Origin of the sequence: Streptomyces sp. NPDC019224, from assembly GCF_040632605.1 — a bacterium.
Lineage (GTDB): Bacteria > Actinomycetota > Actinomycetes > Streptomycetales > Streptomycetaceae > Streptomyces.
In genome coordinates this window covers 1-56,395 of sequence record NZ_JBEYCF010000017.1, presented here as the reverse complement: position 1 = coordinate 56,395, position 56,395 = coordinate 1, and the positions used below count along the sequence as shown (strand labels likewise).

Genomic DNA, 56,395 nt, shown 5'->3' with positions numbered 1-56,395 from the left:
CTCCTCCTCGTCGTCGCTGGCGTCCGCGAGGTCGAGCTGCGCGATCACGTGATCGCGTACGTAGGCGGCCTCGGCCAGCGTCTTCATGCCGCGGGCGTGGTCGAGGAGGCCGGGGATGTCGAAGGTCCGGGTGACGCTGCCGGGGCTGAGGACGAGGTGGTCGTACGGTTCGTCCACGATCTCGTCGGTGATCTTGCGGATCACGCAGACCTTCGCCTTGGGGTCCACACCGATGGCGCCGCCGGGGATGATGCGGGTGCGGTGGCGGCTGCTCCGGCGCAGTGACACGGCGACGGACTGCGGGGTCAGCATCCCGGAGGCCACTTGGGGCAGCAGGGGCAGGTAGAGCTGGTACGAGAACGGGGCGACGAGCGCGACGTCCGCTTCGCCCGGTCGCAGCCCCCGCTCCAGACGGCGTACGCACTCGACCCCGGCGAAACCGGCTCCGACTACGAGAATCCTGGGTCGTGCCACAGTGATCGTCCCTTCTGCGGGTCTGCACGGTCGTCCGTTCGCCTGCCCCGTCACATGCACCCGTCACCTCTCATCTTCACGACCGGAAGGCGAGTGCGCCTGCTGGGAAGGCAGAACGGACGACCGCACCGGGTCATCGGGCCAGGTAGGCGACCACGCCGCAGGCGCCGCCCGCCGCGCCCGCGCAGAGCAGGGCGGCGGCGACGCAGCGGGCGCGGAGCCTGCGGTAGCGCTCGGTGTACTCACCGCGCAGCTGCAGGGCGCGGGCGGAGATCCGCGCCAGCACCACCCGCGATTCGGCGGTCCGCTCCGCGGTGTAGACGCGTTCCACGTCCTCGCGCTGGGCCGTCGTGAGCCAGGGCAGCTGATCGGTGAAGCGGCGGGCGAGCCTGCGCGCCTGCTCGACCTCGGCGTTCCACAGCAGGTAGCCCTCCATCCGGGCCAGCCCCCGGGCGCTCTCGGCGCCCGGGTCGGCCGGCGCCCGCCTCTCCTCGCCGCTCACGCCTGCTTGTCCCCAGGTGCCACCGTTACGGAGGTGTGCGGCCGGGTGGCGGCCTCCTCCAGCTCCCGCACCGCGGGGTGGTGCAGGTCGAACGCCGGTGATTCGGAGCGGATACGGGGCAGCGTGACGAAGTTGTGCCGCGGCGGCGGGCAGGAGGTCGCCCATTCCAGCGAACGGCCGTAGCCCCACGGGTCGTCGACCGCGATCTGCTTGCCGTACTTGCCGGTCTTCCACACGTTGTACACGAAGGGCAGCATCGACAGGCCCAGCAGGAACGAGGAGATCGTCGAGATCGTGTTCAGCGCGGTGAAGCCGTCCGACGCGAGGTAGTCCGGGTAACGCCGCGGCATGCCCTCCGCACCCAGCCAGTGCTGCACCAGGAACGTGCCGTGGAAGCCCGTGAACAGCGTCCAGAAGGTCATCTTGCCGAGCCGCTCGTCCAGCATCTTCCCGGTGAACTTCGGCCACCAGAAGTGGAACCCGGCGAACATCGCGAACACCACGGTGCCGAAGACGACGTAGTGGAAGTGCGCGACCACGAAATACGAGTCCGAGACGTGGAAGTCCATCGGCGGCGAGGCCAGGATGACGCCGGTCAGCCCGCCGAAGAGGAACGTGATGAGGAAGCCCACCGCCCAGAGCATCGGGGTCTCGAAGGACAGCGAGCCCTTCCACATCGTGCCGATCCAGTTGAAGAACTTCACCCCGGTGGGCACCGCGATGAGGAACGTCATGAACGAGAAGAACGGCAGCAGCACCCCGCCGGTGACGTACATGTGGTGCGCCCACACCGTGATCGAGAGGCCCGCGATGGCGATGGTGGCACCGATCAGTCCGATGTAGCCGAAGATCGGCTTGCGGCTGAAGACCGGGATGATCTCGGAGACGATGCCGAAGAACGGCAGGGCGATGATGTACACCTCCGGATGGCCGAAGAACCAGAAGAGGTGCTGCCACAGCAGCGCCCCGCCGTTGGCCGCGTCGAAGATGTGCGCCCCGAACTTGCGGTCCGCCTCCAGCGCCAGGAGCGCGGCGGCGAGCGGCGGGAAGGCGAGCAGGACCAGCACACCGGTCAGCAGGACGTTCCAGGTGAAGATCGGCATGCGGAACATCGTCATGCCGGGGGCGCGCATGCAGATGATCGTGGTGATGAAGTTGACCGAACCGAGGATCGTGCCGAAGCCGGAGAATGCCAGGCCCATGATCCACAGGTCCCCGCCGATGCCGGGCGAGTGGACCACGTCGGTGAGCGGCGAGTAGGCGAACCAGCCGAAGTCGGCGGCGCCGTTCGGGGTGAGGAAGCCGGCCACCGCGATGAGCGAGCCGAACAGGTACAGCCAGTAGGCCAGCATGTTCAGCCGCGGGAAGGCCACGTCGGGCGCGCCGATCTGCAGCGGCATGATCCAGTTCGCGAATCCGGCGAACAGCGGGGTCGCGAACATCAGCAGCATGATCGTGCCGTGCATCGTGAACGCCTGGTTGAACTGCTCGTTCGACATGATCTGCGTGCCCGGCCGGGCCAGCTCGGCGCGCATGAAGAGCGCGAGGAGCCCGCCGCCGATGAAGAACGCGAACGAGGTGACCAGGTAGAGCGTGCCGATCGTCTTGTGGTCGGTGGTGGTCGCCCACTTGATGACGACGTTGCCGGGCTCCCTGCTGCGCACCGGCAGCTCGTTGGAGTACGACTCCTCGTCCTCGGCCGTACCTGGTGTGCCCGTCGTCGTCACGGGGCCGCTCCTTCGCTTGTGCATCCGTGTTACCGGATGCAGCAAACCAGCGAAGCGGTCCCGTCGCGCGGCCCGGCACCCGCCGGGGCGCGACATTCACCCGTCAGGGGGTGACGGACACGCCGACGCCCCGGCGCGGCGGCCGGGGCGTCGGGCGCACGGGCGGCGGGGCGGGGCCGCGGCCCCGCCCCCACCGTCCGCGTCAGGTCAGGCGAGGCTCGCGATCGCCTGGTTGAACGTCGCGGAGGGACGCATGACGGCCGCGGCCTTGGCCGGGTCGGGCTGGTAGTAGCCGCCGATGTCGACCGGCTTGCCCTGGACCGCGATCAGCTCGTCGACGATGGTCTGCTCCTGCTCTGACAGCGTCTTGGCGAGCGGGGTGAACGCGGCGGCCAGCTCGGCGTCGACGGTCTGCTGCGCCAGCTCCTGGGCCCAGTACAGGGACAGGTAGAAGTGGCTGCCGCGGTTGTCGATGCCACCGAGGCGGCGGCTGGGCGACTTGTCCTCGTTGAGGAACGTGGCCGTGGCGCGGTCCAGCGTGTCGGCGAGGACCTGGGCGCGGGCGTTGCCCGTGGTCTGCGCGAGGTGCTCGAAGCTGACGGCGAGGGCGAGGAACTCGCCCAGGCTGTCCCAGCGCAGGTAGTCCTCCTTGACCAGCTGCTGCACGTGCTTGGGCGCGGAGCCGCCGGCGCCCGTCTCGAAGAGGCCGCCGCCGTTCATCAGCGGGACGACGGAGAGCATCTTCGCGCTGGTGCCGAGCTCCAGGATCGGGAAGAGGTCGGTGAGGTAGTCGCGCAGCACGTTGCCGGTGACGGAGATGGTGTCCTCGCCGCGGCGGATGCGCTCCAGGGAGAAGGCGGTGGCCTTCTGCGGGTTCATGATCTCGATCTGGAGGCCCTCGGTGTCGTGCTCGGCGAGGTAGGTCTTCACCTTCTCGATGAGCTTCGCGTCGTGGGCGCGGTCCTCGTCGAGCCAGAAGACGGCCGGGCTGCCGGTCGCGCGGGCGCGGGTGACGGCCAGCTTGACCCAGTCCTGGATCGGCAGGTCCTTGGTCTGGCACATCCGGAAGATGTCACCGGCGCCGACGGCCTGCTCCAGCACGGCGTTGCCGGCGGCGTCGACGACGCGGACGGTGCCGGTGGCGGGGATCTCGAAGGTCTTGTCGTGGCTGCCGTACTCCTCGGCCTTCTGCGCCATGAGGCCGACGTTGGGCACCGAGCCCATCGTGGCCGGGTCGAAGGCGCCGTTGGCGCGGCAGTCGTCGATGACGACCTGGTACACACCGGCGTAGCTGCTGTCCGGCAGGACGGCGATGGTGTCGGCCTCGTTGCCGTCCGGGCCCCACATGTGGCCGGAGGTGCGGATCATGGCCGGCATGGAGGCGTCGACGATGACGTCGCTCGGGACGTGCAGGTTGGTGATGCCCTTGTCGGAGTCGACCATGGCGAGGGCGGGGCCCTCGGCGAGCTCGGCCTCGAAGGACTCCTTGATCTTCGCGCCCTCGGGCAGGGCCTCCAGGCCCTTGAGGATGCCGCCGAGACCGTCGTTCGGGGTCAGGCCGGCCGCGGCGAGCACGTCACCGTACTCGGCGAAGGTCTTCGGGAAGAACGCGCGCACGACGTGGCCGAAGATGATCGGGTCGGAGACCTTCATCATCGTGGCCTTGAGGTGCACGGAGAAGAGCACGCCCTCGGCCTTGGCGCGGGCGATCTGGGCGGTGATGAACTCGCGCAGGGCGGCGACGCGCATGACGGAGGCGTCGACGACCTCACCCGCGAGGACGGGCACGGACTCGCGCAGGACGGTGGTGGTGCCGTCGTCACCGGCGAGCTCGATGCGCAGGCTGCCCGGCTCGGCGATGACCGCGGACTTCTCGGTGGACCGGAAGTCGTCGACACCCATGGTGGCGACGTTGGTCTTGGAGTCGGCGGTCCAGGCGCCCATGCGGTGCGGGTGCGTCTTGGCGTAGTTCTTGACCGACGCGGGGGCGCGGCGGTCGGAGTTGCCCTCGCGCAGGACCGGGTTGACGGCGCTGCCCTTGACCTTGTCGTAGCGGGCGCGGACGTCCTTGTCCTCGTCGGTCTTCGGGTCGTCCGGGTAGTCCGGGAGGGCGTAGCCCTGGGCCTGGAGCTCGGCGATCGCGGCCTTCAGCTGCGGGATCGAGGCCGAGATGTTCGGCAGCTTGATGATGTTGGCGCCCGGGGTGGTGGCCAGCTCGCCGAGCTCGGCGAGAGCGTCGTCGATGCGCTGGTCCTCCCGGAGGCGCTCGGGGAAGCCGGCGATGATCCGGCCCGCCAGGGAGATGTCCCGGCTCTCGACGGTGACCCCGGCCTTGGAGGCGTACGCCTCGATCACGGGCAGGAACGAATACGTCGCCAGGGCCGGGGCCTCGTCGGTGTGTGTATAGATGATGGTCGAGTCAGTCACCCTGTGCTCCGCTCCACGTCTGCAACATTGCTTGACATCAAGATATCTCGTGAGTGGCGCCGACTCGACAGGGCCCTGCCCACACCGGCCGGAACCTGTCCTACGGGTGGCCTTCCGGCGGGATCTCCTCACCGGCCGGCACCGGTCCGGGCGGGGTGCCGTCGCCGAAGGGGCGGCCGCCGAGCTGTTCGCGGTGGTGCGGGGTCAGCCAGCCGGAGAGGTCGGGGCCCGCGGGCACGATGCCGGTGGGGTTGATGCCGGTGTGCACCCGGTAGTAGTGCTGCTTGATGTGGTGGAAGTCGACCGTGTCCCCGAACCCGGGGGTCTGGTAGAGGTCCCTGGCGTACGCCCACAGCACCGGGTCCTCGGACAGTTTCCGGTGGTTGCACTTGAAGTGGCCGTGGTAGACGGCGTCGAAGCGGACCAGGGTGGTGAAGAACCGGATGTCGGCCTCGGTGATCGTGTCGCCGACGAGGTAGCGCCGGACCGCGAGCCGCCCGGACGTCTCCTCGAGGCGGCGGAACAACGCCTCGTACGCCTCCTCGTACGTGTCCTGGCCGTCCGCGAATCCGGCCCGGTAGACGCCGTTGTTGACGTCCCGGTAGATCCCCTCCATGACCTCGTCGATCTCCTCGCGCAGCGGCTCGGGGTAGAGGTCGGGCGCGCCGGGGCGGTGCAGGGCGGTCCACTCGGTGGCGAGGTCCAGGGTGATCCGCTGGTAGTCGTTGGTGACGAGCTCGCCGCTGGGCACGTCGACGATCGCGGGGACGCTGACGCCGCCCGGGTAGCCGCGCTCGCGGGCGTCGTACGCCTCGCTGAGGTAGCGGATCCCGAGCACCGGGTCGCGGCCGTCGGGGTAGAGCGTGAAGCGCCAGCCGCGGTCGTCCTGCAGCGGGTCGGCGACGGCGAGCGAGAGCGCGCCCTCCAGGCCCAGCAGCCTGCGGGAGACCAGCGCCCGACCGGCCCAGGGGCAGGCTCGGCTGACGACGAGCCGGTAGCGGCCCGCCTCCACGGGCCAGCCGTCGCGGCCGTCGGCGGTGACACGGTCCGCGAAATGGCTGCGGGAGCGCTTGAAGGGCTTGTGCCCGTACGAGCTGTTGCCGTCGGTGCCGGCGGAGTCGTTCATCGCGTTCTCCTTACGAGGCGGCCGCGGAAGGTACGGAGTCCTGTGCACGGCGTCCGCCCCGGCGGCCGCCGCCCACGTCGGCGAGTGCGACGAGCAGCGCGGCGACGACGAAGGCGACGGAGACGACGAGTCCGTGGTCGTACGCGTCGGGCCAGCCGTCGCCGCCGACCTGGGCGAAGAACACCGCGCCGACGGCGGCGATCCCGATGGCGGAGCCGACGCGCTGCCCGGTCTGCAGGGTGCCCCCGGCGCTGCCCGCGGTGGCCACCGGCACCTCGGAGAGGGTCAGGGTCTGGTTGGGTGCGATGACCAGGCCGCTGCCGAGCCCCGCGAACAGCAGCGGGACAGCCATCGCCCAGCCGGCGCCCCGGCCCGGCACCAGGTGGACGGCGAGCGCGGTGGCCCCGAGGCCCACGGCCACGGTGGCCAGTCCGACGACGACGAGGGGGCGGCCGAAGCGGCCGACGAGCCTGCCGCCGGGACTCGCCGCGACGGCGGAGCCCAGGGCGAAGGGGGTGATCGCAAGGCCGGCCTGGAGGGCGGTGTAGTGCAGGCCGCTCTGGAGGTAGAGCGTGGTGATGAAGAAGATCGAGGTGAATCCCGCGAAGTACAGCAGGATCAGCAGGCAGCCCAGCCAGTAGGAGCGCACCTTGAAGAGCCGGAGGTCGACGACCGGCTGGGTGCCGCGGCGGCCGCACCGGGACTCCCAGCCGGCGAAGGCGGCGAGCAGCGCCACGGCCACGATCAGCAGCAGCCACTTCTCGTTGCCGGGCCACTGGCGGGACTGGACGAAGGGCAGCAGGAGGGCCAGGACTCCGGTGCCCAGCAGCAGCACGCCCAGCGGGTCGAGGTCCCGCAGCCGTACCGCGCCGGCCGAGGGGGTGTCGGGCAGCAGGCGGCGGGCCAGCAGGAGGCAGACGAGGCCGAGCGGCAGGTTGACGTAGAAGACCCACCGCCAGCCCTCCTCCGGTCCGGCCGCCTGGATCAGCAGGCCGCCGAGCAGCGGGCCGACGGCGGTGGAGATGCCGACCACCGTGCCGAACATGCCGAAGGCGCGGCCGCGTTCCCGGCCCTGGAACATCTGCTGGATGAGGGCGGAGATCTGCGGCGAGACCATGCCACCGGCCAGCCCCTGGACCAGTCGGGCGATCACCAGCCAGAGGCTGGACTGCGCGGCGCCGCAGGCCGCGGACGCCAGGGTGAAGAGCGCGAGCCCCGCCATGAACACGGCGCGCCTGCCGCGCGCGTCGCCGAGCCGTCCCGCGGGGATCAGGAACAGGCCGAAGGCCAGGGCGTAACCGGACAGGACCCATTGCAGGTCGGACTCCGGGGTGTGCAGCCCTTCCTTGATGGAGGGCAGCGCGACGTTGACGATCGAGACGTCGAGGAGGGTCATGAAGCCCGCGACCAGGCAGACGGCGAGCGCCCGCCACCGTCGCGGGTCGGGCGTGTGGTGCCCGGACCCCGGGTCCGCGTCCCGCCCCGCAGAGCCCCGGTCCGCCGCGCTGTCTGCCATGGTTGGCACCCTAGGGCCCGCCCCGTGATTCCTCATCCCGGCTGGTCCACCCGGCCGTGCCGGATGACAGGGGCGCGGGCCGGTTAGGGTACGGCGCATGCAGTCCTACACGATCGGGCAGGCGGCCCGTCTCCTGGGCGTCAGCCCCGACACCGCCCGGCGCTGGGCCGACGCCGGCCGTGTCGCGACCCACCGCGACGAGGGCGGCCGCCGCCTCATCGACGGCCGCGATCTGGCGGCGTTCTCCGTCGAGGTCGCGCAGAACGGCGCGGGTGAGGAAGAGGTGCCGTACACCTCCGCGCGCAACGCGTTCGCGGGCATCGTGACCGCCGTGAAGCTCGGCGATGTGGCCGCGCAGGTCGAGATCCAGGCCGGCCCGCACCGGCTGGTGTCCCTGCTGACCCGGGAGGCCGTCGAGGAACTGGGCCTTGAGGTCGGGGTGCAGGCCACCGCCCGGGTGAAGTCGACCAGCGTGCACATCGACCGGGCCTGACCGGCGGGACGGCTCGGGCCCCGCCCTTCTTCGCGGCCGCGAGGATCTTCGCCACGGTACGGAAGAAGCGGGCCGTCGCGTCCCGGCCCAGGACACCTTCCTGCAAGCCCTTCGCGGTCGGCGCCTGCCGTGGATCAGGTACCGGACGACGAACGCGTCGCCGTCGATGGCGCCGATGATCTCCATGTCCTTCTTCGGGGAGAGCAGCAGAAGCGCCAGGTCCGGATCGATCCGCCCGGTCGTGAACACCACGCGGCAGCGGATGTCGTCGGTGACCGTGACGTCCTTGAACGGGTCGAGCGCGATCAGCGCCTCCAGCGCCGGGACCGTACGCAGGCCCACCGCGATGTCGTGGCCGGGCGCCTGCGCGGGATGGTCACCGATACGGGCGGCGAAGGCGGACCGGTCGGTCTCGTCGGACTCGAAGAAGACGTTGCCGCTCCGGATGCAGCTGCGCGCGGAGGCGAGACCCAGCTCCGTGAAGAGTTCGCGCGGGCGCTCCGTCTTCACGGACCGGCCCGGCACCTTCAGCCCTCGGACGGGCGCGATGTACAGCACATCCGATCGCCTGTTCATGCGGGAGGGAGCGCGGGGAGCGGCGGACGGCGACGGCGTGGTCCGGCCGTCTTCGCAGCGGGCCGGTCACGCCCTACGGTGGAGGTGGTTCACCCCGTCCGGGTCCGACAGCTCTCCTGGGAGATTCCGTTCCGCATGCTGATCAACGTCCCCGAAACCGTGGTGGCCGACGCGTGGCGCGGGATGGCCGCCTCCCCTCCCGAGCTGACCATGGACGTGGAGAACCGGGTCCTCGTCCGCCGGGACGCGCCCGTGGCCGGGAAGACGGCCCTGACGAAGGAGCCTCCTCAGGCCCCGGGGGCCGTGCTGACGCCGGCCGGACGGCAGCTGATCCCGACGGTCGGCGGTGCGTCGGGCCCGCTGCACGGGACGCTGCCGCGGCGTACGGGCAAGGCGCTGGGCGACGCCCCGGCCGTGTCCCCCGCCGACCTGGCGCGGGCGCTCGGGGAGGGGGTCTCGGCGGTGGCCCGGATGGGCGGGGCGCGGGCCGGTGACAAGACGATGCCCGACGCGCCGCTGCCCGCCGTCGGCGCCCTGGGGATCTCCTTCGCGGTGGGCCGGGAGGCGGCGCGTGCGGCGGCCGGGGCGACGGTGCCGCTCCTGGAGCGCAAGGGCCGGGCGAGTCATCCGGACGGGCGGAGCATCGGGCACCAGGATCCGGGGGCCACGTCGGCCGCGCTTCCGATCGCCGCGCCGGCGGAGACCGCGGAGACGGCCGGGGGCGGGGCGGGGGCGTGAACACGGACGCGCAGGTGGGCATCGTGCTGGTCTCGCACAGCGGGCCGGTGGCCGAGTCCGTGGCGGAGCTGGCCCGGGGGCTGGCGGCGGGCGGTGCGACGGCGCCGGTGGCCGCGGCGGGCGGCACCCGGGCGGGCGGACTCGGGACGAGCACGGAGCTGATCGCCGAGGCTGCCAGGGCGGTGGACGCCGGGGCGGGGGTCGCCGTGCTCGTCGACCTCGGGTCGGCGGTGCTCACGGTCAAGGCGATGCTCGCCGAGGGCGACGAGCTTCCCGCCGGGGCGCGGCTGGTGGACGCCCCGTTCGTCGAGGGCGCGGTGGCCGCCGTGGTCACGGCGTCGGCGGGCGGGGACATCGACGCGGTGGCGGCGGCGGCCTCGGAGGCGTACGACTACCGCAAGGCGTAGGGACCGGGTGCCCCGCACACTTGACGGCATGACGGCCAGGAAGAACACCCGCCGCAGCGCCGGCCTCCTGCTGTTCCGCACCGGTGCCGGGCGCGGCCTCGAAGTGCTCATCGGCCACATGGGCGGCCCGTTCTGGACGGGGCGCGAGGAGGCGGCGTGGTCCGTGCCCAAGGGTGAGTACGAGCCGGAGGAGGAGCCGAGGGCGGCGGCGCGGCGGGAGTTCGAGGAGGAGTTCGGGCATCCGGCGCCGGACGGTGCGTGGGTGGCGCTGGGCGAGGCCCGTCAGCCCAGCGGGAAGACGGTGACCGTGTGGGCGCTGGAGGGCGACATCGACCCGGCGAGCGCGGTGCCCGGCACGTTCACGATGGAGTGGCCCCGACGGTCGGGGACACTGCGGGAGTTCCCGGAGATGGACCGGTTCGCGTGGTGCACGCCCGGGGAGGCGGCCGAGCTGCTGGTCAAGGGGCAGCGGGTCTTCGTGGAGCGGCTGCGCGAACGTCTGGCGGGCGACGGGCCGCTCAGTGCGGGCTGAGGCGGATGACGGCGAGGCCGCCGTCGAGGTCGACGGTGGAGCGGTGCGGCAAAGCGCCGTCCTCCTCGTCGTCACGCAGCAGCAGGGCGCTCTGCCGCTCCTTGAGCTCGCTCTGCTTGCCGGGCGAGAACGTGGCGTGCAGCTGCTCGAAGCCCGTCGCCGAGATCTGGCCCTGACGGGCGCTGTTGCGCCACGGCAGCAGCCCCGCACGCCCGGCGCGCAGCAGCAACTGGTCGAGGAAGGCCGCGAGCGTCAGACCGATGACCAGGCCGGGGAGCGTCATGAGCACGAGGAATCCCATGCGGCCAGTCTCGCCGTTCGTACGCGACCGGCGCAACGGCCGCCCGCGTACGACGCGGGCCCGCCCGGTGTACCGGACGGGCCCTTGCCTCGTCAGCCCTGCGGGAGGATGACCGCCCGGCCGTTGACCTTGCCGGCGTGCAGGCGCTCGTAGGCGAGCGGTGCCTCGTCCAGCGTGTACGTCTCGACGTGGACGTCCACCGCGCCGGCGTGGGCCAGGTCGAGCACCTCGGCCAGTTCGGAGCGGGATCCCCAGTACGGGGCGGTGACGGTCGTGCTGAACGGCAGGACGCCGAAGCCCACCGGCAGCACTCCGCCGCCGATGCCGACTATGGTGACGTCCGATTCGACGGCGGCCGCGGCGCCCGCCGTGGCGACGGTCGCCGGTGCCCCGACGAAGTCCAGGACGACCTGGGCGCCGAGGCCGCCCGTCAGTTCCCGGATGCGGGCCGCCGCGTGCTCGTCCGACAGGACGGCCGCGTGGGCCCCGACCGTGCGCGCGAGGGCGAGCTTGTCCTCGGTGACGTCGAGGGCGATGACGCGGACGGCCGTCAGGGCGCGCAGCAGCTGGATGGCCACGTGACCGAGTCCGCCGGTGCCTATGACGACGGCGGTGGCCCCGGGCACCAGCTTCGGCAGGGAGCGCTTGATGGCGTGGTACGGGGTGAGGCCGGCGTCGGTGAGCGGCACGGTCCGCACCGGGTCGAGGTCGCCGATGGGCACCAGGTGGCGCGGGTCGTCGACGATCATGTACTCGGCCATGGCGCCGGGCGAGCCCAGGCCGGGCGGGTTGATGCCCAGCTCCGCGGCGCGCAGGCAGTAGTTCTCCTTGCCCTCGGCGCACTTGACGCAGGTGCCGCAGCCCCAGGGGCCGTAGACGGCGACGGACTGGCCGGTCTCCAGGCCGCTGACGCCGTCACCGAGCGCGGCGACGGTCCCCACGCCCTCGTGGCCGAGGGTGAGCGGCAGCGGGTACGGGAACTGGTCGGCGGGCCAGCTCATCACGGCGATGTCGGAGTGGCAGACGCCCGCTGCCGTGACCTTCAGCAGCACCTGGCCGGGGCCCGGCTCCGGGTCGGGGACCGTGACGACCTCGGGTGCGGCGCCTATCTCTCGGTACTGAACTGCTTTCATGGGGTCCTCCTCGACCTCTGTGACTCATGTGCTGCCCCCCGGACCCCCGTGGTCCCCCCTGCTCCTCTTCTCCTTGCCGGCGGCTCAGGAGGCGGAGTAACCGCCGTCCACCAGGTGGTAGCTGCCGTGGATGAACGAGGCGCGGTCGGAGAGCAGGAACGCGGCGAGCTCCGCCACCTCCTCCGACGTGCCGAGGCGGCCCGCCGGGTGCAGCGAGATCAGGTGGTCGCGGGCCGGGGCCTCCGTGTCGCGCAGCAGCGGGGTGTCGATGAAGCCGGGGCCCACCGCGTTGATCCGGACGTTCTGGGCGGCGTACTCCAGGGCGGCGGACTTGGTGAGGCCGACGACGCCGTGCTTGGCGGCGACGTAGGCCGGTGAACCGGCGAAGCCGTTGGTGCCCAGGATCGAGGACATGTTGACGATCGCGCCGCCGCCCGCGGCGACGATGGCGGGCAGTTCGTAGCGCATCGAGTAGAAGACGCCGCTGAGGTTGGTGGCGACGACCCGGTCCCAGCTCTCGAGGGGGTATTCGCCGGTCGGGTGGCTGGGGCCGCCGATGCCGGCGTTGTTCACCGCGAGGTGCAGCGCGCCGAAGGTGTCGACGGCGAACCTTACGCCCGCTTCGACGGACGCGGGGTCGGTGACGTCCAGGGCCACGGCGGCGGCCCGGCCGCCGGCGCTCTCCAGTGCGGCGACCGCCTTGCGGGCGCTGTCCTCGTTGTAGTCGGCGACGACGACCGAGGCACCCGCACCGGCGAGGCGGTGGGCGAGGGCCAGGCCGATGCCGGAGGCCCCTCCGGTGACGAGGGCGGTGCGGCCGGCGAACTCCTGGTCGGCGGGGGTGGTGGTGCTCATGGTGTGCCGTTTCCTTCCGTGGGGCTGGTGGTGCTGGTGGTGCTGTGCGGGGCCGGGGTGAACAGCTCTCCGGCCAGGGCGTCGAAGGCCCGCTCGACGAGCCGGGGCAGCTCGTCGGGGCGGCTACCCCGGACCCAGGCGGCCTGGGCGGCGAGGAGGGCGCCGGCTCCGGCGGCGACGGCGACGGCGGGCCGCAGGTCGCTGAGGGGGTCGGTGTCGAGCCGGTCCGCGACGATGGCGACCGATTCCTCCTGGGCGTCCACCCGGATGTGGTGGAACGCGGCGTAGAGGGTCGGCTCGCGCTCGGCGAGGACCAGCAGCTCGTAGATCCGCGGGCGGCGGTGCCAGGCCGGTACCGCGGGGTCGGCGAGCCAGTCCAGAACGGCCCGGCGGTAGGCGGTGAGCGGGGGCTCGCCGGCCGGCCGGGCCCGCAGGGCCTCGTTGATCCGGTCGCCGTCGCCCCGGACCGATTCCAGGACGGCGGCCTCCTTGCTCGCGAAGTACCGGCTGAAGGTGCGGCGGTCGACGTCCGCGCGTTCCGCGATCTCCTCGACCGTGACCTCCCTGAGCCCCCGGTCGAGCACGAGCTCGAACGCGGCCCGGGCCAGTGCCTCCCGGGTCCGGCGGGCCTTGCGGCCACGCCTTTCCGGAATCTCTTGTTCCGCTTGCATGGTTTCACCGTACACCTGAAAATGTCCCGACGAGACAGAAGTCTCGCCGGGACATGGAGTGCCTGGTATGTACCTGTTACCGCCCGCTGCCCACCTCGGCGGGCCGCCGCATCGCCTCGGGCCCCGTCGGCTCGGACGGGGCGGGGGCGGCGGTGACCCGGCGCAGGGCCAGTACGGCGATGTCATCGCGCCGCACTCCGCCGGAGAACTCCTCCAGGTCGCATTCGAGCGCGTCGAGCAGTTCCCGGGGAGGCCGGCGCGCCCAGCGGCTCAGCCGGCTGTCGAGCGGGTAGAAGTGCCCCTCGGCGTCGCGCGCCTCGGTCACGCCGTCGGTGAACATCAGGAGCGTCGCGCCGGGCGGGAAGTCGAGCCGTTCCGCGGTACGGCCCTCGCTGCTGAGTTCGGCCATGCCCAGCGGTACCGAGGTACGGCGCAGCGGGACCGGGACGGCCACCCCGCCGTGCACCAGGCGGGGCGGCAGATGGCCGCAGTTCACGGCCCGGACCCGGCCGTCGCCGTCGAATCCGAGCACGAGCGCGGTGACGAAGCGTTCCGTCTCGCCGGTCTGGGCAGAGAAGGCGTTCTGCCGGGCGACGGCGTCCTCCAGGCAGTCGACGAGGCCGACGAGGGACGGCTCGCGGATGGCCGCCTCGCGGAACGCGCCGAGGACGGCGAAGCCCGCCCCGATGGCGGGGAGCCCCTTGCCCTGCACGTCGCCGATGATCACACGGGTGCCGTGGGGCGACTGCACGACCTCGTAGATGTCCCCGCCGACCAGGCGGTCCTCCTCGATCGGCGTATAGGTGCCGTGGGCGGTGATCTGGTCGGTCGGGATCGGCAGGGGACGCAGGATCTGGCGCTGGAGCGCCACGGCGGCGGAGCGGAGCCTGGCGATCTCGGTCGCGTGCCCGACCCGCAGAGCGCAGGCGCCGACGCTGAGCAGGCCCGCGAACACGGTGAAGACGAGGCTGCTGATCACGTCCCAGGGGATGCCGCCGATCGCCAGCCGCGTCACGACGGCCACTCCGGTGACCCAGGAGGCCACGAGCACGGTCTGGGCGACGGTGCCGAAGGCCGCGACCAGGGCCGGCGCGACCACCAGCAGCGGTGTGAGCTGCAGATCGGCGCCGGAGAGGACGTCGAGTGCGACGATCACGGCGGTGAGCAGAGCCAGTCCGCCGGACAGCGCCCCGTTCCCGAGGCGTGGGGCACGTGCGGCAGCCTCCCCCGCCTCGGCGCCGGGAAGTGCCACGCGGGGCGCCGGCCGGCTCAGGGGTCCGAAGGTCACGGCTCTCTCCTTCCGGGATCTGCCGGCCGGGTGCCGGCGCTCCCTTCCATTCGACCCGGAAGTGAGACAGAACACATGAGTCCTACGTCCCCGGCGCACCTGCCGAAGGTCCCGGAACGCGGAGCGGAGTGGCTGGGCGCGGGGAAACCGACCTGCTCAGCGCACGGCCGTCGCTGTGCCGACGGGTTGACCGGACGTGGGCCCGGCCGCCCGGGCGGGTACGAGGGCGGAGAGGAAGGCGGTCCGGCGGCGGAGCACGAAGCCCAGCGATTCATAGAGCCGCACGGCCCCGGTGTTGGCGGCCGCGGCGTGCAGGAACGGTGTCTCGCCCCGCTGCCTGATCTCGTGGGCGACGGCGCGCACGAGTCCGCCGCCGAGGCCCTGACCGCGTACCGACTCATCGGTGCAGACCGCGCTGATCTCGCTCCAGCCCGGCGGGCGCATGCGTTCGCCGGCCATGGCGACGAGCACCCCGTTCCGGCGCACCCCCAGGTAGGTGCCCAGTTCGACGGTCCGGGGCTCGAAGGGACCCGGCCGGGTGCGGGCGACCAGGTCGAGCATCTCCGGCACGTCGGCGGGGCCGAGCCGAACGGCTTCCGGGAGGGGCGCCGCGTCCACGCCCGCGTCCACCAGCTGGACGCCCTCGGCGTGGAAGACGACCTCCCAGTCCTCGGGCGGGGGCTCCCGGAACGCCGTGATGGTGACGGCTCCGCCCGGTCCGGTGAGCGCCGCCGCGTCGGCCCAGTCGGCGGGGCCCGGGTCCGGCGGGAGCGCGACCCAGGGGGCGACTTCGGCGGGGTAGCGCAGCACACGGCCGCGACGCTCGGCGAAGTGGGCGTGCGGGCCCCGCAGGGCGGTGCCCACCGGGTCGTCCAGGGGGTGGCCGGCGCTGCCGGGGATCAGGGGCGCGCTCACGCGGGCACCTCGATCACGGTCGTACCGAGCGCGTGGCCGTCCTCCACCGCGTGCAACGCCTCGCCCGCCACGGTGGGCGAGGCGGTCCAGATCTCCGGCATGAGCTCCTTCTCCCCTGGTCCGTACTCCGGCGCCCGGCTGTCCCGGGCCACAGCTGCGGCAAGGACGCGTGGCGCGCGGCTATTCCCGTACCGTCGGTTTCGACTCGACTCCAGCCGTGTACGAGCCGGTCGGCCCCCGCGGTGCGCGGTCCTGTGGCACGCTGGTCTAGGCCGCCCCACCGGGCTCCCCCGTACCGGTGGGGCGGCTCCTGCCGTACGGCGGTGGCCGCCCCGGACCGGTCAGCCGCCGTCGCGCTCGGGGGCCCTGCCCGCGTAGTAGGTGGCGATCATGTCCTCGTCGCCGTGTCCGTCCGCCTCCGCGCGCTCGAAGCGGGCGGCCGAGGCGGCCGTCAGGTCCAGCCGGACCCCGGCCTGCCCGGCCGCGTCGAGGATGAGCCGGGTGTCCTTGAGGGCCGTGGACAGGGCGAAGCTCGGCGTGAGGTCCCCGTCCAGGACGGCGGCCGACTTGGTCTGCAGGTAGCCCGAGTCGAGCGGCCCGCCCTCGACGACGTCGAGGAACGCGCGCGGGTCGACGCCGAGCCCTTCGGCGAGGTTCAGGCACTCCGCGACGCCGCCCACCATGTTGATCACCCACGCGTTGAGCACGAGCTTGAGCCGGGAGGCCGCTCCCGTCTCCTCGCCGGCCCAGACCGTGCGCTGCCCGATCGCCTCCAGCACGGGTTCGACCACCGCGCGGGCCGCGGCGGGGCCGGAGACGAGGACGGTCAGCGCGCCCTGCTCGGCGGGCTGCCGGGTGCCGGAGACCGGGGCGTCGAGGTGGACGAGCCCCAGGTCCGCGGCGCGCTGGGCGAGTTCGACGGCGCCGTCCGGGCCGACCGTGGAGGTCTGGAGGAGCACCTGCCCCCGGTGCAGCCCTTCGGACGCGGCGGTGAGCGCGGCGGCGACGGCGGTCGTGTCGGTGAGCGCGGTGAGTACGACGTGGGCGCCACGCACGGCCTCGGCCGCCGTTTCGGTGACGGTGGCGCCGTCGGCGGCGAGCGGCGCGGCCTTGGCCTGGGTGCGGTTCCAGGCCCGGACCTCCAGACCGGCGCGGAGCAGGCTGCGGGCCATCGCCGCGCCCATGATCCCGGTGCCGAGGACGGCGACGACCGGCCGCTGCGGTGCTGCGGGGACTGCTGAGGTCATGGGGGTTCCCTTCGTCGGCCGCGCCCAGGCCCGGTGCGCGGCGGCTTCGGCTTCTCAGGCTTGCCGCAGCGCGCCCTCCAGCACGGCGGCGTGTACGGCTCTGGCGAGTCGCGCGCCCCAGCGGGAGCGCGGCCCGGCGAACGGTTCGACGGCCCCGGTGTCCGGCGAGGCGACGGGGGCGGCGACGCAGACGGTGTCGGTGGGGGTGCCGGAGCAGTCGAGCCCGGCGTCCAGGAGCGCCTGCACCTTGGCCTCCGTGGCGGTGGCGACGGCGTTGACGAGCGCGGCGTCGGACAGGGGGACGGGCAACGTCACCACGATGTTGACGGTGCCGGGGCGCGGCGGCCCGCCGGTTCCCTCGCCCGGGACGGCGGCCCAGCCGCGTACGCCCAGGCCGCACGTGGCGGTCGCGTGCACGCCCTCGTCGGCGGCGGCGGTGTACGCGGTGACGTCCGCGGCGGTCATCAGGCCGGCGCCGGGGCCGGTGAGGTGCGCGGCGGCGGCGATCTCGGCGAGGTGGCGGTCCGGGTCCATGCGCGGGTACCCGCCGGGCACCTGCGCGTTGAGGATCCAGTCGCGCGGGCCGATGCCGCCGCCCAGGACCGCGCTGCTGCACACCCGCCACCCCGGTCCCAGCCGCCATACGAGGTGGTGCAGGTCCTGACCGTCCTCCCGCCGGGCGAGCAGCTCTCCGCGCTGTTCGGGGAGCCGGATGCGTACGGAACGGATGGGGCACCCCCGGTGGCGCGGCAGGACGTCGGTCGGCATGGACCCGCCGATCATATGTGCCGGGGCCGGGGCTCCCGGGAGCCCCCCTCCCCTCTCTGTGGCGCCCGCCACCCGATTCGTTCACCCGGATGGCGTAATGGGCGCAAGTGCCTCGCACCCGCGTGACACGGGGGCTGCGGCGGTCCGAGGCGGATACCGCGCGCCACCCCCGGTGGCCGGGCGGTTGCAGCGTCCATCCGGGTGAGGCGCGATGGAATCCGGACGCGCCTTCTCTGCTGGACCCAACCCACAGGACGCGCCCGGGCGAGGAGGAATCGGATATGGGAGCCGCTGACGGTTTCACGGATTCCGGAGAGCTCGACGGCCTGACGGTGTACGACACCGAGGGCGAGAAGATCGGCAACGTGGGCCGCGTGTATGTCGACGACAACACCGGCCGCCCGGACTGGATCACGGTGAAGACCGGCCTGTTCGGCATGAAGGAGAGTTTCGTGCCTCTCGCCGGAGCCCGTCGAGTGGGCTCCGACCTGCACATCTCCCACAGCAAGGACCAGGTCAAGGAGGCGCCCCGGGTGGACGCGGACGCGCACCTGTCCGTGTCCGAGGAGGAGGAGCTGTACCGGCACTACGGCCTGACCCGGAACACCAGGGGCAACCTCGGCGACCGCTCCGGGACCGGCGCACCGACCACCACGGGCACCGGCACCATGGGCGCGGCGGGCGCCGGCGCGGCAGCCGGGGCCGGGGCCGGTGCAGGGGCCATGGGTGCGGCAGGCACCTCCGGCATGGACCGGACCGGGACGGCCGGCACCGGGAGGCACCGGGACACCGACGCCGCGGGCGCGGCCCGTCCGCTGGCCGGGGCCGGCGCGGGTGCCCAGCGGTCCGGCGCCGGCATGGGTGGCAAGGAGGAGATGATCCGCTCCGAGGAGCAGCTGCACATCGGCACCGAGGAGTACGAGAGCGGCAAGGCCCGTCTGCACAAGTACGTCGTCACCGAGAACGTCACGCGCAGCGTGCCGGTCTCGCACGAAGAGGTGCGCGTGGTCCGTGAACCGCTGCAGCCGGGTGACCGGACGGTCGCCCGCGGGGACCTCACGGAGCAGGACGTGGAGGTCACCCTGCACGCCGAGCGCGCCACGATGCGCAAGGAGACCGTCCCGGTCGAACGCGTGCGGATGGAAACCCAGAAGGTGACGGAGCAGAAGGAGGTCTCCGCCGAGCTGCGCAAGGAACAGATCGACTACGCGGACGGCACCACCAAGGGCGGCAAGGACATGGGCGGCAAGGACACCGGCGGCGACCTGGGCCGAGGACGCCACCGCTGACCCCCGCCGGCATGACCGCCGCAGCGCACGACAAGCGAGGGCGGACCCGCGGACGGGTCCGCCCTCGCCTGTGCCCGGCTGGTGCCGTGCCGGTCAGGGCAGGAAGCGTACCGAGGGGCGGCCCTGCGGCCCGTCCGGTGTCACGACGGCCCGCACCCGGTAGACGTCCTCGATCAGCTCCTCGGTGATCACCTGCGCGGGGGTGCCCCAGGCCACCGCCCGGCCTCCGCTCAGCACCGCGATCCGGTCGCAGAACATGGCGGCCAGATTGAGGTCGTGCAGGGCGATGACGGCGGTCAGGGGCAGCGAGGTGACCAGGGAGAGCAGTTCCAGCTGGTGCTGGATGTCCAGGTGGTTGGTCGGTTCGTCCAGCAGGAGTTCACGCGGTTGCTGGGCCAGCGCGCGGGCGATCTGGACGCGCTGGCGCTCCCCGCCGGAGAGCGTGTGCCAGGACTGGCCGCGCCGGGCGGTGAGGCCGGTGCGTTCCAGTGCCTCGTCCACCGCCGCCGCGTCCGCCTCCGTGGGGGCCGACCAGGCGCGGCGGTGCGGGATGCGGCCCAGGCGCACGACGTCCAGGACGCTCAGCTCGTCCTGGGTGACGGCGTGCTGGTCGACGACCGCGACCCGCCGGGCCACGGCGCGCCGGCCGGCCGCGGCCAGGGGTTCGCCGTCCAGGGTGACGACGCCCGCGTGCGGGGCGAGGACCCCGGCCAGGATGCGCAGCAGCGTGGACTTGCCGGAGCCGTTGGGGCCGAGCAGCCCCACGGTGGTGCCCGGCTGCGGGGCGAGCGTCACGCCGTCCAGGAGGAGCCGGCCGCCGGCTTCCCGGCTGACCCGGCAGGCACGCAGGCCCTCGGCCGCTGTTCCGGTCACGCGGGCCGCCTGGTGCGGTAGAGGACGAGGACGAAGGCGGGCACCCCGATCAGGGCGGTGACGACACCCACCGGGACCTCCTGCGGGTCGAGGACGGTCCGGGCGAGCGTGTCGACCCAGACGAGGAAGACGGCCCCGGCGAGCGCGGTGAGCGGCAGCAGCCTGCGGTGGCCGGAGCCGGTGAGCGCCCGGACGGCGTGCGGCAGGACCAGTCCGACGAAGCCGATGGCCCCGGCCGAGCTGACGAGCGCGGCGGTCAGCAGCGCGGTCGTGCACAGCAGGACGGTGCGGACGCGTCCGACGCGCACACCGAGGGCGGCGGCCGCGTCCTGGCCGAAGGCGAACGCGTCGAGCGTACGGGCGTGGCCGAGGCAGATCAGCAGGCTCACGCCGAGGACGGCCGAGCAGACCCATACGTCGGTCCAGCCGACCCCGGCGAGCGAGCCGAGCAGCCAGAACAGCACACCGCGGGTCTGCTCGGCGTCGGCGGCCGTCATGACGACGAAGGAGGTGAGCGCCGAGAACAGCTGCATGGCGGCGACACCGGAGAGCACGACCCGGTCGGTGCCGCCGCCGAGGGTGTGGCTGAGCAGCATCACCAGCGCGAAGGAGCAGAGCGCCCCGAGGAAGGCCCCGGCCGGCAGCGACACCGCTCCCCCGCCGACGCCGAGCACCACCACCAGGACCGCGCCGGTGGACGCCCCGGAGGAGACGCCGAGGACGAACGGGTCGGCCAGCGGGTTGCGCAGCAGGGACTGCATGACCGTCCCGCAGATCCCGAGCCCCGCTCCGCAGACGGCGGCGAGCAGGGTGCGCGGCATGCGCAGGTTCCAGATGATGCCGTCGCGGATCGGGCTGAGCCGTGCCTCGCCGATACCGAGGTGGGAGGCGACGGCGGACCAGACGTCCCCGACGGAGATCCGGGCCGGGCCGATGGTGACGGCGACCGCGATGGACAGGGCGAGCAGCAGGGCGCCGCCGGTCCACAGGAGCCCGCCGGGAAGGCCCCGCAGGCGGGGGCGTGCGCCGGCCGCCGGCGCCGGGTGCTCGCGCGGCGCCGCGGCCCGTTCGGTGCCCGTCATCCCGCGAGCCCGAACTCGCGCAGTGCGGCGGCCAGTCGCTCCACGCCCTCGACCGTTCGGATGGTCGGGTTCATGGCCTGGCCGCTGAGCAGGACGTAGCGCTTGCGGCGTACCGCGTCCATCTCCTTCGTGACGGGGTTCGACTCCAGGAAGGCGATCTTCCCGGCGGCGCTCTCCGCGGTCTGCGAGGTGCGGGTGAGGTCGCCGATGACCAGGACGTCCGGGTTGCGGTCGGCGACCGTCTCCCAGTTGATCCGGGGCCATTCGTCGTGCGTGTCGTCGAAGACGTTCTTCACGCCGAGCTCCCGGCTGATGATGCCCGGCGCCCCGCAGCAGCCCGCCAGGTACGGAGCCTCGGAGTTGGCGAACCAGTACAGGACGGAGGTGCCGGAGGCGTCGATGCCGTCGGTGGCCTCGCGGATGCGGGTGCGGAGCCGCGCGACGAGCTTCTCGCCGCGTTCGGGCACGCCGAACAGGCGGGCGAGGTCGCGTACTTCGCCGTAGACGCTGTCCATCGTCAGGGCGCCGGTGCGGACGCCGTCGCCGTCCTCGGTGTTGTCCTTGGCCGTGCAGTCGGCGGGCGAGACATAGGTGGGGACGCCCAGCTTCTCGAACTGGTCGCGGGGGGCGACGCCGCCCTTGGCGAGCGTCGACTCGAAGGAGGCGCTGACGAGGTCGGGCTCCTGGTCGAGGACCTTCTCGGACGAGGGGCGGTTGTCGGCGATCCTGGTCACGCCCGCGTTGGCCTTCTCCAGACCCTTCATCACCGGGTCGGTCCAGGTCGCGGTGGCCGCGATCCGGTCCGCGAGGCCCAGCGAGAGCAGGATCTCGGTCGAACCCTGGTCGACGGAGACCGCACGCCGGGGCGCGGCGTTCACGGTGACGGTGCGCCCGCAGTTCTTGAGGGTGACCGGATAGCCGCCGGACCCGCTCTTCTCGCCGGCCGCTTCGGGCGGGGGCCCGCCGCAGGCCGTCAGGGGCAGGAGTGCGGCGGTGAGCAGGGCGGCGGAACGGCCACGACCTATGAGCGGCACGGGAGATACCTCGGCGTCTCTGGGCCCATGCGCGGGACCCGCTGTACGGAATCCGCCGCCCGGTCCCGGGCTGCGGTCGCCAGCAGGTCTTCGGACTCGGGTTCACGCGGACGGGACGCCTTCCCGGGGGACGAGGGTCTCCCAGTGGCCGTGGCCCCGCCCGTCCCCCTCACCGCTGCGCGTCAGTTCCGGATTCACACCGGATTCCCTGACTCCTGGGGGCGTCCGGCAAATCCCCGCGGAGGAAGGAGCGGCGGCCGGTGCGTGCGATCGCAAGACGCCGGAAAGTCCTTGGATGGGGCCTACCCTGCTCATCAAGAGCTTGGGGAAGGAGCTACCAGGGCTTTCGGCAACGCCGCGAGCGTGCGTGCCGGGCGGCGCGACGCCGCGGGGGTTTGCCGGACGCCCCCGTGGTGGAGTTCGACTGGCCCCGGCACGCTACCACGAGCGTCCGGGCAGCCCGGTGCCGCCCGCGGCCGGTGACGAGGGGCCCCCGTTCGCCACCGGCCGGCCGGTCACGGGCGCTGGAGCGCGACCACCGCGTTGTGCCCGCCGAAACCGAAGGAGTGGCTGACGGCCCGGCGGACGGGCCGCACCAGCGGCTGCTTGGTGACGCAGTCGATGTCGAAGCCGGGCGCGGGGGCGTCCAGGTTCGCGACGGGCGGGACGACTCCGCGCTGGAGCGTGAGGATCGTCAGCCCCGCCTCGATCGCCCCGGCCGCGCCCATGCAGTGGCCGAGCACGCCCTTGGGGGCGGTGACGGGTGGCCGGTGCGGGTACATCCGGCTGATCAGCGCGGCTTCGGCGGCGTCGTTGTGCACGGTCGCGGTGCCGTGCGCGTTGACGTGCTCGACCTCGTCGGCCCGCCAGCCCGCGTCGCGCAGCGCGGCCTCGACGGCGGCGCGGGCGATCCGGCCGTCGGGGTGCGGGCTGGTGGGGTGGTGGGCGTCCGTGGTGGCACCGGTGCCGGCGAGCAGGGCCCGGGGCTCGGCACCCCTGGCCTCCGCGTCGGCCGCGCGCTCCAGCACCATGACGGCGGCACCCTCACCCATGACGAGTCCGGCCCGGTCGGCGGCGAAGGGCCGGCTGAGCCGGGCCAGGTCGCCGTCCGCGCGGGCGGCCGCCCCGGACCGGGCGAACCCGGTCATGGCGATCGGGAAGACCGTCGACTCGGTCGCCCCCGCGATGGCCAGATCGCACTGCCCGGTGGCCAGCAGGTCGCGGGCGACGGACAGCGCGGTGACGCCGGACGAGCAGGCCGTGCAGGGGGCCATGCTGGGGCCGGTGGCCCGCATCTCGATCGCGATCTCGGCGGCGGGCATGTTGGGGATGGTCAGCAGGACACCGGCCGGTGAGGTCGCCTCCGGTCCCCGCCGCTCCAGTACCAGCGCCTGGTCGGTGAGGTGTGCGGAGCCGCCGCTGCTGGTGCCGACGACGACGGCGACCCGGCTGCCGTCCCAGCCCGCCGGGTCGAGCCCCGCGTCGGCGACGGCCTCCCTGGCGGCCAGGACCGCGAACTTGACGTACCTGCCCATCCGGAAGGCCGTACGGCGGCCGATCGCGGCGTCCAGGTCGATGCCGTCGACCACGCAGGCGAAGTCGATCGCGCACCCTTCGAGCGCGGCGACGGTGCGGACCGGGCTCACCGCGGCGCACACCCCGTCCCAGGTGGACTCGGTGTCGTTGCCGACCGGGGTGATCATGCCCAGCCCGGTGACGGCGATGGCCGGTGTCCTCATCGGGCCGTGCCCGCCGCGGCCCCGTCGCCGGCCGACGCGTGGAGGTGCGCCGTGAGCTGGGCGAGCGTGGTCTGCCGGTGCAGCGTGCCGGTGTCCAGTTCGACCCCGGTGGCCTCCCGGAGGACGACGGCGAACTCGGCGGCCGCGAGAGAGTCCATGTCCAGGCTGTCCATCGTGGATTCCGGGAGGATCTCGGCCACGGGCACCTTGAAGGTACGGCTGAGTACGTCGGTGATCCGGGGGTGAATCGTGCTCATGGTCTTCCTTTCCTCATGTCCATCCGGTGGGGGTGTCCGGCGTCGGCGCGCACTGCCCCGACGTGGAACAACTGAGCAGCGGCGCTCCGGTTACGCCTTGCGGCGAACCGATTCGCCACCGCTCGTCCGCGGCGCCCCGCGCCACCGCGCGAGCAGGGCGACGGCGGTCCAGTGGGCGAGGAGTACGGCCCCCACCCCGAGGGCCTGTACGGTCTCCGCCGCCCGTCGTGCACGCCTGCCCCTCATCGCCCCGCCTCCGCGTGCCAGTGGGCCTCGGGATCGTCGTACGCGTCGGTGTAGCGGGCCCCCGTGATCGGCCAGTCGGCGAGTACCTCGTCGGGGAGGGCGAAGGACTCGGCGAGCTCCGGGAGACGGGGCGCCACCGCGGCGATGAGCTGTTCGGTGTGGTCCGTCAGCGCCTCGACCTGACCGGGGCTCAGGTGGCCCGCCGCGAGCAGGTCCCCGCTGACGCGGGCGACCCGGCCCAGGGCGAACAGCCGGGCCAGCTCGCCCAGCCGGTCCCGGTCGGACCCGGCGGGCAGCGCCTCGACCGCGTCGGCGTACGCCTCGGCCGCCTGTCGGCAGGCGTGCGCGTCGACCCCGCGCAGCGCGGGGCCCGACGCCGCGTTCCACCGCTCCAGCGGGTCGCCTGGCGCCACCGGCGCCATCCGGGCCCCGGCGCGCGCGAACCACAGCTCCTCCGCCCGCGCCAGGAGCCTGACCAGGAACCGCAGATCGGTGAGGTCGCCGGTGACCGGGGCGGCCGGCTCGTGCGCGGGGCCGGCCGCGAGCAGGGCGGCTGCGGCCCTGGAGTGGACGGCGAGGTTGTCGCCCTCGGCGGTGATGGCGCCCTCGACGCCGGTGACGAGCACGGACATCCCGTTGTTCTCCAGCAGCCCCTGGGCGCCGCAGCGTTCCCGGGACTCGACGATCACGGCACGGGCCTGCCAGGTGATCCACCCCTTGGCGATGTCGACCAGCCGTTCGGCCGCCTCGCGCTCGGGCTCGGGCCCCGCCTCGGCCGCCTCCCAGCGGGCCAGGACGCGGCGGTGCAGCAGGCTCATGGCGAAGACGGTGGCCATGGCCTCGGCGAGCGGCCCGTGATGGGTGCGGTACGCGAGCACCGGCAGCCGCGACCCGCGCCCGGCGGAGACATGGCGGTGGCCGCCGTAGCGCACCGCGACGGCCAGCGTGGCGCGGGCGGAGCCGACGGCGCTGGCGCTCATGCAGATCCGGCCCGTGACGACCCGGGCGATGGAGGCGAGGAAGCGGCGCCTGCGGCCCTCGACGGCGCTGCGGAACACCCCGTCGTCGTCGATCCGCCCCTGCGGGCCCGTCAGCAGGGCCTCGCGTCCCACGAAGACGTGGTCGAAGGAGGTCAGGCTGTGGTCGACGGGGCTGCCCATGCGCGCCGGGAGCCTGCGCACGCGTACGCCGGGCAGGGGGCCGGTGGCGTCGGTGAGGGGCACCAGCAGCAGGAACACCCCGTGGTCGGTTCCGCCGGCGAGCAGGCGGGCGGCGACGAGCCCCGACTTGGGGCCGCCGACCGGCCCGGTGTTGGGCATGAACTTCTGCGCGCCGCAGTGCGGGGTGTGCAGCACGAACCCCTCGCGTACGGGGTCGTAGGTGGCGGTCGTCTCGACGGCGGCGGCGTCGTTCCCGTGCGCCACCTCCGTGCACAGGAAGGTCCCGGTGCGCCGCAGCGCGAGGAAGTCGGACAGGTCGCGGGGGCCGTCGGCCCCGTGGTCGAGGAGGCTGCCGAGGAACAGGTTGTAGTGGATGCCGGCGATCGTCGCGAGAGCCGGGTCGACGGGGGCGAGCCATTCGTGCAGCGCCGCCAGCGCCCGGGGGTCGGAGGCCGGGCGGGCGGCGCTGTCCAGGGCGTTGTTGAGGGTACGCAGTCGTGCGTACGCGCGTGCGAGCCGTTCGTCGGGGGTGCCGCCGCTCTCCGGCGCGGCGGGCGGGCGGAACGGTTCGGTGGCGACGAGCCGCCGCCAGAAACCGTGTTCGCGGCGGGCGTCGGCGCCCAGGAGTACGGAGGTGAGCGGGTGTTCCAGGGGCTCGGCGCCGGTCCCCGTGGCGCCGGTGCTGTCCAGCATGGTGGTCATACAAAGCTGAACGACCGGAGCGCGGTCAGGACACCGGGATCGCGCAGTTGTTCACCTGCCGGCGTGCCGGGAGCGTTCGAAGGCGAGCACGACGTTGTGCCCGCCGAAGCCGAAGGAGTGGCTGACCGCCCGCTCGACCTCCTGGCGGCGCGGCTGCCCGGTCACACAGTCGATGTCCCACTCGGCGGGCGGGGCGTCCAGGTTGGCGACCGGCGGGACCACTCCGTGCTCCAGGGTCAGTACGGTGGCGGCGGCCTCGATCGCCCCGCCGGCGGCGAGCGTGTGCCCGAGGACGCCCTTCGGGGCGGTGACCGAGGGGCGGTGCGGGAAGAGACCGGAGATCAGCGCGGCCTCCATCGCGTCGTTGAGCGGGGTGGAGGTGCCGTGCGCGTTGACGTGGTCGACCTGGTGCGCGGCCCAGCCCGCCGATTCCAGGGCGGTCTCGGCCGCGCGCCGGGCGCCGAGCCCCGCGGGGTCGGGGGCGGTGGGGTGATGGGCGTCGGTGGCGGCTCCGGCCCCGGCCAGGACGGCCCGGGCCCTGGCGCCCCGGGCCCTCGCGTGCCCGGCCCGCTCCAGGACCAGCACGGCGGCGCCCTCGCCCAGGACGAAGCCGTCGCGGTCGGGGGCGAAGGGGCGCGAGGCCCCTGCCGGATCGCCGGTGCGCGTCGACAGCGCGCCCAGCTGGCCGAAGGCCGCGACCACGAGGGGCGTGAGGACGGATTCCGCGCCGCCCGCGACGACGATGTCGCACCGGCCGGCGGCCAGCAGGTCGTGGGCGGTGGCCAGGGCGGTGGCGCCCGACGCGCAGGCGGTGGCCGGGGCGAGGCTGGGGCCGTGCGCGCGCAGGTCGATGGCGATCTCGCCGGCGGCCGCGTTGGGCATCATCATCGGCACGAGGAGCGGGGACACGGTCTGCGCCCCGCCTTCGTCGAGCCGGCGGACGTTGTCCACGAGGACGGGGACCCCGCCCACGCCGACGCCCAGCACGACGCCCACCCGGCCGCCGTCCCAGCGGTCCGGGCGCAGTCCGGCGTCGGCGACGGCCCGGCGCGCGGCGACCAGGGCCATCTTCACGAACCGTGCCATCCGCCAGCCGGCGCGCCCGCCCACGGCCTCGTCCAGGTCGGTCCCGTCGGCCCGGCAGGCGAAGTCGGCGGGCAGGCCGGCCAGTTCGTCGCAGCGCCGGGCCGCCGACCGGCCCGCGCACAGCCCGGCCCAGAAGGTGTGCTCGTCGTCGCCCGCCGGGGTGACCAGGCCCAGGCCCGTCACCACGGTCGTCGTCCTCTCGTCCCGCGCCATGCCGCGGCCCTCCCCTGTCCCGTCCGCCCTCTGAAGGGGAACGCGCCGGGGCCCGCCGAGGGTGCGGGCGGAGCGGGCCGAATATCGGTGGCGGCGGGTCCGGCCCGTTCAGTGCCGGCCGAGCGCCTCGCGCAGTTCGGTCCCGTCGGGCGGGTTGGCGCCGGCCCGGGAGACGGTGACGGCCGCCGAGGCCGCCGCGTGGCGCAGCACGTCGCCCACCGCGTGCCGGTCCAAGGACCGCAGCCGTTCCCGGCCGGGCTCGCCGAGCAGGCCGTGGGCGGCGAGTGCGTGCAGGGTGCCGGACATGAAGGCGTCGCCCGCGCCCACCGTGTCGACGACCTCGACGGGGAGCGCGCCGATGTCCACCGGTCCGCCGGGCAGCAGCGCCGTGGCCCCCTCGCGGCCCCGGGTGACGAGGACGAGGGCCGGTCCGGCGTCGAGCCACCGCCCGGCCGCGTCCGCCGCGTCCTGGCCCGGGTACAGCCAGTCCAGGTCCTCGTCGCTGGCCTTGACCACGTCGCTGAGGCCCACGCACCGCTCGACCCTGCGCACGGCGGCCCCGTGGTCCCCCATCAGCGCGGGCCGCACGTTGGGGTCGTAGCTGACGGTGGCGGCAGGCCGCAGCGACTCGACTGCGGCGAGGACCGCGGCCGCCCCGGGCTCGGTCACCGCCGCGATCGAACCGGTGTGGACGTGCCGGGGCCGCCGGTCCAGGGCGACCGGGCCCAGGGTCCAGGCGATCTCGAACGCGTACGAGGCCCGCCCTTCGCCGTCCAGGGTGACGACGGCCGAGGGGGTGGGGTCCGGGGCGCCGTCCGTGCGCACCTCCACCCCGCCCCCGGCGAGGTGCGCGCGGATCAGCCGGCCGTTGCCGTCCGGGCCCAGCTGGGTGAGCAGGGTCGTGTCGTGGCCGAGCCTGGCCAGACCGTGGGCCACGTTGGCCGGGCTGCCCCCGGGGTGGACCCGGTCGGGGGCGCCGGGGAGCCGGACGATGTCGGCGACGCATTCACCGATGACCAGGAAGTCGGGTCGGTCGAGCATGAGGGCGGGATCTCCCGGGGTGCGGTGACGGGGTGACGGGGCGTCCGCCCGCCGGTACGACGTTCCGGACACCCAGCACCCTCGCACGCGGCGGGCCGCCGGCGCGCGGCGGGTGCGGCACGCCCCCGCCGCGTCGCCCCCGGCACACCCAGGGCCTGTATGGAGGTGTCCCGTGGAGCAAGGAGCGGTGTCCGGCGCCGTCGAATCCAGGGCGGAGGAGGGAGGCGGATGGGGTCCCCCTGTTCCAGCGAAGCCGAGCACTCGGGGAAAGGAGCATCGTCGCCCGAGGACAACGCCGGAGGCGGTGGCGCCGGACACCGCGACGCCGCGGGACAACTCCCTACCGGCCCTAAGCGCCCAGCGCGTCCGCCACCAGCTCCAGGAACCGGGCGTGGGCGTGGGCGCTGCACACCGGCTCCGGGTTCCACGGGACCACCCGGGCCGCTCCGGCGACGGCCGCCCACTCGGCGTTGTCGCGCAGTTCGTCGAGCGGGGTGGCGTTGGCCCGGATGTCGGCGAGGACGACGTCCGGGCGCAGCGCGGCGGCCTCGGCCCAGCCGGTCGTGGCCCAGTTGGCGCCTGGCCCCTCGGCGGGTTCCAGCAGGTTGACGCCCAGGTCGGCGAGGACCCGCAGTTCGGGCCACATGCGGGGGCGGGCCAGATGGGTCTGCTCCTGGCCGGCCGGTGACAGGGCGAGGACCCGCGCCCGGTGCGGGCCCGCGGTCAGGGCGCGGAGCCGGTCCCTCGCGGCGGCCAGCTCCCGGGTCGCCGCCGCGGGCTCCTCGGCGCCGAGCGAGCGGGCCAGCTCCGCGAACCGGTCACCGACCTCGGCGAGGGTGCGCGCCTGGCCCACGTCGATGACGACGACCGGGACGTGGCCCTCCAGGTGCTTGGCCGTTTCGGGGTCGAGGCCGTAGACCTGGCCGCCGCCGTAGCTGACGGCGACGACGAGGTCCGGTGCGCCGCGCAGTAAGGCGTCCACGTCCAGGGTGGCGCCGGCCCCGGCGTACGCGATGCCGTCCAGCGGCAGCGAGCCGGTCTTCGCGGGGTCGGGGGCGGCCGGGTCGTCGTGGCCGGAGCCGAAGAGCCCGGCCGGGCGTATGCCGTGGTCCCACAGGGTCGCCCCGGCCTGGATGTAGGCGAGCACCCGCTGCGGGCGCTCCCCGGTTGCCGACAACTGCCCCCGGTCGTCGGTGAATTGCCACACGGTCCGCTCGTTCACGTCACACGCCTCCCACCGGGACCCGCCGCCCGGGCGGCGGCGGTCGACGAGTACCTGCCCAGCAAATGCGGGCGGCACCCGCCGGGGCGGCGACGGGCCGGGGATCCGGCTACGGATCCGGCTGCGTGCCGCGTACGAGGTAGGTGACGGGGCCGGGGTCCGGGACGTGGATCTCGGTGAAGCCGAGCCGGTCGTAGAAGGCCCTGGCGGGGGTGTTGGAGGTGAGCATGGACAGGTGGACGCCCTCCACCCCCCTGGCGTTCAGGGCCGCGAGGAAGGTGCGCATCAGCGCTCTCCCGTACCCCTTGCGCTGCCAGTCGGGCAGCAGGTCGATGTGCAGGTGGGCGGGGTGGCCCGCGAGTTCGGCCAGGACCATGCGCTCCGGGTTGTGCAGGAGGAGGGTCATCTCGTCGCTGGGGCTCTGCGGCGGGCCCTCGGGGAGCGGATGCCGGTCGGCGACCCGGGGCAGCCAGTGCTCGCGGAACTCCTTGACGAAGCGCGGGGTGTCGGCGGTGCCGAGGATGTAGCCGACCGGGCGGCCCGTGCCGTCGTCGAGGACGAAGGTCAGCTCGGGTTCCAGGTGTGCGTAGGGCGTGGCGAAGATGGACGGCACCAGCTCGTGGTCCGGGTACAGGTCCCGGGCGTCGCCGCCGCCCGCGGCGGTGCGCATGCAGATGTCCGAGAGGGGGGCGCTGTCGTCGGGTCGGTAGGCCCGTGGGCCGGGAAGGTGGCGGGTCACGGGCTCATCCTGCCGACTCTGAGAGCGCTCCCACAAGGGGTCAGGGGTTCACGGCCGTGAGGAGGACGACGGCGTCCTCCAGGGCGAGCAGCCCGTGCCGTTCCTGCGGGATCGGGTGCAGCCGTCCGGGTGTCAGTTCCACGTCGCCGGAGGCGGCGGTGAGCCGGACGGAGCCGCGCAGGACCTGGAGCGAGGCGGCGGGCGGGGCGTTGTGCTCGTCGAGCGCGGAGCCCGAGGTCAGGGCGATGACGGTCTGCCGCAGCGGGTCCTGGTGGAGCAGGAGGTGGGCGCTGCGGCCGTGCGGCGCGGCGCGGGCGGCGGCCAGGTGCTCGGCGGCGAGGGCGTTGAGATCGTTCGGAGCGTCCATATGCCCACTGTGCCGCAGCCCCCGCCCGCCCGCGAACCTGCCGCACGGGCCCGGTCGCGCTCCCACGCGGCCGGGCCCGTGCACCGGCGTACGGCCGGGGGTGTCGTCAGGCGCGCAGCCACACCGCCGTGTCCCGCGGGAGGCGGCCCGCCTCGTCCAGGGGCCCGCTGGCGAGCAGCACCGCGCTGTGCGCGGGCAGCTCCGCGGCCTCGGCGGCCAGGTTGACGACGCACAGCAGTCCGTCGGTCCTGGCGAAGGCGAGCACCCCGGGCGCGGCGTCGAGCCAGGTCAGGCGCCTGATTCCGGGCTCGCCCCCGGTTTTGAAGCCCGGCTCGGTGCGGCGCAGCCGCAGGGCCTCGCGGTAGAGGCCGAGCATGGAGTCCGGGTCGCCGGTCTGGAGGTCGGCGGCGTACGCGGACCAGCCGGCCGGCTGCGGGAGCCAGGGCTCCTCGGTGGCCCCGAATCCGGCGTACGGTTCGCCTGCCGCCCAGGGCATGGGCACGCGGCAGCCGTCCCGGCCCGGGTCGGTGCCGTTCTTGCGGAAGTGCATCGGGTCCTGGATGCGGTCGAGCGGGATGTCGGCCTCGGGCAGCCCGAGTTCCTCGCCCTGGTAGAGGTAGGCCGCGCCGGGCAGGGCCAGCGAGAGCAGGGCGGCGGCGCGGGCCCTGCGGGTGCCGAGGGCCAGGTCGGTGGGGGTGCCGAAGGTCTTGGCCGCGAAGTCGAACCCGGTCTCCTCGCGGCCGTAGCGGGTGACGGTCCGGGTCACGTCGTGGTTGCAGAGCACCCAGGTGGCGGGGGCGCCGACGGAGGCGTGCTCGGCGAGGGTGTCGTCGATGGCCCCGCGCAGCTTCTCCGCCTCCCAGGGGCAGGCGAGGAAGTTGAAGTTGAAGGCGGTGTGGAGTTCGTCGGGGCGCAGGTAGCGGGCGAAGCGCTCGGTGTCGGGGAGCCACACCTCGCCGACGAAGACGCCGCCGTACTCGTCGGCGATGGCGCGCCAGGAGCGGTAGATGTCGTGGAGTTCGTCGCGGTCGACGAAGGGGTGCGGGTCGGTGCCGATGACGAAGTCGGGCAGTGCGGGGTCCTTGGCGAGCAGGGCCGCGGAGTCGATGCGTACGCCGGCGACGCCGCGTTCGAACCAGAAGCGCAGCACGTCCTCGTGTTCCCGGCGGACCGCGGGGTGGGCCCAGTTGAGGTCGGGCTGCTGGGTGGCGAAGAGGTGGAGGTACCACTCGCCGTCGTCGAGCCTGGTCCAGGGGGTGCCGCCGAATTCGGAGACCCAGTCGTTGGGGGGGATCTCGCCGTTCGCGCCGCGGCCCTTGCGGAAGTGGAAGAGGTCGCGCTCGGGGCTGCCGGAGCCGGCTTCGAGGGCGGCGCGGAACCAGGCGTGCTGGTCGGAGACGTGGTTGGGCACGATGTCGACGATGGTGCGGATGCCCAGTTCGCGGGCCTCGGCGATGAGCTTCTCGGCTTCGGCGAGGGTGCCGAAGGCGGGGTCGATGGTGCGGTAGTCGGCCACGTCGTAGCCGCCGTCGGCCAGCGGCGAGAGGTACCAGGGGGTGAACCAGAGGGCGTCCACGCCCAGTTCGACGAGGTAGGGCAGCCTGGCCCGTACCCCTGCCAGGTCGCCGGTGCCGTCGCCGTCGCCATCGGCGAAGCTGCGTACGTAGATCTGGTAGATGGCGGCGTCGCGCCACCAGGGTGCGGTGGCCTCGGACGGACGGTTGGCTGCCACGGGGCGTTCCTTTCGGGCAGGTGGGACTCCGCCGCCGGCCCGGCCGGCGGGGCGGGATGGGTGAGCCGGCGGCGGAGTGCTGAGGGGAGGGCGGTCCGGGGGCGCGCCCCGGGGCTGGGCGGTTCAGCCCTTGAGGCCGCCCGCGGTGAGACCGCTCATGATGTTGCGCTGGAAGAGCAGGAAGATCAGCAGCGTCGGGATCGACGCGATGGTGAGTGCGGCGATGAGGACGTTCTCGGGTACGCCGCTGGCCAGGGAGTAGATGCCCACGTTGAGGGTCTGCTTGCTCGGGTCGGGCAGGGTGAGCATCGGCCAGAGGAAGTCCTTCCACACGCCGACGACGGCGAAGATGGAGACGACTCCGAGGATCGGCCGGGAGATGGGCAGGATGATCGAGCGCAGGGTGCGCAGGGGTGAGGCGCCGTCCATGGCCGCGGCGTCGAGGAGTTCGCCGGGGATGGAGTCGAAGAACCGCTTCAGCAGGAAGATGTTGAAGGCGTTGGTGACGGACGGCAGCCAGATCGCCCAGGGCGAGTTGACGAGGTTGCGCTGGATGAGGGGCACGTCCAGGACGGTGAGGTACTGCGGGACGACGAGCACGGTGGCCGGGATCATCAGGGTGGCCAGCATCATGCCGAGGATGACCTTGCCGAACACCGGCCGCAGCTTGGACAGCGAGTAGGCGGCGGCGACGTCGAAGATCAGCTGGAAGGCGAGCGCGCCGAAGGCGTAGTACAGGGTGTTGAACAGCAGTCGGGACAGGTCCATGACCGTCCAGGCCTGGCTGTAGTTCTCGGTGTGGAGGGAGCTGGGGAAGGCCGTGGGCGGGCTCTGCACCACTTCCTGGGTGGTCTTCAGGCCGCCGGTGACCATCCAGTACAGGGGGCCGAGGAAGACCGCCGTGAACAGGACCGTCACCAGGCCGAAGACGATCCAGTAGACGGCCCTGCCGCGGGACCTGCCGAGCTGGGCCGGCGAGATCAGGGTGCGCTGGCGGCCGCGTTCGGCGGTGCCCTCGGACCTGCGCCGGGCGGACGTGCGTGGAGTGCTCCCGCGCCGGGAGACAAGTGTGTTCGATGCCATGGTCCTGGCTCCCGTCCTAGTCTTCGCTGCTGCGGCTCAGTCGTACGTACACCGCGGAGAAGCCCGCGAGGACGACGAGCAGGACGAGGCCGAGTGCCGCCGCGCTGCCGTAGTTGTTGAAGTTGAAGGCGTACTGGTAGATGAGGTAGACGACGGTGGTGGTGGAGCCTTCGGGCCCGGCGCCGTTGGTGAGCAGGAACGGCTCGGTGAAGACCTGCATCGTCGCGATGATCTGCATGAGCAGCAGGAGCGAGAGGATGAGGCGGGTCTGCGGGATGGTGACGTGCCAGATCTTGCGCAGCAGTCCCGCGCCGTCGAGTTCCGCCGCCTCGTACAGCTCGCCCGGGATGCCCTGGAGCGCGGCGAGGTAGATGAGGGTGGCGCCGCCCATGTTCATCCAGGTCGCCGCGATGACGACGGAGAGCATCGAGGTGCTGGTGTCCTGGAGCCATTGCTGTTCGGGCAGGTGGAAGACGGCCAGGATGCGGTTGAAGAGGCCGTAGCCGGGGTCGTAGAAGTACTTGAAGAGCAGGACGGAGGCGACCGGCGGGAGCATCACGGGGAGGTAGACGAGGAGCCGCAGGTAGCCCTGTCCGTGCCGGAACTCGTTGAGCACGACGGCGACGGCGAACGGTACGACGAAGCCGAGGAGCAGGGCGAGGACGGTGAACAGCAGGGTGTTGCGCCAGGCCTGCCAGAAGGCCGGGTCGTTGAAGACGTAACTGAGGTTGGACCAGCCGGCCCAGGTGGTGGTGCCGTCCTCGTTCTTCTGGAAGGCCAGGATGAATTCCCGGACCATCGGATACCAGGAGAAGAGCGAGAAGCAGAGCACCGCTCCGATCAGGAAGCCGTGCGCTGAGATGTTGCGGCGCAGGGCGCGCAGGAACTCCTCGCGGGCGGAGTCCCGGTGGGCGGGGCCTGGGTGTCCTGTGCGAGGCCTGGTCGCCTTGCGGGGGGACAGGGTTGGGGCCGACATGGCGTCTCCTCGGTGCCGGTGTGCTGCGAGCGCGGTAGCGGACGGGTCCGGATGCGGGGCCGGGTCCGCGTGACCCGGCCCCGCGCGTCCGTTACTGGTTCGCCAGAACCTGGTTGACCTGCTGCTCGGCGGTGGAGAGCAGCTTGTCGATGTCCGCGTCCTTGTTGGTCAGTACGCCGGACATGGCGTTGTCGAGGATCTTGTAGATCTCCTGGGCCTTCGGTGGCTCGGCCTTGCCGGGGACGGGGTTGTCCATGAAGGCCTTGAAGTTCTCGACGGGCATCGTCGCGTTCGCGGCGCGCGCGGCGTCGTCCTTGGTCTTGCTCTCGCCGAGGAAGAAGTTGGGCTGCGGCAGGCCTACGGGGAGCTTGTCGGCCTTGGTGCGGGCCCAGTCGAACTGTCCCTTGCCGGGGGTGAGGTTCTTGAAGTTGAGCCAGGCGATGGCGGCCTTGATCTGGTCGGGCGAACTGCCCTTCTTGATCAGGTAGTTGTTGCCACCGAAGAGGGTTCCCTTGCCGCCGGGGATGGGGCCCAGGCCGAAGGTCTCGTACTCGGCGCCGAGCTGCTGCACCATGTAGGCGATGTCGTCGGGGGCGGCGAGGAACATGCCGAGCTTGTCGCTGGCTATCTGCTTCTGGAGGTCGCCCCACTTGAGCAGCTGGGTCTTGCCCATGCTGTCGTCCTCCCAGCGCATGTCGTGCAGCTGCTGGAGGACCTGCCTGCCGGTCTCGTTGTTGAAGGCGGCCTTCTTGCCGGAGGCGTCGACGACCTCTCCGCCGAGGCCGAACTGGGTGGCGGCGAAGTGCCATCCGCCGTTGTTGCCGGCGCTGTACTCGCCGTAGCCGGAGATGCCCTTGCCGAGGCCCGCGATCTTCTTGGCGGCGGCGCGGACCTCGTCCCAGGTGGCCGGCGGCGTGTTCGGGTCGAGACCGGCCTGCTCGAACAGCTTCCGGTTGATCATCAGACCCATGGTGTAGTTGCTGGTCGGCAGGCCGTAGAGCTTGCCGTCCTTGCGGGCCACGTCGACGACCTGGGGCTGGATGTCCTTCAGCGCGGGGACCGTCTTGTCGTTGACGTACGCGGAGATGTCCTCGGCCCCGTCGTTGTCCAGGACCTGCTGGAGGTCGCTGAAGTAGGCGTAGAAGACGTCGGGCTGCGACTTCCCCTTCAGCATGGCGGTGAAGCGGGGCGGCTCGTTGCACTGGCCCGGGGTGGACTTCCCGTTGATCGTGACGTTCGGGTACTTCTCGTTGAACGTCTTGATGTCCTCCTTCCACTCACGCAGCTCCGCCGCCTTGGCCGCCGGCGGCATGCAGTCGATCGAGATCGTCACCTTGGTCTTCGGGTCCAGCGGAGCCGAAGGGTCGGAGGAACCCTTGGACGAACTGCTCGAGTCGTCGCCCTTGCTGCTGCTCGTGCCGCAGGAGGCGAGCGAGGTCAGGGCAAGTGCGGTGACGAGGGCAGCCGCGGAGGCACGGCTGATACGGCGTGTGCGGTGCAACCCGGCACTTCTCATCGATGATCCCCTTCGGGCATGAGCGTGGATGGCCCTCGGCCGGCTGGCTGCCGGGGCGAGGCACACTCAACCAGCGTCGACATGTGAACGCAATATCTCGCGCAGTTTTCGTAAAAGTTTGACAGCCTTAGGTACGCCGCATGCGGAAAACGGCGCGCGAACAGCACGGGGCGCCGCCCGGCGGGCCGGACGACGCCCCTGTGTGCGGTGGTTGCTACGGGTTGATGTCGATCTTCATGGTGGACGTCGTGTTCTTCACGTCCTGGGCGTTGTCGCTGAACCTGAGCCCGTTGAAGGTGACCTCACCGACGGCGGGTCCCTGGCCGGCCTCCGGCATCTCGTTGGCCCACAGCCCGAAGCCGGACTTGGCGTCGAAGGCGTCCCCGCTCTTGCGGGCGCCGGAGATGGAGATGTCCGTCAGGATCGTGTCCTTGATCGGGAACTGCGGTTGGCCTCCCACATAGCCGGTCTGGAACATGATGCCGCTGTATGTCGGGTCGACGATGTCGACGTGGTTGATCCGGATGCCCTGGAACACCTTGGAGGCGGAGAACAGCCAGATGCCGGGGAAGGTCTGCGAGCCCCAGAAGTGGCCGCCGGAGCGGACCACGGAGACGTTCTCGATGGTCGTGGGGCCGGTCCCGAAGCCGTTCATCGGGTAGCCGAAGTCCAGCGAGCTGACGGTGATCCCCGAGTACACCAGGGTGTCCGCGATGCGGATGTTGCGGAAGGTGTTGTCGTAGCCGCCGTAGACGGCAACCCCGGCCGCGCGCCAGGTCAGGAGCGAGGTGAGGTTCTCGTAGACGTTGTTCTTCATGTCCGCGCCGCCGGCGTCGATCGCCGAGAACAGCGCGAAGCTGTCGTCACCGGTGGCCCGCGACTCGTTGTTGACGACGTGGTTGTCGGTCGAGCCGTTGGTCATGTTGACGCCGTCGGCGAACGTGTTGCGGATACGGGAGTTCTTGATGGTGATGCGGTCGGTGTTGGCGCCCCAGTAGAGGCACACCGTGTGCTCGTTCCAGATGTTGTCGATGACCATGTCCGACACGTTGGAGAAGTCGAACACCTTGCCAGGGCCGTCGATGCGGGAGGTGTAGTTCCCGAAGTACGCGAAGTTCGCGAACGTCGAGCCCTTGGCGCTCGCCTCGGCCCGGAAGCCGATGTCGGTGTTCTCCTGGGTGGAGGGCGCGTGGAACCTGGTGTACCAGGGTCCGGCACCGATGACCCTGACCGCCTTGCCGTAGACCTGGAACTTGCTCGCGGTCTCGTAGTCACCGGCCGGCAGGTAGACGCCCACCAGCTTGCCCGTGGTGTCCATCCGCACCCTGTCCAGGGCGTTCTGGACGTCCTGATGGGTGAATCCGGTCGGGACGGCGTAGGCGGCCGGGTCCGGGTTGGCGATCTGGGCCGCCTGCTCCAGGCCGATGAAGTCGATCGCGTAGGTGCTGGTGTTCGCCGCGTCCTTCTGGAGCCGGATCCTGCTGCCCGCCGGGACGGTCCGGCCCAGCAGCACGTTCGCCTCGTCGTAGATGTGCCGGGGCGATCCGGCGCCCGGGGAGTTGCCGGGGCCGGTCTCCGCGCCGTACAGCCAGGCGTACTTCGAGGTGAGGTCGATCGCCTTGAGGAAGGTGCCGTCCACGTAGATGTTGAGCTTGGAGTCGATGCCGCCGCCGCCCGCGGAGTCCGGGACGGAGTAGCGGGTCACCAGGGTGTTGGTGCTGGCCCGGGTGGTGAACTCGACGTAGTTTCCGGTGTCGTTCAGCGTGACCGCCTTACGGCCGGACGCCTCGCCGGCGACGTCGCCGACGGTCCTGTTGGGCCCGACGACCTTCGCGCCGCCACCCGTGACGCCGTCCTCCGCCTCGTAGGTGTCGTACGGCATGTCGGCGCCGCGCCCGACGAAGAAGGAGCTGCCGGCGGTGTTGTTCTCGCGCTTGACCGGCAGTTCGTTGGCGTCGTCCGCGACCACCGTCTTCACGGTGTACGAGCCGTTGACCGCCGTCCAGGAACCCAGGTTCACCGGGGCGCTGGTCGCACCCGCGGCGATCGCGCCGTTGTAGCTGCCGGTGAGGGTCTTCACCGTGGCGCCCTTGGCATCGAGCAGGGTCACCGTGACCGCGTGGCCGCCCGAGGCGGAGGCCACCGTGCCCTGGTTCCTGATGGCGACGGAGAAGGAGGTGTTGTCGCCCTGGGCCGGGGAGGACGGCGAGGTGGTGACCGCCGTGGGCACCAGGTCGGAGCCGGCGACCGGCTTGACGACCAGGCCGGACGTGCTGGTGTAGGTGTTGTCGGTCTCGTTCTGCTCGATGATCTGGTTGTCCGGGTCGGCCACCGCGCTCAGCGTGTACGTGCCCGCGTCCCGGGCCCCGATGCCGGCGCTGACCTGCGTGGAGGCCCCGGCGGCGAGCGCGCCCACGGAGGCGGTCGCGACCTTGGTGCCGCCGAGCCGGAATTCGAGCTTGCCGGCCGGTGCGGCGACGGCGCCGGTGTTGCGGACCGTCGCGGTGAGCGTGACCGGGTCCGACTCGACGGGCGCGACCGGGCTCGCCGTCAACGCGCTGACCTGGAGGTTCGGGTTGGGGGCCGGGGCGCCCAGCACCTGGAACTCCGCGACCTGCCCGGCGGGCGCGCCGGTGTTGGAGGTGAACTTCAGCTGGACATCGGCGACGCGCGCGTCGACCGGGATGGCCACGGTGTTGCCGCTGCCCGGGCTGAACGCGTAGTCCTTCGCGGCGACCAGGCTCGTGAAGGAGGAGGCGCTCTGCTCACGCCCGAGGACCTGGATGTTCTGGGTCCTGGCGCCCCAGGCGCTGTCCGGGTTGAGCTTCACGACGACGCTCCGGGTGTCCGCGTTGGCACCCAGCTTCACCGTGAGGGTGTTGGGGTAGCTGCCGCCGGCGCCCTCCCAGTAGGTGGAGAGCTGGTTGTCGTTGGCGTTCTCCGCGACGAAGGTGTGCACCACGGAGGAGGCGGTGATGGGCTTGCCGACGGCGAGGTCGGAGGCCGCGCCGGTGGTGCCGTTGCGGGTGACGGTGTTGCTGTCGCCCGAGACGTTGCCCGCCGCGTCCTTGGCCCGTACGAGGTACGACACGGTGGTGCCGGCGGGCTGGGTGTCGGTGTACGTGGTGACATCGCCCGCCACGCTCCTGCGCAGCACGTTGTTGGCGTAGACGTCGTACCCGGTGACGCCCTTGTTGTCGCTCGACGCCGTCCAGGCCAGCTTGATCTGCCCGGAGGCGGGCTCGGTGAAGCTCAGGTTCGCCGGTGCGGTGGGCGCCTGGGTGTCGCCGGTCTCCCCGCCGCGGGTCACGGTGTTGCTGTTGCCCGAGACGTTGCCCGCGGCGTCCTTGGCCCGCACGTAGTACGAGACGGTGGTGCCGCCCGGGCGGGTGTCGGTGTACGTGGTGACGTCACCGGCCACGCTGGTCAGCAGGGTGTTGTCGGCGTAGACGTCGTAGCCGGTGACGGCGGTGTCGTCCGTCGACGGCTTCCAGGTCAGCCGGATCTGCCCGGTGGCCGGTTCGGTGTAGGCCAGTTGCGTCGGGGCGCTCGGTGCCTGGGTGTCACCGGGCTCGGGGCCGTATACCTCCAGCTCGGAGACCTGGGCACCGGGCTGGACGGTGTTGGCGCTGACCAGGACGCGGACGTAGCGGGTGGTGGTGGCGTCGAAGGTGATCGTCGCCGTCTCACCGGAGGCGGGGCTGAAGGTGTACGCCTTGGGCTGGGTGAGGTCGGTGAAGTCCGAGCCGTTGGCGCTGCCCTGGATCTTCAGCGTCTGGCTGCGGGTCTCCCAGCCGTCGGGCAGACGCAGCACCACGCGGTCGACCCGTACGGACGAGCCCAGGTCGGCCTGGAGCCACTGCGGCAGTTCGTTGTTGCGGCTCTCCCAGTAGCTGGCCCGGTTGCCGTCGTTGGCGTGGGCGGCGATGTACGTCTGGGTGTAGCTGCTGGCCGTGAGCGGGCGCCCGGCGGCGAGGTTCACCGAGGACTCCGCCGCGGCCCGGACCTCCAGTTCGGCGAGCTGCCCGTTGCCGGCCTCGGTGTTCGCGGTGATGTCGGCCCGTACGAAGCGGGTCCGGGTGGCCGGGATGCCGATGGTGACCGTGTTGGAGCTGCCCGGTGCGAAGGTGTAGGCGGCCGAGGTCTTCAGCGTGGAGAAGCTGGTGCCGTCGACGCTGCCCTGGAGGGAGAGCGTCTGGCGGCGGGCCGACCAGTCGGCGGGGAGCTTCAGCGTGACCTGGTCGATGCGGGTGACCTTGCCCAGGTCGCTCTGCACCCACTGGGGCAGGGACGTGCCCGACCCCTCCCAGTACGTCGACTGCTGCCCGTCGGCGATGTTCCCGGCGGACTTCCCGCTGCTCGCGGCGGCGCGATGGCCGGCCGCGATGTTCGGGCCGCCGGCGGCCGAGGCGTTCAGCGCCGGCCAGGCGACCATCATCAGGCTGGTGGAGACGGTCGCGGAAAGGATCCGCCATCTCCGGCGTCGCGTTCTCATCTGTCCCCGATCTGCTGCCTCGACGCGAGGTGGCCGAGGCGCGGCTCCGTCTGTGAAACCCGCCAGTACATGAATTCCTGCACCAGCAGAGTGGACTTTTGCGTTTTGCAGTCAGAGAGTTGCAGAAGGCTGACATGGAGTCCACCGTTCCGGCAGAAATAAGCAAGCCGACAGGACACGTACGAGCGCGCCAACTACCCTGACAACAGGGGTAATTAATGCCCAATCGGCCATGCGATCCAAAGCCGCCTTCCAACGCAAGGAACTTGCGCGTATACGCAAACCGCCGAAAGCTGCCAGTTGGGAGGGGGATCGCACCGGGGCTCACCGGGCACGGCGAAGGGCGGGTCCGCCTCCGCGGACCCGCCCTTCGCTCTCCCCGTCCCTCAGCAGAAAAGGCTCACCCGGCGGGGCTCCACCGGTACCGGACGTCCGGTTCGTTCTCCTCGTTGCGGCTGCCGTCGTCGAACGCGACCGCGGTGAACCCGTGGCGCTCGTAGAAGGCCCGCGCCCCGGTGTTGCGCTGGAAGGTGTACAGGGCGAGCCCCTCGGGGCCGGCCGCCTTGGCGGCCTCCAGCAGGAGGGAGCCGATGCCCCGGCGGCGCAGGCCGGGGGCGATGTAGAGGTGCTCCAGCTCGGCGCCGTCCAGCGAGACGAAGCCGGCGATCCGCGCTCCCCCGCCCTCCCCCGTCTCGGCCACCCGGACATCGGTGCCGGGCAGCACCACACGGGTCATCCAGGCGAGGGTCGCCTCGTCGCTGTGCACCCGAGGCAGATACGGCATGGCGGCGGCGCGGGAGTCGAGGAACAGCCGGGTGAGAGGGCCGGCGTCGTCCGCCCTGGCCTCCCGGAGCACGACGGCCGGCGGGCTTTCCGAGGACATGCGTTCTCTCCTGTCCGAAGGGCCGCCGCGCGGTACGGGGCACCCAGTGATCGAACATACGTCGGACGCGTCCCGGACCTCCATAGGATATGAGCGTCCCTGCCCAGCCGGTGCCCGTTCGCGGCGCCCGTCCCCGCCGAGGAAACGACGTAACGGTGTACCAGCCCCACGAGTTCACGCTGACCGAGGACGGCTACCGGGGGCCCGCGCCCTCCTGGCGGCCCGGCGCCCCCTCCATCTGGCTGGTGGACACGGACCGGACGTCCGACGCCGCCCGGTCACTGGCTCCCGGCATCCTCGACGCCTCGGAACTCGCCCGGCTGGAGAAGCTCGTCTTCCAGCCCGACCGCGACTGCTACACCGCCGCCCATGTGGCCCTGCGCCTGCTGCTCGGCGCCCACCAGGGCGTCGCCCCGGACGCCGTACGGCTGACCCGGGAGCGCTGCCCGTCCTGCGACGGCCCGCACGGCCGGCCGGCCACCGGCGGCGGGGTGCACTTCTCGCTCTCGCACACCCGGGGCATCGCACTGCTGGCGTTCGCGGACGTACCGGTCGGGGTGGACGTCGAACAGGTCCCCGAGGCGCGGGTGGTGGAGGAGATCACGGGACAGCTGCACCCGGCCGAGGCCGCCGAGCTGGCCGCGCTGCCGCAGGAGGAGCGGCCCACCGCCTTCGCCCGGGTGTGGACCCGCAAGGAGGCGTACCTCAAGGGCGAGGGCGTCGGCCTCGCGGGCGGTCTGAACCGCGAGCACGTGGGCACCGGCCCGCGCCCGCTGGACCCGCCGGGCTGGACCGTCGCCGATGTCGCCGTCCCCGCCGGCTACGCGGCGGCGGTGGCCGTCGGCACGGCGGGGCGCCCGCCCGCCGCCGGCCACGACCGGCGAAAATGACCGCACGGGCAGATCGCACCGACCGACCGATACGGAGGAGTGGCAGATGCCGCACGCACGAGCCGGACAGCAGGCGCGCCCCGAGGACCTGACCGATGTGGCACGGCTGGTGACGGCGTATTACGCGCTGCACCCCGATCCGGCGGAGCCCGGCCAACGCGTGGCGTTCGGCACCTCGGGACACCGCGGTTCGTCGACGGCCACCGCGTTCAACGAGGACCACATCGCGGCGACGAGCCAGGCCATCAGCGAGTACCGGGCCCAGCAGGGCACGGACGGGCCGCTGTTCCTGGGGGCGGACACCCACGCCCTGTCGGAGCCGGCCCGGGTCACCGCGCTGGAGGTGTTCGCCGCCAACGACGTACAGGTCCTCATCGACTCCGAGGACGGGTACACGCCGACGCCCGCGGTCTCGCACGCCATCCTCACGTACAACCGCGGCCGCGCCTCGGGCCTCGCGGACGGGGTCGTGGTCACCCCGTCCCACAACCCCCCGGGCGACGGCGGCTTCAAGTACAACCCGCCGAGCGGCGGGCCGGCCGGGTCGGACGCGACCGGCTGGATCCAGGACCGGGCCAACGAGATCATCACGGGCGGGCTCAAGGACGTCCGCCGGGTGCCGTACACCCGGGCGCTCGCCGCCCCCACGACCGGCAGGTACGACTTCCTGGGCACGTACGTGGCGGACCTGCCCTCCGTCCTGGACCTGGACGCGGTGCGCGGGGCCGGTGTACGGATCGGCGCCGACCCGCTGGGCGGGGCGTCGGTCGCGTACTGGGGGCGGATCGCCGAGCAGCACCGGCTCGACCTGACCGTGGTCAACCCGCTGACCGATCCCACCTGGCGGTTCATGACGCTGGACTGGGACGGGAAGATCCGGATGGACTGCTCGTCGCCGCACGCGATGGCCTCGCTGATCGGGCAGCGCGACCGCTACCAGATCGCCACCGGCAACGACGCCGACGCCGACCGGCACGGGATCGTCACCCCGGACGCCGGGCTGATGAACCCGAACCACTACCTCGCCGTGGCCATCAACTACCTGTACGCGCACCGGGAGAACTGGCCGGCCGGGGCAGGCGTCGGCAAGACCCTGGTGTCCTCCGGCATGATCGACCGCGTCGCCGCCGACCTCGGCCGGGAGCTGGTCGAGGTGCCGGTGGGCTTCAAGTGGTTCGTGGACGGGCTGGCCGACGGGTCGCTGGGCTTCGGCGGCGAGGAGTCGGCCGGGGCGTCGTTCCTGCGCCGGGACGGGTCGGTGTGGACGACCGACAAGGACGGCATCCTGCTCGCCCTGCTCGCCTCCGAGATCCAGGCGGTCACCGGTGAGTCGCCGTCCCGGCACTACGCCGCGCTGACCGCCCGGTTCGGGGAGCCCGCCTACGCCCGGATCGACGCGCCGGCGGACCGCGAGCAGAAGGCGGTGCTGGCCCGCCTCTCCCCCGAGCAGGTCGACGCGGACACCCTGGCGGGCGAGCCGGTGACCGCCGTGCTGACCTCGGCGCCGGGCAACGGCGCCGCGATCGGCGGCATCAAGGTGACGACGGAGAACGCCTGGTTCGCCGCCCGCCCCTCCGGCACCGAGGACGTCTACAAGATCTACGCGGAGTCGTTCCGGGGCGCCGAGCACCTGGCCCGGGTCCAGGAGGAGGCCAAGGCCGTGGTCTCGGCGGCGCTGGAGGCGTGATCCGGCGGCACCCGCCCCTCCCGACGCCGGTGCGCCGGGAGGGGCGGGTGCCGTCCGGCTGCCGGGCGATGCCATGGCTAATCCTCACTGTCAGGCGTCCAGGCGGCGTCCCGCGAGCCAGGTGACGATCTCGGGGTCGTGGTGGTCGAAGAACAGGGAGCCGCCCGTGTCGAGGGTGGCGATCCGGGCCATCTGCTCGTCGGTGAGCCGGAAGTCGAAGACGTCGATGTTCTCGGCCATGCGCTCGGCGCGCACGGACTTGGGGATGGCGACGACGCCGCGCTGGGTGAGCCAGCGCAGCACGACCTGGGCGACGGACTTGCCGTACTCCTTGCCGATGTCGGCGAGCAGGGGGTTGGTGAACAGGTCGTTCCTGCCTTCGGCGAAGCCGCCCCAGGACTGGATCTGCACCCCGTGCTCGCGCATGAGGTCCTGGTAGCCGGCGCGCTGGAAGAAGGGGTGGGTCTCGATCTGGTTGACCTGCGGAGTGATCTCGTTGTTGACGATCAGGTCGATCAGCCGGTCGGGGTAGAAGTTGGCGACGCCGATCGCCCTCGTCAGGCCCTCGCGGTTCAGGGCTTCCATGGCGCGCCACTGGCCGTATACGTCGCCGAAGGGCTGGTGCATCAGGTAGAGGTCGAGGTGGTCCAGGCCCAGCCTGGTCAGAGACGTCTCGAACGCGCGGCGGGTGTTGTCCTGGGCGGGGGCGTCCTGGACCCACAGCTTGGTGGTGACGAACAGTTCCTCGCGCGGGATGCCGCTGGACTTGACGGCGCGGCCGACGGCTTCTTCGTTGCCGTAGGCGGCGGCGGTGTCCAGCAGGCGGTAGCCGGCGGCCAGGGCCTCGGAGACGGCGCGCTCGGTGTCCTCGGCGGGGATCTGGTAGACGCCGAAGCCGAGGAGCGGCATCTCGACGCCGTTGTTGAGGGTGACGGTCTGCATGAGCGGGAGGTCCTTCGCTGTGGGGGGCGGGTGGTCAGGGGCGGATGAGAGCCTTGTCGCTGCCGCACACACAGGCGGCGACGACACGCAGCACGGCGTCGGCGGACTGGACGATCTTCGGGTCGGGCCGGCCCTCGACGCGGACGTCACCGGCTCCGCACATCACTGCTGCACGCATGAGGGGTTGCTGCTCCAAACGGGGGTCGTACGGGGTGGTGCGGAGGAATCAGCGTTCGAGCATGCGGGCCTGGGCCTCGGTGTGGGTGTCGCCGGCGGCGGGTGGCAGGCTGGAGAGCCGGTCGAGCTGCTCGGCGGTGAGGGCGACGGAGTCGGCGGCGGTGTTCTCCTCGACCCGGGCCACGCGCTTGGTGCCGGGTATGGGGGCGATGTCGTCGCCCTGGGCGAGCAGCCAGGCCAGGGCCACCTGCCCGGGCGTGGCACCGGCTTCGTCGGCCAGGGCCTTGACCTCGTCGGCGAGCGCCAGGTTGCGCTGGAAGTTCTCCCCGGTGAAGCGGGGGTTGTCGCGGCGGAAGTCGTTCTCGTCGAACTGGTCGGTGGAGCGCACCGTGCCGGTCAGGAAGCCGCGGCCGAGCGGGGAGAACGGCACGAGACCGATGTGCAGCTCCCGCAGGACGGGCAGCACGCGGTCCTCGATGCCGCGCGTGAACAACGAGTACTCGGACTGCACCGCGGTGACGGGCTGGACGGCGTGGGCGCGTCGGATCGTCTCCGGGCCGGCCTCCGAGAGCCCGAAGGCACGCACCTTGCCCTCGGCGATCAGCTCCTTGACCGCGCCCGCGGTCTCCTCGATCGGCGTGTTCGGGTCGACCCGGTGCTGGTAGTACAGGTCGATGTGGTCGGTGCCCAGCCGCTTCAGGGAGCCCTCGACCGCGGTGCGGATGTTGGCCGGGCCGGAGTCCAGGTTCCACGCGCCCTCGCCGCCGTGCGAGACCAGACCGAACTTGGTGGCCAGCACCACCTTGTCCCGGCGCCCCTTCAGCGCCCGGCCCAGCAGCTCCTCGTTGGTGTAGGGACCGTAGATCTCGGCGGTGTCGACAAGGGTGACACCCAGCTCCAGTGCTCGGTGCACGGTCCTGATCGACTCCGCGTCATCGGTGCCCGAGCCGGTGTAGCCGTGGGACATGCCCATGGCGCCCAGCCCGATCCGGGAAACCTCAAGGTCACGCAGCTTGATGTATCGCATCTCGCCCTCTTCGCGTCGTGGCGTCGTACAGCACCCTCATCGTCGTGCAGGCCGGCGGACCGCGCCCGCGCCGGCCACTCGGGGTGCCGGTGTCCTGCTCTTCCACCCTGACCCGGATCGCTCCGGTGTGGCAGGGCGAGCTCTTCGGGGGTAATGACAGGGCCCCTCTCCCGGCCGCGCGGGGGTCCGCGGCGCGTGAGACTGGAGGTATGGCATCCACGAGCGCGCACAGCGAGGGCGCCGAGCTGGGCCGCTATCTGCGCGCCCGCCGCACCCAGACCAGCCCCGAGCACGTCGGTCTCACCGTCGGCACCGGTGTACGCCGCACCCCCGGCCTGCGCCGCGAAGAGCTGGCCACCCTCGCCGGCATCAGCATCGACTACTACGTGCGTCTGGAACGCGGCAAGGAAACCCGCCCCAGCCCCGCCGTCCTCGACTCACTCGCCCGCGCCCTGCGCATGGACGACCAGGAGCACCGGCACCTGCGTGAGCTCGCGGCCAGAGCGGCTCGCTACGCTCCGCCGCCGCCCGCGCCCGGCCGGGCCGTACGCCCCCACCTCAAGCTGCTCCTGGAATCGCTGCGCCCGAACCCGGCCTACGTCATCAGCCGCAGCATGGACCTGCTGGCCTGGAACCCGGGGGGCCTCGCCCTGTACGCGGGCCTGGACGACTGGCCCGTCAAGTACCGCAACCTCGCCCGCTACCTCTTCCTGCACCCTGCGGCCCGGGAGCTGTTCCCCGACTGGGATCGTCAGATCGCCGCCTGCGTCGCCCGGCTGCGCGCCGTCGCCGGCACGGCCCCCGACGCCCCCGACCTCACCAGCCTGGTCGGCGAACTCCTCCTCAAGAGCCCCGACTTCGCCGGACTCTGGGAACGCTACGAAGTCACCGGGCGCAAGCCCGCCCACAAGACGTTCCGCCACCCCCAGGTCGGCACGCTCACCCTGACCTCGCAGTCACTGCAGGTGGAAGGCACCCCCGGGCAGCGCATCGGCGTCTACACGGCGGAACCCGGCAGCCCCGACCACGACGGCCTGCTCCTGCTCGACATGACCGCACCGCGTCCGGCGGACGCTGTGAACAGCACGACTGAGACCTAGGAGCCCGGCCCCCGGTCACAGCCCGTGGCCCGGAAGGACGTCTCGGCCGGACGGCCGCTCCACGCGGCGGACGGTGCGGGTGAAGACTGCGGGCGGACCGCTCGCAGTCTTCACCCCGAGCCGTGCTTCAGGGGGTCCACACCGGGGGCCTCGGGGCGGTCGCCATGCCGTTCCCGATGAAGAAGCCGGGGTGCGGCGGCTGGTTGTAGGCGGTGTTCTGCCAGGCCAGCGCGGTGCGGTCTCCGTGAAGTCGCCTCTACTGCGCTCTCATGACGTCTGAACTCGCCTCTTTGAGTTCCTTTCAGTTGATCATGGCGCTGCATACAGCCGCTGACCAGAACTCTCACGCACGTGGTGACCCTCAACCACCCTCCCCGTGCAGCGGGTTACCCACAGCCGGCTCGACGCGAACGAACGACGTCACGATGGCGCGATATCCGCGGTGGCCTGTGTGCCTGCCGGTGTGGCGTAGCGCCCAGTCCTCAGGCGAGGTCCGTTCCTCGGCTGTGTCCGACGCCTCGCCACACGTCGTGCACTCCATCTCGTAGATGGGGCCCGAGGCGCCGGGGGTTCGGTCGACACCGATCGTCCAGTCCGCGTGGCGGATTACCGTGCGCACCGTCATCGCTTGCCCGCCTCTCGCTCGGAGCAGGCGGCAGCATCGGTGCACGCCCGGGGAAACCAGCTGTACGCGGCGCCAGTCGTTGGCCGGGCCCGCTGTTCCCCGAGGTTGATGTCGTCGCCGAGCCGAAGCCGCTCCTGGCACCACACACAATGCCGGCCACGCTGCTGGTCCTCGGTCAGTTCAGTGACCGGCGGGAGTTCTCTCGTAGTCATGCCGGCCTGCCTTCGTGGGCTGCGCAGGCCATGACCGTCCAGGCGCGGCCGTCGTCGACGGTCACTTGCCCGGCCAGGAAAAGAGGCCCTGCGACAGCGCCACAGTGCCAGCACGCCTCGCCGTGTAATCGGGCGAAGCTCGGCTGCTCGACGACGCTGGCCGGTGCGGGAGTCGGTGCACTCATACCCTGTCCCATCTGCGCGGTGCCTGCTGACAGGCAGATCATGGAGGGCGGCCAGGGGCACAAGTACCCCAGCGAGGGGTAGCGGGGGCGCCTAGTGGCTCTGCCCGGATCCTTGACCGGGTAGTTGATCTGCCATCCCAACCAGCCTGCAAGCGGCCACACCTCGCCCTCTGCCCCAGGTATGCGCCAAGTAGGGTTACGGGTGGCCAAGCTGGGGGTGCGTGGTGGTTGGGGCTGTAGTAAGGCGGGGCGTCCGGCTCGGGATACGGATCGGGTCGGCGTCAGCGGCACTCTTCGGCTCGATGGCGCTCGTGGGTGCGGTGATGTGGCTTCGCACGGGCCTGCACGACGCCCTGACAGGTCTCATGCGGGGCATTGTCATGGTGGGAGGGAGCCTGGGGGTTGGTGTCCTGCTCGGTGCGGCAACCGGTGCGGCGCTTGCTCTGTCGCCCGAATGGCTTGCCGCCCGAGCTCCGTTGCGGGGGCTGCTCGCCGGCTGTGTCGCGGGCACGATGTACCTCGGTGAAGCCGTTGTTGTGGCCGTCGCCTCCGACGGCGGCTACGGACCGATGCTTCTCACGCTCCTTTCCACGCCGGTGGTTGGTGTAGTGGCGGCGGTGCACAGTGGGGACGTACTGGGACGTACGCGCTATCACGCATGGTTGGCGAGGTAGGGGCGTCTTAGGGCTCGACAGATCCGACGAGGCCGGAGGCAGCCGACCAGTATGCCCCGGTGCCCTCGACTCCGCCGAGGCGAACTGGAACGTGGCCGGCCTCGTCGCCATCTTGGTGAAGAGCTGACTCACCGCCACGCCGGTCGAAGCCAGCCAGGCGTAGTCATCCAGCTGCCGTGAACGCTCCGGCGGTGAGGATCGGGACGATGTCGCAGACGTCCAGTTCGGTCGCGATGTCCACATCCCCGGCGAAGCCTCCGTCCGTGAGTTCCTGGCCGGATGCACTGCTGGTGACCGCGGTCATGACGTCCGGCGTCGCCTCGAAGCAGTCGGCTGCGGCGGCTGCTTCGGGCGACAGCGGGCCGCCACCCTGATTCCGCAGGGCCGCGAGGACCGCTCCGGCGCCGAGCAGATCCTCCAGCGCCGGGCGCAGGCTGCCGTCGGGCCATCGCTCGCCCGAGGCGATCACGGCGACCGGGCGGTCGAGGGTTCCGTAACCGTGCCGGGCGAGCCAACGGCCCACCGCTGACGCGTTGCGCAGGCAACCCGCAACCACCATCGACTCACCGGCCGCGGCGGCGATCGAAGAACCGTTGGGAGAGGGCAGGACCAGGCGCGGGGCGAACGGAGCACTTCTCAGCGCCGTCGGAGACAGTGACCACGGCAACGCCGGCGTGGCCATGCGCCGCCCGACGGCCAGCCGCGCGCCGATCTCATCAGCGAACTTCGACGCGGACTCGTCACGCCAGCCAAACGGGAAGACTCGCGTCCCGGACTCCACAGCCACCGTCACCGAGGTCGTGAACGACAACACGTCGACGAGCACCAAACACGCGATACCCGCAGCGAGCCGTTGCGCGCCGACGGGCCCCCAATCGAATCGCGCCCCACTGCCTGTCTGCAGAAACCAATCGTCCATAGCTGACGACCATGCCATTGCGCCCAGAGACCAACACCAGCGGGGGCAACCGTCCATCGGAGCAGTCATCCGCAGCCCCGCACCCCTCGTCAGACCCTCGCAGGATCAACGCGGAGTTGCACTAGTCGGCGTGGCACCACTCGGCGAAACTTGTCAGCGTCTCCGCGTCGGCCCGCTTCAGACGGCGAAGCGTTGCCGCGTCCTCCCGAACCCATGGGTGCTCGCGGGTGTGCTGCGGGGCGATCCGGCGAGCGACCTTGAGGGACTCGAACGCGTCCTCCATGAGCCCGCCCCACAGCTGGGCGCGGGCGAGCTCGATGTAGAAGCCGCTGCGGCGCTCGGCGGGCAGGTCGGCCGACGGCTTCCACTCGCGGGCCACGTCGAACGCCCGCTGAACGTGGCCGTCGCCGAGGCTCACGGCGACACTGACCTCATGGATGCGGACACTGTCCGGGCCGAACGCTGTGCCCTGGTAGACGTCCTCCAGGACCCGGTCCCCCAAGGCACGTGCCTCAGCAAGGTGTTCGTCCGCGGCGTCGGCATGCCCGGCTCGTCCGGCGATGACGGCTGCCCGCATGTGAAGCGCACCCCGGGCAGCGGTAGATTGCGGGGCGGTGGGCATCGGGCAGGCGTCGAGAGCTTGCTCCAAAGCCCGTAGTCCGGCGGCATGGGCGTGGGCGGCGAAGAACGTCTCTGTGCGAACGTAGCCCACCGCGGCGGCGAGCAGCGGGTCCTGTGCACCGGGGGCCGCCCAGCGCATCAACTCGATGAGCCGGGCCGAGAGGTCCCGGGCCCTGTACTTGTACGCGACCGCGTCGGCGGCCCGGTACGCGGTGACGAGGAGCCCAGCCGTTTCCTGCGCGTTCGCGGGCGGCGCTACCGCGGCTGCGCGGGCGAGCTCGGCAAGCAGGTCGGGGACCGTGCGGGCGATCTGCAGATACTGGGCGGACAGCCGCCACGCAGTGGTCTGTGCGACCGCGGTCCGCAGCTCAGGCAGCGGACGGACAGGGCCGTCGTCGGGGACGTCGTAGGCGGCGATCGCCGCAGACACGGCGGGTAGCGCGTCACGGATGCGGGTGGCTACGTGCTCCCGGTCGGCGACGAGCCGGGCGGGGTCTACGCCGAGTGCCGCGGCGATGGAGTCGAGGGTGTGGTCGGTGACGCCGCGTTCCCCGCGCTCGATCTTGCGGATGGTGCCGAGGGCGACGCCGGCCCGGTCGGCGAGCTGCTGCTGGGTCATCTTCGGGTGGGCGACGCTGCGGTAGTACGCGATGCGTCGGCCCACGGGGCCCGGTGGAGTGGGTGGCACAACCCGAATTTACTCGCCGATTCCCGGCGAGGCAGGCGAACTGACGGGCTCGGCCCTCAGGCAGCCGGGCCCCGTCACCTGCCCACGAGGTCAACCAGGTCGGTCAGTGAGTCGATCGACCAGTCCGTCACGTCCCGCACGTCCGGGTCGTCGGCCCACCAGTACCCCCACGGTCCGCGGCGAAGATGCGCGGTTCGGAGACCAGCGGCCTTCGCGGGAATGATGTCGTTGGCGGGGTGGTCGCCCACGTACAGGGTTGACTCCGGGCCGGCCCCGGATACGTCCAGGACGCGCGCGAAGAACGCCGGGGCGGGCTTTGCGACACCCCAGTCGGCGGACATGACCACCAAATCAGCGGGCAGGTCGAGGGCGCGCAGCAACTCTCCGATCTTCCCGGTCTGGTTGCCGGCCACGACCACGCGAACCCCGCGCTCACGCAAGGCTGTCAGAGCCGGGCGAACGTCCGGGTAGAGGTCCTGCTCGCCCAGCTGCTCGCCACGGCCGGCTGCTTCTCGGGCGGCGTACTCGGCGGCGATGTCGATGCCTGGTCGGAGGAGCCGGACGGCGTCTGCGTTGTCCCGCCCCTGGACGACGACGGCACCGACCAGGGCGCTGAGCGTGTGCGCCGGCACGTCGAGCCAGTCCGCCCATGAGGCCCAGTAGCGGTCGTCGCGGACTAGGGTCTCGCCGACGTCGAAGACGATGGTCTCAATCACGCTCCGACCCTACGTGGGGGCGTTGTCGGTGTGCGGCTCTACTCTGATCCCATGTCCACTCCTCCGATACCTGCCGCCGCGCGGTCGCTGACCGGCCGGCTATGAGCCGACAGCCTGACAAAGGGAGGCGGCGGCTGCGAGCGATCCGCTTGCAGCCGCCGCCTCGCTCCATCAGATGCCGCGTTTCAGCAGCTCAGGGGGTCCACACCAGGGGCCTAGGGGCGGTCGCCATGCCGTTCCCGATGAAGAAGCCGGGGTGCGGCGGCTGGTTGTAGGCGGTGTTCTGCCAGGCCAGCGCGGTGCGGTAGGTGGTGTCGTGGAGCAGGGTGGTGATCCTCGTGGTGGTCTCGTACGGCGTGGAGTAGATCCGCAACGCGGTGTTGTTCGTGGTCGCCCAGACCACTTCCTCGCGCCAGTCGCCGAACAGGTCGCCGGAGAGGGCCGGGGTGGCCTTCGTGCTGTTGTTGGAGTGGACCGAGGCGCCGGTCAGCAGCCGGGTGTCGCCGGAGGTGCCGTACTTGTCGATGTGGGTGCCGTCCAGCAGTTCCCGGGTGGTGTCACCGTCCCACCAGGCCAGGAAGTTGGTGCTGGAGGGCTTGCGGCTCGCGACCACCGTGCCGTGCGGGTCGCGTATCCCGGAGGTCGCCGACGACCAGGACTCGGCGCCCGCGCTGCCCGCCCAGACGTCGTCGCTGACGCCGCGTCCGTTGTCGCCGCCGGCGGGCGTCGACCAGAGGACCTGGCCCGTCTTCGCGTCGGCCATCCAGGACGAGGGCTTGGAGCCGTCCTCGTCGACCTTGAACTCCTCCAGACCCGGTCGCGCCGGGTCCAGGTCGCCGACGTGCATGGCGTCGCCGTGGCCGTTCTTCGTGGTCCACAGGGCGCTGCCGTTGTCGTCGACCGCCATGGATCCGTACACGATCTCGTCCTTGCCGTCCGCGTCGACGTCGGCGACCGACAGCTGGTGGTTGCCCTGGCCGTCGTACCCCTTGCCGGTGTTGGTCGAGCTGTTGGTGTCGAAGGTCCAGCGCCGGGTGAAGGCCCCGCCGCGCCAGTCCCAGGCGGCGATCACCGTACGCGTGTAGTAGCCGCGGGCCATGATCAGCGAGGGCCTGCCGCCGTCCAGGTAGGCGGTGCCGGCGAGGAAGCGGTCGACCCGGTTGCCGTAGCTGTCGCCCCACGAGGAGACGGTGCCGCGTGCGGGGACGTAGTCGACGGTGCCCATGGCGGCGCCCGTCAGGCCGTTGAACATGGTGAGGTACTCGGGGCCGGACAGGACGTAGCCGGAGGAGTTGCGGTGGTCGGCCGAGGCGCTGCCGATGACCGTGCCCCTGCCGTCGACGCTGCCGTCGGCGGTCTTCATCGCCACTTCGGCCCTGCCGTCGCCGTCGTAGTCGTACACCTGGAACTGGGTGTAGTGCGCGCCGGAGCGGATGTTGCGGCCCAGGTCGATCCGCCACAGCCGGGTGCCGTCGAGCTTGACGCCGTCCACGATCGTGTTGCCGGTGTAGCCGGACTGGGAGTTGTCCTTGGCGTTGGTCGGCTGCCACTTCAGTACGAAGTCGAGTGCGCCGTCCCCGTCGAGGTCGCCGACGGACGCGTCGTTGGCCTCGTAGGTGTAGGCGACGCCGTCGGGGGTGGTGCCGCCCGGGGGCGGGCTGATGGGCACGTCCTTGTAGCCGGCCCGGAACTGGATGGCGTGCACGGAGTCGCCCTGCTCGACGCCGTTCACGACCGCGCGGACGGTGTAGTCGGCCGAGCTGGGGGCTCCGGCGTGGAAGTAGTTGGTCGAGCCGGTGACGGGCGAGGCGTTGACCTTCGTACCGGCGCGGTAGACGTTGAAGGCGACGGAGTCGGCGTCGGTGGCGAGCCAGCGCCAGCTGATGAGGTTCCCGGCGTCGGTGTGGACGCTGACGACGCCCCGGTCCAGCGCCTCGGCCTGGCGCGCGGTCGCGGCGTGCGAGGTCTGGCCGGTGACGACCAGGGCGGTGGCGGCGAGGAGTCCGGCGGTGACGGCGCCGAGCAGGGTGCGGGTCCGGGTGGTGCGGCGTCTGCGGGGAGTGCGGGGATGCCCAAGAGCCACGGTACGTGCCTTCCGGAGTGGGGGTGGGTGGGTACCTCTCAGTGGCCGCCGGTGCCGAAAAGGTTGCCGCCATGTGAAATCCCGTACGCCACGGCCTCACCCGTTCGCCGCGGCGCGGTGGCGGGTGCGGCCCCGGCGCGCGCAGGCTGTCCGGAGAGCTGCCGATCGACAGGTGGCGAAGCCCGTTGGGGGTGCGACGTGTCGGACACCGGTGCCACGGCCTCTGGCGCGGACATGGGCGACGACCTGGCGAGGGCGCTGCTGGACACGCTGTTCAGCCAGTTCGCGGTGGGCCTGCATGTCCTGGACACGGAGCTGCGGGTGGTCCGTATCAACGCGCTGGCCGAGTCGGTGGACCCCGACGAGCTCATCGGTCTGCACTTCACCGAGGCCTATCTGCTCGAGGATCCCGCCGAGACGGAGCACCTGCTGCGCCAGGTCCTGAAGACGGGCGCGCCGGTGACCAACCACCCGCTCCGCGGACGTGTCGCCCCGGCCCCGGGCCCCTCCCGCAGCCTGAACGTCTCCCTGCACCGCCTGGACAGCGCCGACGGGCATCCCCTCGGTCTGCTCGCGGCCGTGGTCGACGTCGACGAACGGGACAAGGCGCATGTCCGGGCCGATGTCCTGGCGGCGGTACGCAGAGGGGCGGGCCACTCGCTCGATGTGGCGGCGACCTGTCAGGGGCTCGTATCGGCGATGGTCCCCGCCTTCGCCGACCTGGCCGTGGTCGAGGTGGTGGACGAGGTGCTGCGGGGCGCCGATCCGCCGCTGAGCCCGCTGGGCCGGGACGTCCCGCTGCGCCGGGCCGCGGTGCGGGGTACCGGGGCGGTGCCGGAAAGCCTGGTCGGTGAGCTGCGCCAGTTGCCCGAAGGGACCCCCTTCGCCCTGGCCGTCACCGATCTGCGGCCGCGGCTCGTCCAACTGGGTCCGGACACACCGTGGCTGGACGCCGACCCGGCGACGCGACGGATGATGGAGGCGACCCGCGCGCACTCCCTGCTCGTGGTCCCGCTGAAACTGCACGGCTCCGTCCTCGGCCTGGTGAGCCTGTACCGGCACCGGGGCGATCCGTACAACGAGCGCGACCTCACCCTCGCGCTGACCGCCGCCGCCCACACGGCGCTGAGCATCGAGAACGCGCTGCGCTACGCCCGCGAGCACGTGATCGCCTCGACCGTCCAGCGCCGGCTCCTCCCCCAGCACGACGGCACCCGCGTCGCGATCGAGACCGCGCACGTGCTGCTGCCGGGGCACAACAGCGGCTGCTGGTTCGACACCATCGGGCTCTCCGGCGCCCGGACCGCGCTGATCATCGGAAACGTGGACGGACACGAACTGCAGACCGCCATCACCATGGGGCAGCTGCGCACCGTCATCCACGCCCTGGCGGGGCTCGACCTGGAGCCCGACGAGGTGCTGGCCCGGCTCAACGACACGGCCGACCGGCTGGTGGACGAGCGCCGGTCGCTGCCGCCCGGGGACTCGCTGCACCGCCAGCCGCTGACCGCGACCTGCCTGTACGCGGTCTACGACCCGTTCACCCAGGTGTGCACGGTGGCACGCGCCGGGCATCCCGCACCGGTCGTCGTCGGGCCCGACGGCAGCCCGCTCGCCCTGGACGTGCCGGAGGGGCCCGCGCTCTTCTCGGAGGACAGCGCGCCCTTCGCCACCGGCTCGGTGCGTCTCGAGGAGGGCAGTGTGCTGGCGTTCCTGACCGGTTCGCTGCTGCCCGAGGAGCGGTCGGTGGAACGGGTGCGGGAGGCCCTGGCCTTCCCGGAGCGCCGGCTGCGGGAGCTGTGCGACGCCATCGTGTACAACCTGCCGGCCGAGGTCGATCCGGACGGCGCGGCGCTGCTGCTCGCCCGGACCGGCGTGGTGCCGGCGGAGCGGGTGGCGACCTGGGAGCTGGCCCACGACCGGACGACGCCGGCGGTCGCCCGCACCCTGGTCCGGGACCGGCTGGAGGGCTGGAACCTCGACGAGGGCACCATCGAGGCGACCGAACTGATCGTCAGCGAGCTGATCACCAATGCCGTCCGCTACGGGACGCCGCCCCTGCATCTGCGGGTGCTGCTGGACCGCACCCTCACCTGCGAGGTCCACGACACCAGTCCGGTGGCCCCGCACCTGCGCCACGCGCGGACGGTCGACGAGGGCGGGCGCGGCCTGTTCATCGTCTCGCAGCTCGCCACCCACTGGGGCACCCGGTACAGCACCGAGGGCAAGGCCCTGTGGACGGAGCAGGAGATCCCGGACGAGGACCTCTGACGGCCGGTGCTTCCCGTACGTCTCGGCACATACGGGTGCGGCGCACCCCGGCCGGTGGGGGGGGCGGCGGCGCGGGGGAGGGCCCCGGCGGGGCCGCGAGGGTCGGAGGGGGGCCGCCGGGCGGGGGGCGCCCGGGGGCGAGGGTGT

Annotated in this window: 48 protein-coding genes, 2 pseudogenes and 1 riboswitch (1 of these 51 cut by a window edge); of the genes and pseudogenes, 10 read left to right on the top strand and 40 right to left on the bottom strand. The window is 72.2% G+C overall.

What is annotated here, in order from left to right:
* The 6 genes from ABZ564_RS13820 to ABZ564_RS13795 form a co-directional block, all read right to left on the bottom strand.
* On the bottom strand, positions 1-474 hold the 5' end (the start) of the coding sequence (locus tag ABZ564_RS13820; protein WP_360854672.1) for an NAD(P)/FAD-dependent oxidoreductase. 888 nt of this gene lie to the left of the window's left edge; only the first 474 of its 1,362 coding nucleotides appear in the window; its start codon is at positions 472-474; its stop codon lies off the left edge, out of view.
* A gap of 133 nt (positions 475-607) precedes the next feature.
* Positions 608-976 (bottom strand): hypothetical protein, encoded by a 369-nt coding sequence (locus ABZ564_RS13815; protein ID WP_360854669.1) that lies wholly within the window; start codon positions 974-976, stop codon positions 608-610.
* Positions 973-2,703, bottom strand: a complete 1,731-nt coding sequence (gene ctaD / locus ABZ564_RS13810; protein ID WP_360854666.1) for a cytochrome c oxidase subunit I — start codon at positions 2,701-2,703, stop codon at positions 973-975. The genes ABZ564_RS13815 and ctaD overlap by 4 nt, the downstream gene beginning before the upstream one ends.
* A 207-nt stretch (positions 2,704-2,910) precedes the next feature.
* Positions 2,911-5,130 carry an NADP-dependent isocitrate dehydrogenase gene (locus tag ABZ564_RS13805; protein ID WP_360854663.1) on the bottom strand — a complete coding sequence of 740 codons (2,220 nt, stop codon included), beginning with the start codon at positions 5,128-5,130 and terminating at the stop codon, positions 2,911-2,913.
* A gap of 100 nt (positions 5,131-5,230) precedes the next feature.
* A complete protein-coding gene (locus tag ABZ564_RS13800) occupies positions 5,231-6,256 on the bottom strand; it encodes a glutathione S-transferase C-terminal domain-containing protein (protein WP_360854660.1) in 1,026 nt (341 codons plus the stop codon).
* A gap of 10 nt (positions 6,257-6,266) precedes the next feature.
* On the bottom strand, positions 6,267-7,772 hold the full coding sequence (locus tag ABZ564_RS13795) for an MFS transporter (RefSeq protein WP_360854657.1): 1,506 nt from the start codon (positions 7,770-7,772) through the stop codon (positions 6,267-6,269).
* A gap of 97 nt (positions 7,773-7,869) precedes the next feature.
* Between ABZ564_RS13795 and ABZ564_RS13790 the strand changes: the two genes are divergently transcribed.
* A complete protein-coding gene (locus ABZ564_RS13790; protein ID WP_360854654.1) occupies positions 7,870-8,265 on the top strand; it encodes a helix-turn-helix transcriptional regulator in 396 nt (131 codons plus the stop codon).
* A gap of 225 nt (positions 8,266-8,490) precedes the next feature.
* On the opposite strand, the pseudogene ABZ564_RS13785 reads toward ABZ564_RS13790, so the two are convergent.
* Positions 8,491-8,841, bottom strand: a pseudogene (locus ABZ564_RS13785) (DUF1697 domain-containing protein); the annotation flags it as partial.
* A 183-nt stretch (positions 8,842-9,024) separates the two neighbouring features.
* Here ABZ564_RS13785 and ABZ564_RS13780 point away from each other — a divergent pair.
* The 3 genes from ABZ564_RS13780 to ABZ564_RS13770 are packed head-to-tail and all read left to right on the top strand — an operon-like array spanning position 9,025 to position 10,518.
* Entirely contained in the window at positions 9,025-9,579 is a 555-nt protein-coding gene (locus ABZ564_RS13780; protein WP_360854901.1) for a DAK2 domain-containing protein, read from the top strand.
* Complete coding sequence (locus ABZ564_RS13775) at positions 9,576-9,986, top strand: PTS fructose transporter subunit IIA (protein WP_360854651.1); 411 nt, start codon at positions 9,576-9,578, stop codon at positions 9,984-9,986. The genes ABZ564_RS13780 and ABZ564_RS13775 overlap by 4 nt, the downstream gene beginning before the upstream one ends.
* A gap of 28 nt (positions 9,987-10,014) precedes the next feature.
* On the top strand, positions 10,015-10,518 hold the full coding sequence (locus tag ABZ564_RS13770; RefSeq protein WP_360854648.1) for an NUDIX domain-containing protein: 504 nt from the start codon (positions 10,015-10,017) through the stop codon (positions 10,516-10,518).
* Here ABZ564_RS13770 and ABZ564_RS13765 read toward each other — a convergent pair.
* The 8 genes from ABZ564_RS13765 to ABZ564_RS13730 all read right to left on the bottom strand — a co-directional run bounded on the left by ABZ564_RS13765 (position 10,505) and on the right by ABZ564_RS13730 (position 17,696).
* Positions 10,505-10,819, bottom strand: a complete 315-nt coding sequence (locus tag ABZ564_RS13765) for a DUF6191 domain-containing protein (protein ID WP_360854645.1) — start codon at positions 10,817-10,819, stop codon at positions 10,505-10,507. The genes ABZ564_RS13770 and ABZ564_RS13765 overlap by 14 nt on opposite strands.
* A 92-nt stretch (positions 10,820-10,911) precedes the next feature.
* The gene (locus ABZ564_RS13760) at positions 10,912-11,952 is read right to left on the bottom strand and encodes an NAD(P)-dependent alcohol dehydrogenase (RefSeq protein WP_360854642.1); all 1,041 of its coding nucleotides are present in this window, start codon (positions 11,950-11,952) and stop codon (positions 10,912-10,914) included.
* Positions 11,953-12,036: 84 nt separating this feature from the next.
* Positions 12,037-12,807: an SDR family NAD(P)-dependent oxidoreductase gene (locus ABZ564_RS13755; RefSeq protein ID WP_360854639.1), complete on the bottom strand. Its 771-nt coding sequence runs from the start codon at positions 12,805-12,807 to the stop codon at positions 12,037-12,039.
* Positions 12,804-13,478 (bottom strand): TetR family transcriptional regulator, encoded by a 675-nt coding sequence (locus ABZ564_RS13750; protein ID WP_360854636.1) that lies wholly within the window; start codon positions 13,476-13,478, stop codon positions 12,804-12,806. The genes ABZ564_RS13755 and ABZ564_RS13750 overlap by 4 nt, the downstream gene beginning before the upstream one ends.
* Positions 13,479-13,554: 76 nt before the next feature.
* Positions 13,555-14,766, bottom strand: coding sequence for a PP2C family protein-serine/threonine phosphatase (locus ABZ564_RS13745; RefSeq protein ID WP_360854633.1), 1,212 nt, complete (start codon positions 14,764-14,766; stop codon positions 13,555-13,557).
* 156 nt (positions 14,767-14,922) lie between these two features.
* Positions 14,923-15,681: a GNAT family N-acetyltransferase gene (locus ABZ564_RS13740; protein ID WP_360854630.1), complete on the bottom strand. Its 759-nt coding sequence runs from the start codon at positions 15,679-15,681 to the stop codon at positions 14,923-14,925.
* A gap of 341 nt (positions 15,682-16,022) precedes the next feature.
* The gene (locus ABZ564_RS13735) at positions 16,023-16,928 is read right to left on the bottom strand and encodes an NAD(P)-dependent oxidoreductase (protein ID WP_360854627.1); all 906 of its coding nucleotides are present in this window, start codon (positions 16,926-16,928) and stop codon (positions 16,023-16,025) included.
* A 54-nt stretch (positions 16,929-16,982) separates the two neighbouring features.
* Positions 16,983-17,696, bottom strand: coding sequence for an adenosylcobinamide amidohydrolase (locus tag ABZ564_RS13730; RefSeq protein ID WP_360854624.1), 714 nt, complete (start codon positions 17,694-17,696; stop codon positions 16,983-16,985).
* Positions 17,697-17,977: 281 nt separating this feature from the next.
* Here ABZ564_RS13730 and ABZ564_RS13725 point away from each other — a divergent pair, with 281 nt between their 5' ends.
* Entirely contained in the window at positions 17,978-18,985 is a 1,008-nt protein-coding gene (locus tag ABZ564_RS13725; RefSeq protein WP_360854621.1) for a PRC and DUF2382 domain-containing protein, read from the top strand.
* A 93-nt stretch (positions 18,986-19,078) separates the two neighbouring features.
* Here the strand turns inward: ABZ564_RS13725 and ABZ564_RS13720 are convergent, their stop codons facing one another.
* From ABZ564_RS13720 to ABZ564_RS13640, 17 genes are all read right to left on the bottom strand, one after another.
* Positions 19,079-19,858, bottom strand: coding sequence for an ABC transporter ATP-binding protein (locus tag ABZ564_RS13720; protein ID WP_360854618.1), 780 nt, complete (start codon positions 19,856-19,858; stop codon positions 19,079-19,081).
* Complete coding sequence (locus ABZ564_RS13715; RefSeq protein WP_360854615.1) at positions 19,855-20,940, bottom strand: iron chelate uptake ABC transporter family permease subunit; 1,086 nt, start codon at positions 20,938-20,940, stop codon at positions 19,855-19,857. The genes ABZ564_RS13720 and ABZ564_RS13715 overlap by 4 nt, the downstream gene beginning before the upstream one ends.
* The gene (locus tag ABZ564_RS13710) at positions 20,937-21,974 is read right to left on the bottom strand and encodes an ABC transporter substrate-binding protein (protein ID WP_360854612.1); all 1,038 of its coding nucleotides are present in this window, start codon (positions 21,972-21,974) and stop codon (positions 20,937-20,939) included. Before ABZ564_RS13710 ends, ABZ564_RS13715 begins: the two co-directional genes overlap by 4 nt.
* Positions 21,975-22,058: 84 nt before the next feature.
* A riboswitch (cobalamin riboswitch) is annotated at positions 22,059-22,184 on the bottom strand.
* Positions 22,185-22,489: 305 nt separating this feature from the next.
* Positions 22,490-23,713: a beta-ketoacyl-[acyl-carrier-protein] synthase family protein gene (locus ABZ564_RS13705; protein WP_360854609.1), complete on the bottom strand. Its 1,224-nt coding sequence runs from the start codon at positions 23,711-23,713 to the stop codon at positions 22,490-22,492.
* The gene (locus tag ABZ564_RS13700) at positions 23,710-23,970 is read right to left on the bottom strand and encodes an acyl carrier protein (RefSeq protein WP_360854606.1); all 261 of its coding nucleotides are present in this window, start codon (positions 23,968-23,970) and stop codon (positions 23,710-23,712) included. Before ABZ564_RS13700 ends, ABZ564_RS13705 begins: the two co-directional genes overlap by 4 nt.
* Before the next feature lie 242 nt (positions 23,971-24,212).
* Positions 24,213-26,069, bottom strand: a complete 1,857-nt coding sequence (locus ABZ564_RS13695) for an acyl-CoA dehydrogenase (protein ID WP_360854603.1) — start codon at positions 26,067-26,069, stop codon at positions 24,213-24,215.
* 60 nt (positions 26,070-26,129) lie between these two features.
* Positions 26,130-27,377, bottom strand: coding sequence for a beta-ketoacyl-[acyl-carrier-protein] synthase family protein (locus ABZ564_RS13690; RefSeq protein WP_360854600.1), 1,248 nt, complete (start codon positions 27,375-27,377; stop codon positions 26,130-26,132).
* 108 nt (positions 27,378-27,485) lie between these two features.
* Complete coding sequence (locus ABZ564_RS13685) at positions 27,486-28,418, bottom strand: carbohydrate kinase (RefSeq protein WP_360854598.1); 933 nt, start codon at positions 28,416-28,418, stop codon at positions 27,486-27,488.
* Between the two features lie 349 nt (positions 28,419-28,767).
* Positions 28,768-29,640 carry an ABC transporter substrate-binding protein gene (locus ABZ564_RS13680; RefSeq protein WP_360854595.1) on the bottom strand — a complete coding sequence of 291 codons (873 nt, stop codon included), beginning with the start codon at positions 29,638-29,640 and terminating at the stop codon, positions 28,768-28,770.
* 109 nt (positions 29,641-29,749) lie between these two features.
* Complete coding sequence (locus ABZ564_RS13675; protein WP_360854593.1) at positions 29,750-30,379, bottom strand: GNAT family N-acetyltransferase; 630 nt, start codon at positions 30,377-30,379, stop codon at positions 29,750-29,752.
* A 40-nt stretch (positions 30,380-30,419) separates the two neighbouring features.
* Positions 30,420-30,746: a cupin gene (locus tag ABZ564_RS13670; RefSeq protein WP_360854590.1), complete on the bottom strand. Its 327-nt coding sequence runs from the start codon at positions 30,744-30,746 to the stop codon at positions 30,420-30,422.
* A 106-nt stretch (positions 30,747-30,852) separates the two neighbouring features.
* Positions 30,853-32,478, bottom strand: a complete 1,626-nt coding sequence (locus ABZ564_RS13665) for a glycoside hydrolase family 13 protein (protein WP_360854588.1) — start codon at positions 32,476-32,478, stop codon at positions 30,853-30,855.
* Between the two features lie 123 nt (positions 32,479-32,601).
* Positions 32,602-33,561 (bottom strand): carbohydrate ABC transporter permease, encoded by a 960-nt coding sequence (locus ABZ564_RS13660; RefSeq protein ID WP_360854585.1) that lies wholly within the window; start codon positions 33,559-33,561, stop codon positions 32,602-32,604.
* Positions 33,562-33,577: 16 nt separating this feature from the next.
* Positions 33,578-34,537 carry a sugar ABC transporter permease gene (locus ABZ564_RS13655; protein WP_360854582.1) on the bottom strand — a complete coding sequence of 320 codons (960 nt, stop codon included), beginning with the start codon at positions 34,535-34,537 and terminating at the stop codon, positions 33,578-33,580.
* Positions 34,538-34,628: 91 nt separating this feature from the next.
* Entirely contained in the window at positions 34,629-36,053 is a 1,425-nt protein-coding gene (locus ABZ564_RS13650) for an extracellular solute-binding protein (RefSeq protein ID WP_360854579.1), read from the bottom strand.
* A 214-nt stretch (positions 36,054-36,267) separates the two neighbouring features.
* Positions 36,268-40,548 carry a discoidin domain-containing protein gene (locus tag ABZ564_RS13645; protein WP_360854576.1) on the bottom strand — a complete coding sequence of 1,427 codons (4,281 nt, stop codon included), beginning with the start codon at positions 40,546-40,548 and terminating at the stop codon, positions 36,268-36,270.
* Positions 40,549-40,948: 400 nt separating this feature from the next.
* Positions 40,949-41,431: a GNAT family N-acetyltransferase gene (locus ABZ564_RS13640; RefSeq protein WP_360854573.1), complete on the bottom strand. Its 483-nt coding sequence runs from the start codon at positions 41,429-41,431 to the stop codon at positions 40,949-40,951.
* 155 nt (positions 41,432-41,586) lie between these two features.
* On the opposite strand from ABZ564_RS13640, the gene ABZ564_RS13635 reads away from it, so the two are divergent.
* Both ABZ564_RS13635 and pgm read left to right on the top strand, forming a co-directional pair.
* Positions 41,587-42,321 (top strand): 4'-phosphopantetheinyl transferase superfamily protein, encoded by a 735-nt coding sequence (locus ABZ564_RS13635; RefSeq protein ID WP_360854571.1) that lies wholly within the window; start codon positions 41,587-41,589, stop codon positions 42,319-42,321.
* Between the two features lie 46 nt (positions 42,322-42,367).
* Positions 42,368-44,008: a phosphoglucomutase (alpha-D-glucose-1,6-bisphosphate-dependent) gene (gene pgm, locus ABZ564_RS13630; protein ID WP_360854568.1), complete on the top strand. Its 1,641-nt coding sequence runs from the start codon at positions 42,368-42,370 to the stop codon at positions 44,006-44,008.
* A 90-nt stretch (positions 44,009-44,098) separates the two neighbouring features.
* Here pgm and ABZ564_RS13625 read toward each other — a convergent pair whose 3' ends face one another.
* The 3 genes and pseudogenes from ABZ564_RS13625 to ABZ564_RS13615 all read right to left on the bottom strand — a co-directional run bounded on the left by ABZ564_RS13625 (position 44,099) and on the right by ABZ564_RS13615 (position 46,154).
* Positions 44,099-44,950 carry an aldo/keto reductase gene (locus ABZ564_RS13625; RefSeq protein WP_360854565.1) on the bottom strand — a complete coding sequence of 284 codons (852 nt, stop codon included), beginning with the start codon at positions 44,948-44,950 and terminating at the stop codon, positions 44,099-44,101.
* Positions 44,951-45,005: 55 nt separating this feature from the next.
* Positions 45,006-45,128: pseudogene (locus ABZ564_RS13620) on the bottom strand (IMP dehydrogenase); the annotation flags it as partial.
* A 48-nt stretch (positions 45,129-45,176) separates the two neighbouring features.
* Positions 45,177-46,154, bottom strand: coding sequence for an aldo/keto reductase (locus tag ABZ564_RS13615; protein WP_360854562.1), 978 nt, complete (start codon positions 46,152-46,154; stop codon positions 45,177-45,179).
* 209 nt (positions 46,155-46,363) lie between these two features.
* Between ABZ564_RS13615 and ABZ564_RS13610 the strand changes: the two genes are divergently transcribed.
* Positions 46,364-47,254 (top strand): helix-turn-helix transcriptional regulator, encoded by an 891-nt coding sequence (locus tag ABZ564_RS13610; protein ID WP_360854559.1) that lies wholly within the window; start codon positions 46,364-46,366, stop codon positions 47,252-47,254.
* A gap of 127 nt (positions 47,255-47,381) precedes the next feature.
* Here the strand turns inward: ABZ564_RS13610 and ABZ564_RS13605 are convergent, their stop codons facing one another.
* Entirely contained in the window at positions 47,382-47,483 is a 102-nt protein-coding gene (locus ABZ564_RS13605) for a hypothetical protein (protein ID WP_360854898.1), read from the bottom strand.
* A gap of 1,095 nt (positions 47,484-48,578) precedes the next feature.
* Between ABZ564_RS13605 and ABZ564_RS13600 the strand changes: the two genes are divergently transcribed.
* Complete coding sequence (locus tag ABZ564_RS13600; protein WP_360854557.1) at positions 48,579-48,950, top strand: hypothetical protein; 372 nt, start codon at positions 48,579-48,581, stop codon at positions 48,948-48,950.
* A 163-nt stretch (positions 48,951-49,113) separates the two neighbouring features.
* Here ABZ564_RS13600 and ABZ564_RS13595 read toward each other — a convergent pair whose 3' ends face one another.
* The 4 genes from ABZ564_RS13595 to ABZ564_RS13580 all read right to left on the bottom strand — a co-directional run bounded on the left by ABZ564_RS13595 (position 49,114) and on the right by ABZ564_RS13580 (position 53,977).
* Positions 49,114-49,869 carry a 2-phosphosulfolactate phosphatase gene (locus tag ABZ564_RS13595; RefSeq protein ID WP_360854554.1) on the bottom strand — a complete coding sequence of 252 codons (756 nt, stop codon included), beginning with the start codon at positions 49,867-49,869 and terminating at the stop codon, positions 49,114-49,116.
* A 121-nt stretch (positions 49,870-49,990) separates the two neighbouring features.
* Positions 49,991-51,154: a helix-turn-helix transcriptional regulator gene (locus ABZ564_RS13590; protein ID WP_360854551.1), complete on the bottom strand. Its 1,164-nt coding sequence runs from the start codon at positions 51,152-51,154 to the stop codon at positions 49,991-49,993.
* A 98-nt stretch (positions 51,155-51,252) separates the two neighbouring features.
* Entirely contained in the window at positions 51,253-51,894 is a 642-nt protein-coding gene (locus tag ABZ564_RS13585; protein ID WP_360854548.1) for an HAD family hydrolase, read from the bottom strand.
* Between the two features lie 193 nt (positions 51,895-52,087).
* Positions 52,088-53,977: a rhamnogalacturonan lyase gene (locus ABZ564_RS13580; protein WP_360854545.1), complete on the bottom strand. Its 1,890-nt coding sequence runs from the start codon at positions 53,975-53,977 to the stop codon at positions 52,088-52,090.
* A gap of 198 nt (positions 53,978-54,175) precedes the next feature.
* On the opposite strand from ABZ564_RS13580, the gene ABZ564_RS13575 reads away from it, so the two are divergent.
* A complete protein-coding gene (locus ABZ564_RS13575; RefSeq protein ID WP_360854542.1) occupies positions 54,176-56,248 on the top strand; it encodes a SpoIIE family protein phosphatase in 2,073 nt (690 codons plus the stop codon).
* Positions 56,249-56,395 lie beyond the last annotated feature (147 nt).

What these genes read in the sequence shown, in the direction of transcription:
- ABZ564_RS13600 (WP_360854557.1), top strand. Translation starts at nt 48,579, where the DNA reads ATGGCGCTCGTGGGTGCGGTGATGTGGCTTCGCACGGGCCTGCACGAC.
- ABZ564_RS13770 (WP_360854648.1), top strand. Translation starts at nt 10,015, where the DNA reads ATGACGGCCAGGAAGAACACCCGCCGCAGCGCCGGCCTCCTGCTGTTC.
- ABZ564_RS13660 (WP_360854585.1), bottom strand. Translation starts at nt 33,561, where the DNA reads ATGGCATCGAACACACTTGTCTCCCGGCGCGGGAGCACTCCACGCACG.
- ABZ564_RS13760 (WP_360854642.1), bottom strand. Translation starts at nt 11,952, where the DNA reads ATGAAAGCAGTTCAGTACCGAGAGATAGGCGCCGCACCCGAGGTCGTC.
- ABZ564_RS13690 (WP_360854600.1), bottom strand. Translation starts at nt 27,377, where the DNA reads ATGGCGCGGGACGAGAGGACGACGACCGTGGTGACGGGCCTGGGCCTG.
- ABZ564_RS13615 (WP_360854562.1), bottom strand. Translation starts at nt 46,154, where the DNA reads ATGCGATACATCAAGCTGCGTGACCTTGAGGTTTCCCGGATCGGGCTG.
- pgm (WP_360854568.1), top strand. Translation starts at nt 42,368, where the DNA reads ATGCCGCACGCACGAGCCGGACAGCAGGCGCGCCCCGAGGACCTGACC.
- ABZ564_RS13640 (WP_360854573.1), bottom strand. Translation starts at nt 41,431, where the DNA reads ATGTCCTCGGAAAGCCCGCCGGCCGTCGTGCTCCGGGAGGCCAGGGCG.
- ABZ564_RS13645 (WP_360854576.1), bottom strand. Translation starts at nt 40,548, where the DNA reads ATGAGAACGCGACGCCGGAGATGGCGGATCCTTTCCGCGACCGTCTCC.
- ABZ564_RS13725 (WP_360854621.1), top strand. Translation starts at nt 17,978, where the DNA reads ATGGGAGCCGCTGACGGTTTCACGGATTCCGGAGAGCTCGACGGCCTG.
- ABZ564_RS13795 (WP_360854657.1), bottom strand. Translation starts at nt 7,772, where the DNA reads ATGGCAGACAGCGCGGCGGACCGGGGCTCTGCGGGGCGGGACGCGGAC.
- ABZ564_RS13625 (WP_360854565.1), bottom strand. Translation starts at nt 44,950, where the DNA reads ATGCAGACCGTCACCCTCAACAACGGCGTCGAGATGCCGCTCCTCGGC.
- ABZ564_RS13685 (WP_360854598.1), bottom strand. Translation starts at nt 28,418, where the DNA reads ATGCTCGACCGACCCGACTTCCTGGTCATCGGTGAATGCGTCGCCGAC.
- ABZ564_RS13790 (WP_360854654.1), top strand. Translation starts at nt 7,870, where the DNA reads ATGCAGTCCTACACGATCGGGCAGGCGGCCCGTCTCCTGGGCGTCAGC.
- ABZ564_RS13780 (WP_360854901.1), top strand. Translation starts at nt 9,025, where the DNA reads ATGGCCGCCTCCCCTCCCGAGCTGACCATGGACGTGGAGAACCGGGTC.
- ABZ564_RS13735 (WP_360854627.1), bottom strand. Translation starts at nt 16,928, where the DNA reads ATGACCTCAGCAGTCCCCGCAGCACCGCAGCGGCCGGTCGTCGCCGTC.
- ABZ564_RS13655 (WP_360854582.1), bottom strand. Translation starts at nt 34,537, where the DNA reads ATGTCGGCCCCAACCCTGTCCCCCCGCAAGGCGACCAGGCCTCGCACA.
- ABZ564_RS13715 (WP_360854615.1), bottom strand. Translation starts at nt 20,940, where the DNA reads ATGACGGGCACCGAACGGGCCGCGGCGCCGCGCGAGCACCCGGCGCCG.
- ABZ564_RS13650 (WP_360854579.1), bottom strand. Translation starts at nt 36,053, where the DNA reads ATGAGAAGTGCCGGGTTGCACCGCACACGCCGTATCAGCCGTGCCTCC.
- ABZ564_RS13755 (WP_360854639.1), bottom strand. Translation starts at nt 12,807, where the DNA reads ATGAGCACCACCACCCCCGCCGACCAGGAGTTCGCCGGCCGCACCGCC.
- ABZ564_RS13695 (WP_360854603.1), bottom strand. Translation starts at nt 26,069, where the DNA reads ATGCTGGACAGCACCGGCGCCACGGGGACCGGCGCCGAGCCCCTGGAA.
- ABZ564_RS13765 (WP_360854645.1), bottom strand. Translation starts at nt 10,819, where the DNA reads ATGGGATTCCTCGTGCTCATGACGCTCCCCGGCCTGGTCATCGGTCTG.
- ABZ564_RS13750 (WP_360854636.1), bottom strand. Translation starts at nt 13,478, where the DNA reads ATGCAAGCGGAACAAGAGATTCCGGAAAGGCGTGGCCGCAAGGCCCGC.
- ABZ564_RS13700 (WP_360854606.1), bottom strand. Translation starts at nt 23,970, where the DNA reads ATGAGCACGATTCACCCCCGGATCACCGACGTACTCAGCCGTACCTTC.
- ABZ564_RS13705 (WP_360854609.1), bottom strand. Translation starts at nt 23,713, where the DNA reads ATGAGGACACCGGCCATCGCCGTCACCGGGCTGGGCATGATCACCCCG.
- ABZ564_RS13670 (WP_360854590.1), bottom strand. Translation starts at nt 30,746, where the DNA reads ATGGACGCTCCGAACGATCTCAACGCCCTCGCCGCCGAGCACCTGGCC.
- ABZ564_RS13610 (WP_360854559.1), top strand. Translation starts at nt 46,364, where the DNA reads ATGGCATCCACGAGCGCGCACAGCGAGGGCGCCGAGCTGGGCCGCTAT.
- ABZ564_RS13595 (WP_360854554.1), bottom strand. Translation starts at nt 49,869, where the DNA reads ATGGACGATTGGTTTCTGCAGACAGGCAGTGGGGCGCGATTCGATTGG.
- ABZ564_RS13730 (WP_360854624.1), bottom strand. Translation starts at nt 17,696, where the DNA reads ATGCCGACCGACGTCCTGCCGCGCCACCGGGGGTGCCCCATCCGTTCC.
- ABZ564_RS13800 (WP_360854660.1), bottom strand. Translation starts at nt 6,256, where the DNA reads ATGAACGACTCCGCCGGCACCGACGGCAACAGCTCGTACGGGCACAAG.